Source organism: Paenibacillus thalictri, from assembly GCF_004307995.1.
GTDB lineage: Bacteria > Bacillota > Bacilli > Paenibacillales > NBRC-103111 > Paenibacillus_AF > Paenibacillus_AF thalictri.
Map to the genome: position 1 here is coordinate 230,686 of NZ_SIRE01000007.1, position 57,671 is coordinate 288,356.

The window sequence follows — 57,671 nt, forward strand, 5'->3', positions numbered from 1 at the left end:
GTTTGGCTTCAACAAAACTGCCGCCGCCAAGTCGCTGGAGGACGCCGGTTACAAGAAAAATGCCAAAGGCATTTACGAGAAAAACGGCAAACCGCTTTCGTTTACGTACCACATGGCCGCCAACGCCCCGGCGCAAAACAAAGAGGGAGCGATGATTACACAGTGGTTAAAAGAGGTGGGCATTGAAACGACGGTGAAGCTGGTTACTTGGCCTGAGTTGACCAAACTGCTGATGTCGGGCGATTACGACCTGCTGCAGAACGGTCTGAACACGCCGCCCGATCCGCAGGCGTCGCTGGAAGTATTCCACAGCAAAATGACAGCGCCGACCGGAACGAATACGCCGGGCTTGAACTATATGCGCTTTAAAGACGCTGACGTGGACAAATGGCTTGATGAAGCCGCCTCCGCCGATCCGGCCAAGCGCAAGGAGTTGTATTTCCTTATTCAGCAGCGTATTGCCGAGAAAGCGCCAATCGCCGTTATGTACAATGTAGGGGGACATGTGCCTTACCGGGTGGAATCTTTTACCGGATATAACGAAAGCCTTCCGGTGTACTCCGCGCTGTCCTTGAAAGACGTTAAGAAAAAATAATTGCTGTCTATGCGGGCGGGCGGCCCGGACAAGGCCGTCCGCGTAAGGAGGACGCTTCCGATTGAGATACAATGCGGCTTATTTTGTGAAAAGAGTCGGTTTCGCCTTGATTACGTTTTATGTTGCAATTACGCTTAATTTTTTGCTGCCCCGGCTGATGGGGGGCAATCCCGCCGATACGCTTGCTTCCGATAAAGCGTTGGGCTCACAGGAAATTGCGAGTGCCCTGAAGGCGCAGTTCGGGCTGGAAAATCCGAGCTTGTTATACCAATACGGGCAATATCTCAAGCAGCTGCTGCAGGGCAACATGGGCATCTCTTATGTCAATTATCCGTCCCCGGTAATGGAAGTGATGCTGAAGGCGCTGCCGTGGACGATCGGCACGGTGCTGACGGCAACGCTCATCAGTTATCTGATCGGCTGGCTGATCGGTATCCGCGGTGCGTGGAAATCCGGCTCGGTATTCGATAACGCCTCGCTGTTTACGGCATTTTTTCTGAATGCCGTGCCTTATTTCTGGATCGCCATTTTATTTGTGATGATTTTTGCCTTTTATTTGGGCTGGTTTCCGCTTGGGCAGGCGATCGATCCGAGCTACGACAGCTTTACCGCTTGGGGAAAGCTGATGTCGATCGCAAGCCATGCCTTTTTACCTGTTTTCACACTGGTGATCGCTTCGCTTGCCGGACACATCTTAGTGCTGCGCAACAATCTGATGCGGGTGCTTTCCGAAGATTACATGCTGCTGGCCAAAGCGAAGGGGTTGTCGGAGAGACGGCGGAAATATATGTACGGGGCGCGCAACGCGCTGCTGCCTTCTTTTACCGGATTGATGATGACGCTTGGGCATGTCATCGGAGGAGCGATTACGACGGAAATCGTGTTTTCTTATCCGGGTGTCGGGCTGGTCACATTTAATGCGATATTAAGCCACGATTATCCGCTGATCCAAGGCGCATTCCTGTTTATTGCCGTGTCGGTCATCTTGTTTAATCTAATCGCGGATTTGCTGTATCCGCTGATCGATCCCCGGGTTGCTATGCAGTAGCGGCAGGATGCGGGTCCGTCATTTGCCGCAGGCGGAAGGAATCGCCGAAGAACGGTTTGCGGCCAGCTCATCCATGATGGGGGAGTCAGTGTCGCGGCGAGCTGCCCGGCAACATACATTCGCCAGTTTGGCCTATTTTACAGCAAGGAGGCACATATGGAGCGTACGCGGCTTTTTTTTCAACGCTGGTTTCCCGGGTTTAAGGGGAAGGCGGGTCTCATCATTATCGTTTGTTTTGCGGTTGTCGCTGTTTTCGGACCTCAGCTTGCTCCGCATCCGATGAATTTTATCGGCTTTGACTCGTGGCTTGCGCCTTCCGGCGAGCATTGGCTTGGCACGGACAGCTACGGCCAAGATGTGCTGAGCCAGATGATTTACGGCACGCGCACTTCGTTTCTTGTCGGTATCGTCGCCGGGCTGATCACAACCGTCATCGGTGTCGCTGTCGGGCTTATTTCCGGCTATAAGGGCGGGTGGATCGGCGAATCGCTGATGCGCGTTGTTGATTTGTTCCTGATTATACCTACGCTCGCGTTAATGATTATTTTGGCTTCGTTTCTGCCGTCGATCGGCCTTGTCAGCACAATCCTGATTATCGGGCTGCTCAGCTGGCTGTATATGGCCCGCAGCATCCGCAGCCAGACGTTGTCCGAGCGGGTGAGCGGTTACGTTGAAGCGGGGCGTATGGTCGGCATGTCCGATTGGGAAATCATGTTCCGGGAAATTATGCCCAACATGATTCCGGTTATTTTGGCCAATCAGGTGCTTGTAACAACGCAGGCGGTGCTGGCGGAAGCGGGCTTAAGTTTCCTGGGGCTCGGCGATCCGACCAGCGTCAGCTGGGGCACGATTCTGTCGCTGGCCAACGCCAACAACGCCGTCTTGTTTAAAGCGTGGTGGTGGATTATTCCGCCCGGGCTGTCGATCGCGCTGCTCTGTTTTGGCTTTATCCTGATCGGCAACGGCATTTTGGACAAATATCAGGCCAACCGCGGCAATGCGGCGTTATAACATAACGGAAGGGGAGAGCGGCTTGACCGACTTGTTGCAAGTAGACCGGCTTCGCGTGGAATACGCGTCCGGCCGCGGCTCTGTCCGGGCCGTTGACGACATCAGCTTTACGATCGGCAAAGGCGAAATCTTCGGGCTGGCCGGCGAATCCGGCTGCGGCAAATCGACGACGGCGTTTGCCGTTGCCCGGCTGCTGCGCCCGCCGGCGCGGATTGCCGGAGGCAGCGTCAAGCTGGACGGAACGGAGCTTACCGGGCTGAGCGATGCGCAGTTCGACCGCATCCGCTGGTCGCGGATGTCGATTGTCCTGCAGAGCGCGATGAACAATCTGAATCCGGTGATGAAAATCGGCGACCAGCTGGCCGACTCGATACTGGCGCATCAGCCGATGACGATGAAGGAAGCGTACGGCGAAGCCAAAAGGCTGCTCGAACTGGTCGATCTGCCGTACGACCGGCTGGGCAGCTTTCCGCACGAGCTGTCGGGCGGCATGAGGCAGCGGGTCGTGATCGCGATGGCGCTTGCGCTGAATCCGAGCCTGGTCATCATGGATGAACCGACGACGGCGCTTGACGTGGTTGTGCAGCGGGGCATTATCCGCAAAATCGTCCAGCTTCAGCAGAAATTCGGCTTCTCGATTTTGTTCATTACGCACGACCTGCCGCTGATGCTGGAAATGTGCGGAAGAATCGGCATCATGTATGCCGGCAAGCTGGTGGAGACGGCGGACCGGGACAGCCTGCTGAGGCATCCGAAGCACCCGTACACGCAGGGGCTGCTGAATTCGTTTCCGTCGCTGACGGGACCGAAAAGCAAGCTGATCGGCATTCCCGGTCACCCGCCGGATCTGATTACGCCGCCTCCGGGCTGCAAGTTCCATCCGCGCTGCAGCCATGTTTTGCCGGTATGCAGCCGCATTGTGCCGGAGCTGCGCTTGCACGGGCGGCAGGATGTCTCCTGCCATTTGTATACGGAGGAGGGAATCGGGCATGAGCAAGCCTCTGCTGCAAGTGAACAATCTCAGCAAAGTATTTGAATCGGGAGTGTGGCCCCGCAAAAAGACGTTTTCCGCCGTGCACGATGTCCGTTTTCGTTTAAGCGAAGGCGAGGTGCTGGCTATCGTCGGCGAATCCGGCAGCGGCAAAAGCACGATTGCCCGGATGATTACCCGGCTGATTCCGCGCAGCGGCGGAGATATCGTGTACAACGGCGTATCCGTGGACGACGCCAAGTTGTCCAGGGAGCTGCCCCGGCATGTGCAGATGATTTTTCAGGACCCGTTTGCGGCGCTGAATCCGCATCACAAGATCGGTTATATCATCGGCAGGGCGCTTGAGGTGCAGCACGCCGGCGGAGGCGATACGCGGAGCAAGGTGATTTCCCTGCTCAATCAGGTCGGGCTTACGCCTGCCGAAGATTTTATCGACAAGTACCCGTATCAGCTGTCCGGCGGCCAGAAGCAGCGGGTCATTATCGCCAAGGTGCTTGGCCTCGATCCGAAAATTATTGTCGCCGACGAGCCAACCTCGATGCTTGATGTATCGATCGGCATAGGAATTATGAATCTGATGCTCGAATTAAAAGAGAAGCACCGGCTGTCGTACATTCTCATTACGCACAATCTGGGCAGCGCGAGATACATGGCCGACCGGATTCTGGTGATGTTCGGCGGGCAAATCGTGGAAAGCGGACCTTGTGAAGAGGTCATCGCCGATCCGAAGCATCCGTATACGAAGCTGCTGCTGCAATCGTCGCCGGACCCATGGCGCGCGCAGCAAGGCGATGCGGAGGAGCCGGTTGAGCCGCAGGGCGGCCCGCTTCCGCAGGAAGGCTGCCGCTTCCGCCACAGGTGCCCGCATGCGGCCCAGGCATGTGCCGCCGGGCCGATTGCATCGTTCCGGCTGGACGAGGAACGCGAGGTACGCTGCGTGATGTACGGTTAGAAGGCAGGGCAGGGCCAAGAAAGGAGCGATCTATATGCGCGCGGTAGTTGTTTTATTTGATTCGTTAAACAGGCATATGCTTCCGCCTTACGGGGGTAGTGGCGTTCATGCGCCGAACTTTGAGAGGCTGGCGCGGCACTGCGTCACCTTCGACAACGCTTGGGTCGGGAGCATGCCTTGCATGCCGGCAAGGCGCGATCTGCATACCGGCAGATACAATTTCCTGCACCGCAGTTGGGGGCCGCTGGAGCCGTTTGACGATTCGTTTGTGACTATGCTCAAGAACAGCGGCGTATACACACATCTGGTCAGCGATCATTACCATTATTGGGAGGCGGGCGGCGCTACGTATCATACGCAGTACAATTCGTGGGAATTTTGCCGCGGCCAGGAAGGCGATCCGTGGAAAGGCGAAGTCGGCGATCCGGATATTCCGGAGCATGTCGGCAGCTTTGAAGGGCATCGCGGCGCCTTGTTCCGCCAGGATTGGATCAACCGCACCTACATGCAAGGCGAAGCCGGGCATCCGCAGACACAGACGTTTGCGCAAGGTCTCGAATTTATCCATACCAACGCCGTTGAGGACAACTGGCTGCTGCAAATCGAAGCGTTTGACCCGCACGAGCCTTTTTTCTCTCCGCAAACGTACAAGGATTTATATCCTCACGAGTATGCCGGCAAGCACTTCGATTGGCCCGCCTACAAGCGTGTGACCGAAACGCCGGAGGAAGCGGAGCATTGCCGATACGAATACAAGGCGCTGCTGAGCATGTGCGACGCAAGCCTGGGCAGGCTGCTGGATACGTTCGACAAGCTCGATTTGTGGAAGGATACGATGCTGATCGTTTCCGCGGATCACGGATTTTTGCTGGGAGAGCATGATTGGTGGGCAAAAAACACCATGCCGTTGTACAATGAGATTGCGCGTATCCCGTTTTTTATCTGGGATCCGCGCACCGGCCGCAGCGGCGTCAGGAACAACAGTCTCGTGCAATGGATCGATGTCGCGCCGACGCTGCTTCAGGCGTACGGGCTCGCAGCGGCCCCCGATATGCGCGGCGTAAGTTTGGCGGAAACGCTGGAGGACGGCAGGGCTGCAAGATCCGCGGTGCTGTTTGGTTATCACGGCGCACATGTCAACTGTACCGACGGCCGTCATGTGTATATGAAAGCGCCAGAACGGGCCGACAACAAGCCGTTGTACAACTACACGCTGATGCCGGCCAATATGGGCAGCATGTTTGGCGTGAAGGAGCTGCAGCATATCGAACTTCAGGAGCCGTTTGGTTTTACCAAAGGGGTGCGCACGCTTAAGATACCGGCAGCCACCTATATCGGAGCGCATGGTATGGGCACCTTGCTGTACGATATCGAGGCCGATCCGGGGCAAAATGCGCCGATTGCGGATGAGGCAACGGAGCGGTTGATGCGCCGCCGCCTGACCGAGCTGATGCGCGAGCACGAAGCGCCCGTCGAGCAATACGAGCGTCTGGGGTTAACCGCGCAAGCCAGCCAGGCTGCCGTGTTTGCCGAGACAAACGCTTCTGCGCAAACGGCCGCCGCCACACATACCGAAGCGGCGGGAGGTGCTTCTGCCGCTCCCGATGGGACAGGTTCATCCGCCGACGTTACAACTGCTGACGCCGTTTCGAAGCTTGGCGGTACGGCCGAGCCGGCCCCAGATATCACGAAAGGATCTGATGGATTTTGAACCGGAAAAATATTATCATCATTTATTGCGACGATTTGGGTTACGGCGATTTAAGCTGCTATGGCTCGGATACGGTCAGAACGCCGCATCTGGACGACTTGGCGGCGGGAGGCGTGAGATTCACGAATCTCTATTCCAATTCCCCGGTTTGCTCGCCGTCCCGGGCTTCTTTGCTAACCGGGCTGTACCCGGCCAAAGCGGGAGTGACGGGAATATTGGGAGGCAAGCGCGGCACTCACGGCTTGCCTGCGGCCAAAACGACGATTGCCGCGGCCTTGAAGGCGCACGGATACAGCACGGCGCTGGTCGGCAAGTGGCATCTGGGCACGGCAGCCGACAACAGCCCCAATGCGCACGGCTTTGACGAGTTTTTTGGCTTTAAGGCCGGTTGTATCGATTATTATTCGCACATTTTTTATTGGGAGCAAGCCGGGGGCGTTAATCCGGTTCACGATTTGTGGCACAACGGCGAGGAAGTATGGGAAAACGGGCGTTACATGACGGAGATGATTACGGAGAAGGCAGTCCACTTCATCGAACGGGAGACAGCCGGACAGCGGCCGTTTTTCCTGTACGTGCCTTATAATGCGCCGCATTATCCGATGCATGCGCCGGCCAAGTACATGGAGCGTTTCGCCCATCTGCCGTGGGACCGTCAAGTGATGGCCGCGATGATCTCCGCCGTGGACGACGGCGTAGGCGAGCTTGTCGCCGCTTTGAAGCGGCAAGGCGTCTACGAGAATACCGCCATTTTCTTCTCCAGCGACAACGGGCCGTCCGTTGAAGCGCGCAACTGGCTGGACGGAACCGAAGATCTGTATTACGGCGGCAGCGCCGGCATATTTAAGGGCCATAAAGGCAGCTTGTTTGAAGGCGGCGTCCGCGAACCGGCGATTTTGAGCTGTCCGGGCGTCATTCCAACCAATCAGGTGAACGACGGCACGGCGATGATGATGGATATGTTCCCGACCTTGCTGGAGCTTGCCGGTTTACCCGCGCCGGAAGGCATAGACGGGAGAAGCCTGCATGCAGCTGTGACAGGTACGTCCGAAGCGGCTTCAAGCCCGCATGAAGAAGTATATTGGGAATACAACGGCCAGCTTGCCGTCCGTAAGGGGGACTGGAAGCTGGTGCTGAACGGCAGGCTGGATTTTGGCAGGCCGGTGCCTGATGCCGTTCATTTATCCAATGTGCAGGACGATCCGGGGGAACGGGTCAACGTCAAAGATCAGCATCCCGATATGGCCGAGCAATTAACCGCTCTCGCTAAAGCATGGTATGAGCAAGTGGCCGGAATCGAATATACGTCGTCATAAGCAGCAAACATTCCTTAGCCATCGTAAGATCGCTGAAAAGGCCGCGTGGCGGGGTTCAATTCCGCCATGCGGCGCCAGGACGCGCAATCGGGATTTGCGCGTGTGGGAAAATGTAACTTGATTGTGCACATCATACTGTAAGCTCGGCGATTGTCCCCGAATTTCTCGCTTGATCCCGCATGCAGCGGGTGAAACTCGGGGACAATCGCCGAAAGCAGGCTCTTCGCAACACCTTATGTCAAACGCAGCACCTTGTTGATCGAGGCAATGACCCGGTCGTTTTGGAATGGCTTGACGATAAAATCTTTTGCCCCCGCTTTGAGCGCATTCAGAACCATCAACTGCTGGCCCATGGCGCTGCACATAATAATTTTGGCTTGCGGATCAAAGGAAATGATTTGTGTCGCGGCTTCGATTCCGTCTTTGTCGGGCATGGTGATGTCCATTGTCACCAAATCGGGCTTATGCTGCTTGTACACGTTGACCGCTTCTTCGCCGTTCGTGGCTTCGGCAACAATTTCGTGTCCTTGTTCCGTAAGTATGTTTTTTAACATCGTGCGCATAAAAGCCGCATCGTCCACTACCATGATTCTAGCCATCTGCATCCTCCGTTCTGTCCCATTGGAGCCTAATGATGCATCTCCATGACCCATTTTAGCGATTGGATATATAACTTCATAACGGTTTCCTTATGTAACGCCTTCATCAACGGCCGGTTGTCCAGGCGCTCCCAGTCCGCGGCTTCAAGATCAAGCGCAGCGTCCAGCACCTGCCTGAACACATTGTCCTGCCCAAGCAGAGCGTCCCTGACCTCGCCGGTAAAAGGCAGTTCCTGCACAATCTGGGCCATAGGCCGGCGCAGCAGCACGTCGATCGAAGCAAACATGCCTGTCAAAAAAAACTCAAAATGCTTCTGCTTCATCCCCAGCTCAATCGCCAGCAGCTCCATCAGCTTGCCGCGGATTAAGGAGGTTTTGACAAGCTCCTGATTGTCGGCGTTTTGCTTCTCCTGAAGCAGCAGCAAATACATCCATTTTTTGATTTCCTCGATGCCAAAACGAACCAGCGCCTGCTTAATGGAATAAATCTGTTTCCTGGAGCCGTAAGCTACCGAATTGGCGATTTTCAGCAGCTTATACGACAACCCAAGGTCCCTTTCGATAATCTCGGCAATCGGCTGGTAATTCGGTTCGTCTTTGCTTAATTCGTTGACAATTTGCAGTATGCTTGCGTGCAAGCCGCCGATTTCTTTTCCTTTTACAATAACCGGCTTGCTGAAAAAGTAACCTTGAAACAGATCGTAACCGGCATCAAGCGCCGTCTGAAATTGCTCCCTTGTCTCGATTTTCTCCGCCAGAAAGCGGAGGGGGTATTTACTTTTGTAGGAGCTGATCATCTGGCGCTGCTTGTCCGGCTTTACGGCCGGATACTCCACTTTGATCAGGTCGGCGATGCCAAGCAATGGCTCGTAAGTTTCATCGAAGACAAAGTCGTCCAGAGCCAGCATATAACCGTTGTTTTTTAAGTTCCTGCAGGCCCGGATGACGTCCGCCGTCGGTTTCACCCGTTCCAATATTTCCACGACAATGCTGTCTTTGGGCAGCAGCAGCGGGATTTCGTTCACCAGCAGCTCCTCGGAAAAATTGATGAACGCTTTTGTTCCGCCCGTCAGATCGTTAAGCTGAATGACCAGAAAAGCATTGTTGATCAGCTCGGCGGTCGCCTGCTGGTCGTCGTTTCCCTCATAATAATTGTTGGAACTTCTTCGATAGAGCAGTTCGTATCCGTACGTGTTCATATTCCGGTCAAAGATCGGCTGTCTTGCCGCGTAGACTTCCATTCTGCATCCGCCCCCGATACAATGGTAACTTGCTGTTAGTCGCTGCGTGCTTCTCTTTTCATGGCTGATTTGTTCGAATACATCGCTTTGTCCGCCCGGCTGATCAGCAGATCAAGCTGATCGCCGTCCCGTGGAAACAAGGAAAAGCCTGCTGACAGCGAAATATCGAAAGTCATCTTTCCGGATAAGGAATCCGTTTCTTGATGCAAAATATCGTGCGTCCGCCGGAGTTCTTCGCTGCTGCGAAATGTATGGATCACGATAAATTCGTCTCCACCCCAGCGAATGACATGTTTGGGGGTGCGGAACACGGCGATGAGCAGGTCCGATACAAGCTGAAGCACTTTGTCGCCGGTGTCATGGTTGAACGTATCGTTTATCGCTTTGAAGTTGTTGATATCAACGACAAACACGGCTAACAGGGAATCTTTGCGGGATGCCTGCCTTCGCAATCGGTGGAAAACTTTGCTCGCAATCCGCCGGTTGTACACACCGGTCAGGACGTCTTTTTCCGACGTATATTTGACCTTATCGAAGTAAAAACCCAGCACCCACGCGAAGACCAAACCTCCCGTCAGCAGGGCAAGAAGACCCGCAGGGACGTCTTCGACAACCGTGAGAAAGACGAATGTATTGCCAATTGCAATCGTCAGCAGCACGCCGCGTCCCCAGTATCCCATGATCCATAATCCTCCTTTGCATTCGCGGCATTATGCAATCTGGAACTGATGAGCCATCGTTTTTAATTCGCTCGCCATCTGTTGAAGCGAATGGGAGGAGTGGGAGATTTCCTCCATTGTGGCGATTTGTTCTTCGGTGGCTGCGGAGATCATTTCCGAGCTTTCGGCCGACTTGCTGGCAATGCGGTCCAGTTCCTGCAAGGATGCGTAGATTTGCTCCGAACTCGCCGACATTTCTTCCGCCGCCGCCGATGCTTCTTGGATTTGCTCGACAACGTTGTGGGCGGCTTCCACGATTTTTTCAAATGCTGTGCCGGTTTGTTCAATTACATGAATGCCTTGTTGAAATTCGTTGATGCCGGTGACCGTGGAACGGGAAGCGGAGGCGATATCGGACTGTACTTTGGCAATAAGCCCGTTGATTTGCTCGGACGAGCTTTTGGACATTTCCGCCAGCTTTTTTACTTCCAATGCCACTACGGCAAAACCTTTGCCTTGATCTCCCGCTCTGGCCGCTTCGATGGAGGCGTTTAAGGACAACAGACTGGTCTGAGCGGCGATATCCGTGATGACGGTCACGATGCCGCTGATTTCCCGGGAGCGAAGGTTGAGCGTATCCATAACCTTGGCGATATTGTCTACCGCCAGCTGCACGGTCTGCATTTTGCCTATCGACTGCGCGATCAACTGATACCCTTGTTCCGCCTCATTTTTGGAGTGCACCGACGTTTCGTAGGCTTTGGATGATGTATCGGCAATTCGCTGAATCCCCTGAGCCATTTCTTCCATAGCTTTGGAGCTTTGCTCCGTGCTGAGCGCCTGTGTTTCAATCCCCGAGGCAATATGCTGGGTGGACTCGGCGATATGTCTGGAAGCTTGCGTTGTTTCTTCAATAGAAAACTGCAGCGTCTGCGCAGACACGGAGACTTGGTCCGAGCTATGTATGACTTGCTTCACAAGCGATCTTAAGTAGCTGCTCATCGTATTGAAATCGTCGGCAAGTTTTCCGATTTCGTCCCTATTTTTGATGCTCAATCCTTCCGAGGTCAAATCCCCGGCTGCAACTTTCCGCGCTTCGGCCGCGATGTGGATAATAGGTCTTGCCATATGGTTGGCAAACAGCCATACGCCGATCGCTCCCAGAATAATGCAGATGGCCACAGTGCTGACGGTCGAATATAAAATCCGGATTTGCCCTTGATTGTAATCCTGGTAATAAGAGCCGGCGACAACAATCCAGTTCCATTCGGGAACCTGCAAGGCGTACGTGATCTTCAGCGCTTCCTTGTTGCTGCCCGGCAGCGGCCAATTGTAAAAAGTAAATCCGCCGCCGTTTTGCCCTTGCTTGATGACATCTTGGATGTAATAGAAGCCGTCGGACGTTTTTTTGTCCCACATATTTTGCCCTTCCAGCTCGGGATGCGCGATCAGATCGCCTTTGTCGTTAATGATGTAATAATATCCGTTTGGTCCTAAGTCGATATTGCGGTTTACCGCTCTTGTGCCGTCCTGCTGTTTTGCGCCAAGCACGAGGAGCTTGATGTCCTCTTGCGCCTGAGGTAAGGTGAGCTGGCCGTTTTTGACCATTTCATTTAATTGTTTGACGTTCTGGACCATCAGCTTTACGCTGTTCTCCAAATTTTTCTCGATGAGCGCGTCTGTCTCTTCTTTGGCTCCGGAGTAACTCATGATTGCGATGATGCAACTGGGCGTCAACAGCAGCAGCATGCAGAAAAGCAGCATTTTCTTGCGGATGGTCCAGTTAAATTGCCAAACAGCCGTTTTGCCCGTGTGTTTCATGTGATTTCCCCCTTTGCGATATGTAAAAATAAGAATAAATCATTCCAAGTAAACCACTGTTGATTATTAGGAAAATATGCCTATATAAAATAGTTCTTTATACCCAAATTATAGTCGCGATGTTTGCAAAAAGAAACACATTGTTGTTACGAATTTGTTAAATTTCGACAAATAAAAATAAAGCCCTTTCGATTTCCCGACGGAAATGAAAGGGCAGGCAGGCCAGTATTTAATTTACAGCATGAATCGACTATACGTTTTCTCCCAGTAAACGGAGCATTGGAACGAAACGGCTTGCCCCGGCTCAACCGCACGCGCGCCGGTCAGCTCCGCCGCCCACGGCAAATTAAAGCAATCGGTGACGCACGAATACGGCTCCAGCGAGACAGCGGCACCCCACGACGGTTTAAAGACCACCATGTAAGGGAATACGGCGTCCGTCTCGTAGACGATGGCGGCATTTTTCCCTGGGAATTTGATCTCCGAGCGGTTGGTGCCGTTATTCATTTGCAGCAGTTGGTAACCTTCAGCAGGAATGTCCGGGAAAACGACGCCATCCGGGTACGACCGGCTGAAGGAGGTTTCCTCAGGCAGCGACGCAACAAACAAGTTCTGCACCGGCCATTCGTTTATTGAGGGAACGATGACGGTATGCTCCGCCAATTCCTCGCCGAGCTGGAAATAAGGATGGAAGCCAAGTGCGAACGGCGCGGCTTCCGCTCCTTCGTTTTTGACAAGCCCTTCCAGGATCAGGCGGCCGTTCCACAGCCGGTATGTCATCAAGAAGGACAGCGGATGCGGAAACGCCGCCATGATGTCCGGGTGATCGGCGAAATCGAACTGGCAGGCGATAAAAGCGCCTTCTTCTTCCGAAGCGCCGTAATCGACGACCTTCCACGGTCTGCGGGTCAGCTCGCCGTGAATATAATGACCGTCTGAGTTGGGCGGCAGCTCATAGCTGCGGCCTTGAAACGAGAAGCGGCCTTCTCTGATGCGGTTGGGCGGGAACAGAAACGGAATGCCGTACCTCGTCGGCGAAGCCGCCAGCGCGCCAAGATCGGGCGGAGGCAGCAGCAGCGATTGACCCGATACCGTAAACCGGAATGCGTTATTGCCGATCGCAGGCACGATTTGCGCCTCCGCTTCGTGTGCGGCATCCAGCAGCACGTACACCGCTTCTCCTTGTTCATTTACAAGCTGAATGCGATAGGAATCCATGATTGTCCTCCATGTGAGGGAATAATTGCTATTCCATTATACCATCATTTTTGGTAATAGACGCTTTTTGTGACGGTCGAGCTTTTACCAAGATTGTTTACGGCTTTAATGACCAAGGAGTTTTCGCCCAGCTTCAGGGGAACATACTTCGAGAAACTGCCCCAAGAGCTGTCGATTTGCTCGTCGTTCAAATAAACGACGGGCCTGCTGTCGTTTTTGTCGGAGACGGTGCCGCTGATGGTGATGGACGAACGGCTTGTCGTTTCCGGAATATCGTACACCTTCAGAACGGGTCCGCCAACGTTAAACGTGATTGTTTTGGTGACGACGGTTGTTTTGCCGCTGCTGTTCCTGGCTTTGAACACCAGGGTGTTCTCGCCTTCTTCGAGCTGGACGGTTTTGGAAAAGCTGCCCCAGAAGCTGTCGAGCTTCGCATCGTTTAAATAAACGATGGGCCTGCTGTCGTTTTTATCGGATACGGTGCCGGTGACGGAGATCGATTGTGACGAAGTGGAATCGGGAATGTCGTCCACCTTAAGAATCGGGCCGTCGGTGGTCAGGAAGATCGTTTTGGTGACGACGGTCGTTTTGCCGCTGCTGTTTCTGGCTTTGAACACCAGGGTATTCTCGCCTTCCTGGAGATCGATGTATTTGGAGAAGCTGCCCCAGAAGCTGTCGAGCTTCACGTCATTTAGATAGACGACGGGTTTGTAGTCGTTTTGATCAGACACGGTGCCGGTGACGGAAATCGAGTGCGACGAAGTGGAGTCGGGAATGTCGTCTACCTTCAGAATCGGGCCGTCGCTGATCAGCGTAATCGTTTTGGTGACGATCGCCGTTTTGCCGCTGCGGTTTTTGGCCTTGAACACCAGGGCGTTCTCGCCTTCCTGCAGTTGGACGTTCGTATGATAGCTGCCCGAATAACCGCCCCAATAGGTGTCGAACTTCTGGTTGTTTAAATAAACGGCGGGGCTGTTGTCGTTCGCATCGGAAACCGACCAAGAAACATAAAACGACTGCGATGATGTGGACTCGGGAATGTCGTCCACCGTAATTTGCGGGGGCTCGATCTCGTAGACAATCGTCTTGTACACCGTAACCGTCTTGCCGTTGGCCGCTTTGGCGACAATCTGGATCTCGTAGCTTCCTTCTTCATCGACCTTGAAGCCTTCCTTGAAAAAGCCGTCGGTGACGGTGACCGGCTGATCGTTAATATATACCTTGGCGCCCGCCGTCACGGTACCCTGTACGTAAAACGTGCCCGATCCGGTTTTCGCCGGGACGCTGACCTTTAATATGGGAACTTCGCTCTGATCCTGGGAGGACGCCTTGATGCTTCTGTACAGCAGTGTGGCGATTTCCGCGCGGGTGATCGGCTTATCCGGGCGGAATGTGCCGTCTTCGTACCCGCTGATCAGCGCTTTTTCCGTGGCGATGGCGACATAGTCGCGAATACCGTATGAGATGAGATCGGTGTCCTTGAATTTTCTTCGCAGTATATTTTTATCGTTTAAATCGCTGGCCGATAAACCGAGGATTTTGACCAGAGCGACGGCAACATCTTCTCTTGTCGCCTTGATGTCCGGGCTGAAGAACGCTTTGCCGCCGGGAGGATAATAGCCGGTCAGGAACGTTTTGGCCGCCTCCACGTAACCGTAAGACCATCTACCCGGATCGACGTCGTAATACGAAGGAGCCGAAGGCGAAGGGATGTCCAAATAAAACGTCGTAGAAATCAGCTTGGCGAATTCTTCCCGCGTAATCTGATTTTCCGGTTTAAACGTCTCGTCTTCGTACCCGTTGATATAGCCCTTTCTGCTCAAATCGGAAATCGCTTCATAGGCCCAATAATCGTTCTTTAAATCGACAAAGGTGACGTTTTGCTGAATGACTGCGCCGTTTGTCGCCTGGTTCTGCAAGACGTTTGGGCCGGCGGCAAATGCGGTGAAAGACGGGCTTTGAAGCAGCATCGCGCACAGCAGCAAGCTGGTGAGCCTTTTGCTTTTCATTGTGCTGATCATCCTCCCTTATATCATTCATATTTAGTTCAATAAACCTGTTTACCCAATAAATGGTACTATAGTCCTGTGGAAACCGTCAATCATTTTGCGGGTTATACGGAACAATCGATTAAGGGAACAGCGGAGGGAGGGACTTGGGGATCTGAACAAGCGCAGCGGTTGCCGCGGGCTGTCCGATACGCTTATTTTTCAGTTCGATGCAAGAGGGGAGAGCGGGCAAGGAAACGCGCGCCGTACATACCCGGCCGAAGACCAAAGGTTCGCGGTTTGCCGGGGAAAAGGTGTGCGGGCGTTGTAAATTATTTTGACAAAGGTAAATTTATTATTTTATGATAAAAGAGATGAAAACGCAATCACATTTCTTCATCCCATTTTTTTGTCGGAGGTAGGTCCAATGAGTCAGGAAACGGTTCAGGAAGGTTATTTCGGCGAGTTCGGCGGCAGCTTTGTTCCCCCGGAACTGCAGGAAGTGCTGGAGTATTTGAGCTCCCAGTTTTACAAGTTTAAGGATGATCCCGAATTTGTCGAAGAGTACAAATATTACCTGCGTGAATATGTGGGCCGCGAGAACCCGCTGACTTATGCCGAGCGCATCACGGAAAAGTGGGGCGGCGCGAAAATTTACTTGAAGCGCGAGGATTTGAATCATACCGGCGCTCATAAAATCAACAACGTGGTCGGGCAAATTTTGCTTGCTAAGCGAATGGGAGCCAAACGGGTCATCGCCGAGACGGGCGCGGGCCAGCATGGTGTGGCTACGGCTACGGCTTGCGCGATGTTCGGCATGGATTGCGTCATCTATATGGGCGCGGAAGATACCCGCCGCCAAGCGCTGAACGTATTCCGCATGGAGCTGCTGGGCGCGAAGGTTGTCGCTGTCACCAAAGGACAAGCCCGTCTGAAAGACGCCGTGGACGAAGCGCTCAACGATTTGGTGCAAAATTACAAAAACACGTTTTATTTGCTTGGTTCGGCGGTTGGCCCACATCCGTTCCCGACGATGGTCAAGCATTTCCAATCGATCGTCAGCGAGGAATCGAAGCGGCAAATTCTGGAGAAGGAAGGCAGACTGCCGGATGCGGTGCTGGCTTGCGTAGGCGGCGGCAGCAATGCGATCGGCGCGTTTGCCCATTACATCGACGAGTCTTCCGTACGTCTGATCGGCGTGGAACCGGATCAAGCGGCTACGCTGACCGAAGGCGTGCCAAGCATCATCCACGGCTTTAAGTGTCTCGTATTGCTGGACGAGCAGGGCAATCCGCGGCCAACGTATTCCATCGCGGCGGGACTCGATTATCCGGGCATTGGTCCGGAGCACAGCCATCTGAAGGTGACCGGCCGCGCGGAATACGTAACGGTGACCAACGATGAGGTGCTTGCGGCGTTCCAGGAGCTGTCGCGCGCCGAAGGCATCATCCCTGCGCTGGAAAGCTCGCATGCGGTGGCATATGCCAAGAAGCTCGCGCCGACGCTGGGTAAAGACGGCATCATCATCGTCAACTTGTCCGGCCGCGGCGACAAGGACGTCGAGCAAGTGTTTCACATGTTGAAATAATTGTACTTGCTTCTTTTAGGAAGCGTCCGGCCAAAACGGCCGGACGGAAAAAGGCTGCAGACCGTCGTTGGATCGACGGCTGCAGCCTTTTTGTTAAGTGAGCGGGCGGGTATATGCCAAAGTTGTCGAGATAAGAAGTCGATGGACTGAAGTTTGCCGATGGGCCAAAGCTGTCGATGGACCAAGGTCGTCGATGGACCAAGGTCATCGATGGACCAAAGTTTGTCACGGGAATGATCAAGCTTCTTTTATGTGTCACGACTCGTTCTGGACATGGTAATGAGTTCTTCGCGGCGAAAGCAGTGTATGCTTCTTTTATGCGGCGTGTCCTGTTCCGGACATAAAGCCCACTTGGGTGGATAACGGACTGAGTGAGACCGGACTGAGTGAAACTGTAGATTCATTGTGCGTCTCCTAGCTTGGAGAAACCTCCGCTCTAACGGACGTGAGCGCTGCCCTGTAAACCAAATCTGAGGTTTGCTGCATGTAACGGACACAGGCGCTCTTATTTGGCCTACTATCGCGGTTTCTACGACTTTTTTGGGCAAATAAAGTCTCCTGCGTCCGTTAGAAATGATAACCCCGATTTTTTTGCCAAATAAAGGCGCTCCTGTCCGTAAGAGTTGAGGCATGACGTTCGCATGCGTAAGGCTAGCCATAACGACGAGATGTCCGCTAAAGACAGCCAGCAACGATCAACTTTAATGGAGGTCGAACGAATCAAAATCGCTCCATTTGCTGCGTTCAAGCATTGTATGGTTCCAGTTTACTCCATGAACCCGTTACGATTGCGCTAATGCAGCCAATACGAGCGAGATCCGATTACCAGCCATTATCGCTTACCCGACAACAATGGAGTATATGCCGGTTCCATTGTTTAGAGTATATCTTCATGCAATAACAGTGCGTTGCTCGCTCAGCAGGATGAGGCGGACTGAAGCCCCACGCTGCCCTCGTCGAAGCCGGACTCCGTCTTCGCAGCGGTGACGGTTCGGACCGCCGGCACGCGCCGGGTCAGCCGGAGCTTTACGCGTGATGGATGCGCGGCATCGGTAGCGGTTCTTTGCCCAGCTCGGCCCATACGTATTTGAGCAGCAGCTCGGTTTTGAGCGCGGCATGCTGCGGGTCATCCCACAAGTTATGCAGCTCGCCGGGATCTTCCGCGAGATCGAATATTTCGCCGTAGGTTTGGTTGTAGTACACCGTGATTTTATACCGCTCGTTGACGTATGTCTTCTGATGGATGGTCGTCGCTTCATGCCGGAATTCGCAAATCGCATGATCCCGTGCGCTGGAGGCGCGTCCAAGCCATACGTCGCTTTGATCGACGCCGGTCATCGCATGCGGCACGGGAATGCCAGTCATGCTCAGGAAGGTCGGAGCCAAATCGACAAGCGATTGAATCGCTGACGATTGCTGCCCGGCCGGCACATGTCCCGGGTAACGTACGATAAACGGCAGCTTGATCAAATCCTCGTAATGGAAGCCGCCCTTGAACTGCAGGCCGTGCTGCCCGAAGAAGTGCCCGTGGTCGGTTGTGAATACGACAATCGTGTTGTCGGCGAGCCCCAACTCATCAAGTTTGTTAAGAATGTGCCCAATGTAATGATCCATACAGCTGATCATGCCGTAGTAGGTGGCGACAAGCTGCTTGCGTTCGCTGTCCGAAATTTGCGTGTGCGAATGGTAGCCATGAATGCCGTAGCCGCTTTCTTTTAAATATGAAAAGTCAGGGTTGTCCTCTTGGGTCAGCCGGAAATGCGGCGGATTCTGCTCATGTTCGCCCGGTGTAACGGCAGGGATCGTAAGTTTGTCCGGGTCATACATCGTATCCCATGGCTCGGGAACCAAATACGGCGGATGCGGGTCAAAAAAGCTCGACCATAAGAAAAAGCTCTCGTCGTTTTCTTTGTATTGTTCAAGCAAGGCGTTGGTTCGTTCCGCAATCCACGTATTGTAGTGATATTTCTCCGGAATCGCCCATTTGTGCAGCTGATTCGGGTCCATCGTGCCCGTCGGAGCGACATAATAATCGCGCCAGTTGGCGCAGCCCTTCTCCTCCATCCAAATCGCGTAGTGCTGCCCGGCATGCGCTTCGTTTGTATGGTTGCGGGCCAGTTCGACATGATCGAAGCCGTAGAACGGTCCGTTAAACTGCTTCCAGAACTCGAGGTCCTGCATAATCGGATACGACTCCAACGAAGGGTAATCTTCGGTGCTTTTCAGCGGTTGAAAATGCGCTTTACCTACAAGTCCCGTGCGGTATCCGGCATTGGAGAAATCTTCGCCGACCGTATGACGGTCTTCCAGAAGCTTCGTGCCCAGCGTCCATGCGCCGTGCTGGCTTGGGTACATGCCGGTAATAATGGACGATCTTGTCGGCGTACAGGTCGGATTCGGACAATATGCCCGTGTAAATACAGTGCCTTCACGCGCCAAACGGTCCAGATTCGGGGTCGAAATTTCCGGGTTGAAGGCGCCGATCGTATTCCAGTGCTGCTGGTCGCTGGTGATTAGCAAAATGTTGGGTTTCTTCACTGCTTGTTCACTCCTTGGGCTGGCGTTTATAATAAACATATTAATTGCGCTTGCTGCGGATTGAAATATCATTATGTTTTATTTGTCATTTTGTTGACTGAGACTTGGAGGAAAGGGGCGAAGGAGGAACATGCAGGAATATGCGCACGAATTTGCCGATATCCGCTACGCTTTGCCGACGCCGCTGCAAACCACAGGGGGCTGCTGGATCGTCAGGGCGGGCCAGAACATTGCCAAGCCGGAATACAATGTCGGACCGAAAGTCATCGGCCAATACGGTTTTCATATGGTTCTTGAAGGTACTGTGCAGGTAGCGGACGGCAACGAGCCGGTGAAGTTGTCCAAGGGTGATATATTTTGCTTGTTCCCGGGCAGGGCTTACACGTACAAAACGTTGTCCGGATCGCGGCCGCCGCTGGAGATGAGCTGGTTTGCGCTTTCCGGCGGGCAGACCGAGTTGCTGCTCGGCGAACTGGGGCTGACGCCGGAGGCGTATTTTATGCGGCAGGCGCTTAATCAACCGGCCATTCGCACGATCAAACGGCTGCTACTGCTGTTTCAGAAGGAAACGGCCGATCCGCTGCTGGAGCAAAGCCTACTGTATGAGCTGATTTGGAGATTGAAGCCCAAATCCGCCGCCGTCAAGCAATCCTCCGAGCCCAAAAGAAATTGGGTGGCCAAGGTGAAGGAATATTTGGAGCTCCATTACACGGAGCAAATCCGCATCGAGGAAGCGGCCGATTACGCCGGTGTTCACCGTTCGCATCTGTACGTTTCTTTCAGCAAACAATACGGCTGCTCGCCGATGCAATATTTGCAGCGGCTGCGGATGGACAAGGGCGCTCAGATGCTCAAGCAAACCCCACTGACCGTCACGGAAATTGCGCTGTCGCTTGGTTATCCCGACTTGTATTCGTTTACGCGCGCATTTTCGAAATATTTCGGGTTATCGCCGACGGCTTACCGGGACTAGACTGTGGACGAACCGGTCAGGAGCGTAGCCGTAGAGGCGACCGCCGCTATGAGGCACCATGACGCGCGTGGGGGACGACCACCGCTATGCGAGTCCGGGACGCGCACTCGGGAGCTACCGCCGCCACGCAGCACCGGGATGAGCGCCCGGAGCAACCGCCGCTATGAGGCACCATGACGCGTGTGGAAGCGACCGCCGCCAAGCGGCGCCGAGACGAGCGCTCGTAGGCAGCCGCTGCCATGCGAAGCCATGACGCGCGCTTGGAACAACCACCGCCATACGGCAGCGGGACGCGCTTGGGGACGACCGCCGCCACACGGCACCGGGATGCGCTCATGGATTCGCGCGGGAAAATACTGTCCAACAGGCCCCGGACGGGCTTCTGCAGCGCCTTTTCGCCGAAAAGTAAAGAAATTTCTGTATATTGCCGCTCCCGGCAACCTTATAATACTTATCAAAAACGGTAAAAGTGGGGGAGGGGCTCACGAGTTGACTGGTTGGTATACAAAACTGATGACACTGCTATTCGGCGGTTATCCCTTTAAGCGAGGCCGCTACTTTTACCGCTTGATCTGGCTGGGCTGCATTTCGGCATGCGTGCCCGTCATGCTGGCCGGGATCGTCTATTATCATTTTTCCCTTACCAATTTGTCCAATCAGATGATGTCCGAGAATGCATCGTCGCTGATCATTATTGAAAACCGCGTTGAACGGGTCATACAGGGGATTGAACGCGATGCCTTGCAGTTAGCCGACGAACCTTTGATCAAAGAAAGCTTGTCCATGGAAAACTTCGGTGCGGCCCGGCTGTATCATTCCCAACTGCTGGACTATTTAATCCGCCAAAAAAATTCCCGGGATTTCGTAGAATCGATCTACTACTACAACAACAGTGCAAACATCCTGTTAACGACAGAACTTGGATATGTGCTGCCCAGCGAACTGAAGATAAAGTCCGACCTCGATTCCATTCTGAAAATCAAACGCAGCCAATGGGTGTTTTTGCCCGAAGCGGAGAAGAAGGGGCTGGTCAGTTTTGTCCGCTTGATCCCTTCCACTGCCAATCAAACGCCGGCCGGCGTGCTGGTGTTCCAGATCAAAATCAATATGATCCGGGAATATTTAACCGAATATTCGATGCTTTTGGAGAAGTCCGTCTATGTGCTTGACCAGCAAAACCGGCTTTTATTTGCAGGCGGCAATGGGGAAATGGAAGAAGGAGGCGAACGGTTGGTCCGCGACATCCAAGCTTTAGGTCCGGGAAACGGCACGGTGACGGATGCGGAAGGCAGCAATTTTCTGTACAGCTATGTGAAATCCGATTTGGGCCGGTCATTCATTTCGGTCATTCCCGAAAGCTCGCTGGCGGCGCGTATTTGGTGGATCCGCTGGGTATCGATCTGCACGTTGCTGCTGCTGCTCGGACTGGGGCTTTTGCTTTCGCTGATTATTTCCCGAAGAGCGTACAACCCATTGCAAAACCTGATGAAATACGGTTCGGCGGTGAGTCAGACAGGGACTAACGGCCATGATCAGAACGAATTCGTGTTTATTATGGACTGTTTTAACCAATTAAGATCGCAAACCCAATCCCTTTCCGTGCTTGTCAAAAATCTGGAGCCTACCTCCAGAGAGAGATTCCTGCAGAAGCTGCTTACCCGGGATTATATGAATGAGAAGACGCTGCGCGAGGAATGCGAAACGTTCAAAATCCCCGTGTACGGCGACTATTGGGCTGTAGTTATCGATATCGATCATTATTATAAAAATACCCGCTACATTCCCGAAGACCGGCCTATCCTTTCTTTTGCGGTATCCAACATCTTGGAAGAGTTGATGAAATCGTTTCCGAAATTGAAAGGCTTTGGCGTCAACGACGCCCACGGAAGAAAAGTCGTGCTGGTGCAGGCGGAAACGATTGAAGAACTGCTCCTTTACGCCCAAAGCGTACATGAATCCGTCGGACAATATTTATCGCTGCAAGCGACCGTTGGCATCGGGCGGATGTACCATCATATCGGGGATATTTCCGTTGCCTACAAAGAAGCATTATTGGCGTTGCAGTACCGGATGTTCGACGAGCAGCCGATTTTGTACATCGACCGCTTGGAAACGGCCGACAAAAGGGAAAGGTTTGTTTATCCGGCGGAAATCGAATCGGCGATATTGCAGGCGCTTAAAGAGGGAGATGAGGCGTCCTCCGGACAAAACATGGAGCAATTTACGAAGCATATCAAATCGTTTCAATCGTACCCATTAACGTTCCAAGCGTATTCGATGCTGCTGTCGTCCATCCTGCACCGGCTTGAAACCTTCGGAGAGCTTCCGCTGGAAGTGCTCGAAGGGAATTCGTTCGAGAAACTCAAGGAGTTCCGCACGGTGGAGGAAATCAACGAGTGGTTTGTAATCGCCTGGTTTCCGCTTTATCTCAAAGCCAGCAGCCAATATCACGGGGCCTACAATCAATCGTACATTCAGCAAATTTGCCGGTTCGTGGAAGAAAACATTTACACTGATATTTCTTTGGTTATTTGCGCCGAGCAGGTGAATATGAATCCGTCTTACGTCAGCAGAGTGTTTAAGAAGGAAAAAGGCGTTTCGTTTGTGGAATACGTCATGGAAATCAAGCTGAACGAAGCGTGCAGGCTGCTGCTTGAAACCGACAAGAGCATCGGCGAAATCGCCGGCCTGCTCGGATATTCGGAAAGAAACTTAAACCGCCTGTTTCAAAAGTTCATGCAGATGCCTCCCGGCCAATATCGCAGCCAGCAGCGTTAGACGGAAACGGTCGCCGATCCGACGGCCCATGTGCAGCTTATGCCTTTTATAGCGAACCCGCTTTTCCTGGAGCGGTTTCGCTTTTTTTTATACACACCAAAGCTTCAGAAATAAATTGACCTTCCTTTCGTCCCGGTAAAAAAACGTCATGCCGGACACGCCGGACCGCTTATGAACAGGCAACGCAAGGCTCTATGTGGAGAAGGTAAAGAAGTTTCTGTATAACGCCTTGAACGGAGCGGTATATAATTCGAGTCAAGCAAGGTCCCGCAGCGGACCACTTCCCATTGAAGCCGCCGGCTAACGCCTGATAAGGGGGCGCCGTACCGGCAGAAAGGATGATAGGACCCTTATGAACCAATCGCAATCGGCTGCGCATGCCTCCAAGCTTGTTTCGAGCAAAACCGCAAAGTCGGGACCGCTGTCCGCAAGGCTCGCCAAACATAAGTACATTTATTTGCTGCTTGCGCCGGGCGTGCTTTATTTTCTTATTTTCAAATATGGACCGATGTGGGGGCTCGTCCTCGCCTTTCAAAATTACAACCCGTTTGGGGGCGTATGGAAAAGCGAGTTTGTCGGGCTGGCGCATTTTAGCGAGCTGCTGAAATCCGACTATTTTTTGATCATGCTGCGCAATACGTTTTTTATCAATTTGTTCGGCCTTGTGTTTTATTTCCCGCTGCCGGTTGTGCTGGCCGTGCTGTTAAACGAGGTGCGCGTGGAGCTGTTCAAACGGATCAGCCAGTCGGTCATTTATTTGCCGCATTTTTTATCATGGGTGGTCGTCGCCAGCGTCACGTATTTTGTGCTTTCTTATGAAGTCGGGTTTATCAATAAGCTGTACCAAACTCTGGGATGGGCAAGAATTCCTTTTTTGTCCAAAACCGATTACTTCTGGGGCATCCTCACGGCGCAGACAATATGGAAAGAAGCGGGCTGGGGCACGATTATCTTTTTGGCGGCGGTGTCCGGGGTCGATCCGCAGCGGTATGAGGCGGCGGTAATTGATGGAGCCTCCCGTTTCAGGCAAGTGTGGCATATCACCTTGCCGGCGATCCGGCCGACCATTCTGATTCTGCTCATTCTCAGGCTCGGCAGCATGGCCGACGTCGGCTTCGAGCAAGTCGTGCTGATGATGAATCCGCAGGTCATCTCGGTGGCCGAAGTGTTTGATACGTACAGTTTTAACCAAGGCATCTTGCTTGGGCAGTACAGCGTTGGCGTCACCGTGGGCATATTTAAAGGGATCATCGGTCTGATCTTTGTATTGGTGTCCAACTATATTGTGAAAAAGCTGGGCCATGAAGGCATTTATTGAGACGGGGGTGAGTGGGATATGAGCTTTGCGCATAAAAAAAAGCTGACACTGGCGGATTATTGCATTATGGGCGCATTGGCGGCGTATTCGCTGGCCTGTCTGATTCCTTTTTTGTACATGCTTGTCGTATCGTTTACCGATCCGTCCGTATATGTGCCGCTGAAGTTGTATGTGCTGCCGGAAAAGTGGTCGCTGGCTTCCTACACGTACATTTTGGGCAATGACCGGTTTCTGGAAGCGTTCAACAACACGGTATTTATTACGGTTATCGGCAGTGTGCTGAGCTTGGCGGTCACCTTCACGATGGCTTATGCCTTGACCCGCAAGCAGCTGCCCGGCAGAGGCATTGTGATTGGCGCTGTCGTGTTTACACTGCTGTTCCATGTCGGGATCATACCCAACTATTTGCTGGTCAAAAATATTGGCTTGCTCAATTCGACCTGGTCGCTCATTTGGCCGACGTTAACAAATGCCTGGAGTATCATCGTGGTCAGAAGTTTCCTTGAATCGCTGCCGTCGGAGCTGGAGGATGCGGCAAGTATCGACGGCTGCAATGACTTGGGCATTTTTACGAAAATCGTGCTCCCGTTGTCCATGCCGGCCGTTGCCGCTTTTGCCTTAATATTTGCGGTGTCGCAGTGGAACATCTATTTTAACGCGCTGATTTATTTATCCGACGCCAGCAAATGGACGCTGCAGTTGCTGGTCAAAACGCTTGTGTTAGATGCCGGGACCAACAGCGTCGACGCTTCGTCGGATGCGATGCAGCTGCCGCAGGAAACAATCCGGATGTCCGCGATTTTGGTTTCGATGGCTCCGATTCTGATCGTGTACCCGTTCCTGCAAAAATATTTCGTCAAAGGCATCATGATCGGCTCCATTAAAGGGTGACAAGGCGGTTGAACCTGAAGAGGGGGTGGTTGCATGTGAAGCTAATGCAAGACCGGCAAGTGCAGGGTAAAATGATGTCCATAAACAAGGAGGTCAATGCGATGAAACGTGCAAAAAGCAAATGGGTGGCGATGACGGCAGCGGTCGCCATACTCGCGGGATGTTCCCAGACGGCGGAGCCAGCGCCGGCACCGAGCACGGCGGCCAAGCCGGGGGAACAGCCGAAGCCGGCAGCGGCGGCGGAGCCTTTAAAGCTGCAGATGATGGTACCTTCGTACGCCGATGTGCCAAAGATGGACGACGAATATTGGAGCGAATATCAGAAGCGAACCGGCACTAAGCTGGAGCTGCAGTGGGTGCCGAGCGGCGACTACGATACGAAATTCGATCTAGTGATGGCTTCCGGCAACATTCCGGAAATTATCGTCGGCAACTCGCTGGGGCGGCCTACGCTGATGAACGCGGTCAAAAACGGGGCGTTTTGGGATTTGACGCCGTTTCTGGGCGATTTCAGCAAATATCCGAATTTGAAAAAATACGCGGCTCCCAAAGCATGGGATTTTCTGAAAGTGGACGGCAAAATTTACGGCGTGCCGAGAAACCGCACGCAAATCGACCCCAGCTTAAAAATCCGCAAAGATTGGCTGGATAAGTTGAACATCCCCGTTCCGACAACTGTGGATGAATATACGGCGGCGTTAAAAAAGATCGTCGACAGCGATCCGGGGGGCAACGGCAAAGGCGCCACGATTGGCCTGATCAACGAAGGTTTCTTGCTGGCGAGCGCAGACCAGCCGATTCTCGCGGCATTTGGCGGATTTGACCCGGCATATAACAGCGAAGGCGGCATGATTCATAAAAACTTGACTCCGGCTTATACCGATCTGGTCGCTTGGACCCGCAAGCTTTATCAAGACGGCATCATTTCCAAGGAATTTCTCAGCATCAAAAATACGCAAGCCGAGCAGCTGTTTACGACAGGCCGCGTCGCCTCGTATTTGCGCAACATTTGGCGGGACTATTCGTTTGAGCAGGAGATCAAGAAGGTGCAGCCGGAAGCGCAGGTCATCTCGCTGCCGCCGCTGAAAGGGCCGAAGGGATACGCGATCTGGCTGCAGCCGGGAACGCTGGGCGCATTTTACATCTCCAAGCAGGTACCGGAAGCCAAGGTGAAGCAAATTCTCGATTATTTCGAGAGAACGATGACGGAAGAATTCCAAAACCTCGCCTATTACGGTATCGAAGGCGTTCATTACAAAGTGGTGGACGGTTCGCCGCAGTTGACCGATTTGGGCAAAAAGCAAATTACCGCCAACGTGCAGCAGCCGCTGCCCTTGCTGTTTAACGATTGGGCCAAGGTGGTGAACCCGGCGGCAAGCAAAGCATACAACGATGCCAAACTGAAGGAAGTCCAGGTGTACGCGGAAAAAGGCAAGTTTGATCCGTTTGCCGTCATTTTCTCCGATTCGTGGACGGCGGTTTGGCCGAAATATGAAAACGAATGGAAATCGATGGTGTCGAAGGCGGCCATGGGAGAAATTTCGATGGACGAATACAAGGCGTATGTCGACAAGCTGAACAATATGCCCGATTTCAAAAAGGCGTATCAGGAATTCGCCAAGAAATACAAGGAATATTACGGCTGACCGAAGGTTGGGTTGAGATGAGGCGGCATGGTTCCCGGCGCGCTGCACCTTGCGCTGGGAATCGCTTCTTTTTGGCGGCGAGAGGGGCGCGTCTTCACGGCCGACAGCTGCAGCCGCCGTACGTTGCACTCTTGGGAACGAGCAAAACATGAGATTAGGAATGCAGAGGGGAGCGAATACAGTGGCAGTGACGGAAGATTTGCCTTGGCACGCCAAGCCGCTTCGGCTGGCGCAAATCAATCTGAACGAATTGGACCCGCAGCGGCTTGACGTCGAGGCGTGGATCGACTATTTAGCGCAAGCCAAAGTGGATGTATTAAGCTTCAACGTCGGCGGCGCCGTCGCCTTTTACCCCAGCGAGCTGCACGGCCATAACATCACCCCGTTTTTGGGCGGACGCGATCCGGTAGACGAACTGACGACGGCTGCGCGAAGCAAGGGCATGAAGGTACTGGCCCGGCTTGATTTCAACCGGACTAAGGACGTGCTGTACCACGAGCATCCGGATTGGTTTACGATCGATTACACCGGCAAGCCGATCATGCATTACGGATTTTACGACGCATGTCCGAGCGGTCCTTATTACAGCGAATTTATGCCTTCAGTGATCCGCGAGATTATGGCGAGGTACCGGTTTGACGGGATTTTTGCCGTCAACTGCCATTATACGTCGTTTACGATTGCCGTTTGCCATTGCGCACACTGCCGCCGCTTGTTCCGCGAAGCGGAGGGGCAGCCGCTTCCCGCTCATCCGGATTGGGACAATCCGGTATGGCACCGGTATATGCGCTGGCGGTACCGGATGACTACAGAGGTTTGGAATTTGCTTAAAAATGTGACACGTGAAGCCGATCCGCAGGCGGTGTTTCTCGGCAATCTGGGCGGCGGCATCAGCCGCAACACACCGCACGGCTGGGAGCTCAGCGAAATCGCCCATTTGGAGGACGCCGTGCAGCAGGAAACGCAAAACCGCGGAGCCGGCGAACCGGTGTTTTTGCCTGCCGAGCAGGGCAAGCTGATGCGTTCGGTCGCACACGGCAAGCAGGTGTGGCTGATGATGAGCTATAACTTCGGCTTCGGGGCGCGTTTCCAGGCGAGTCCGCCGGCGGAGCTGCAGGTGTGGTTTGCCGAAGCGTTTGCCGCCGGCGGACTGCCTTACGTGCATTTTATCGGCGGCCGGCTGCAGGATACGCGCAGTCTGGACACGATCCGCGATCTGCTGGTGTGGCATGCCGCCAACGAGCGGCATCTGGGCGGCGATTCGCTAGCCGAAACCGCCGTTGTTTATTCGCTGCGGACGGTGGACCATTACGGCAAAGACCGCTCGCCGCAGCGTTACGACAGCCATTTCCGCGGCTATTATCAAGCTTTGCTGCGCAGCCATATCCCGTTTGACGTGCTGCATGAAGCAGCATTAGCGCAAACGGACTTAAGCCGCTACAAGGTGCTTGTGCTGCCCAACGCGGCCTGTTTGCCGGAAGAAGCGATCGAGTCGATCCGCGGTTTTGTCCGCAGCGGCGGCGGACTGGTGGCGACCCACGAGACAACGCTGTTTGACGAATGGGGCAAACCGCGGGACGATTTCGCGTTATCCGATTTGTTCGGGGCGCATTATAACGGCCGCACCGTTACCGATCTGTTCCACTCGCATATGCGGATTAAGGGCAGCCATCCCGTTACGGCGGGGCTTGAAGGGACGGAGATGCTGCCTAATGCGGGAGCCGCCTGCTCGGTACATCTTGACGGTGACGCAGCAGCGCCGCTTGTCCTCGTGCCGCCATGCCCGACGTATCCGCCGGAGCTGGCCTGGACGCGGATTGAAGAAACAAGCCAAGCGATGGCCGTCGCGCACGAAGCCGGAGGCCGGGTCGTCTATTTCCCGGGAACGCCGGACCGGCTGTATTGGGAAAACAACCTTCCGGACCATGCCGCCATATTGGCGAACGCCGTGCGCTGGGCGGGAAGTCCGGTTGAAATCGGGCTTCCCGAATGGGAGTCGGTCGACGTCCACTTATACCGGATCGATGGCGCGGTTGTGCTGCATCTTGTCAATTTGACGGGTGCGGAACGGGGCCCGCTGTATAAGCTGAACCCGCTTTACGACGTTCCGGTCTGTTTAAAGCTTCCGGCCGATATTCATGCTGTGGAAGTCCGGGCTTTGGTCGATGCCGGTACTTTGCCGCTGGAGCGGGACGGCGATACGGTCAAGCTGGTCATTCCCGCGCTCCGGCATTACGAGGTGCTCGTATTTGAGCATAAAGCCTAGTGGCGAAAACGAAGAGGCAGGTATGGCTTCATGGGCCTGCCAGCGGGTGCGGGCGAAACGCGCCGTAGATTGGGCGGAGCGAATATTTGAAGCGAGCGGAGCGAGGTGAAACGCACATGCGTATCGACATTTTGTTCGGCGGCCTATCGGGCCGCTCCAGCCGCGGATTTTTAGGCTGGAGCAGCTGCGCGCTGATCATGAGGGAACATATGGTGCCGGTGTTGTTTGACACGGCGGGATTTAATGAGCGGGCCGTTCTGCTGCGCGAATTGGCCCAACGCGGAATTCGGCCCGAAGACATCGGCGCCGTGCTGCTAAGCCATTTTCATTTTGATCATGCGGCCAATTACGGGTTGTTTAAAAATGCTTTTTATTATTTGCATGAACGGGAGATTGGGCACATCAACGATGCGAAATCGCAAGATGCGGCCGTGCTTCGGGAAATGTATCCCCACTTGCAGGGCAGCGGGAGGCTGCGCGTATTGTCCGGCGAATCCGGCGAGGTTGAAGGATTGCGGTGGGTACATACGCCGGGCCACACGCCGGGGTTATTTTCGCTGTTTCTGGAATACGCCGGCGAACGGTGGGTGCTTGCCTCCGATGCGGTGAAACATCAAAGCGAGCTGATCGACGGTATTGCCACGATGACTTTGGACCCGGCCGCCAGCGCGGCCAGCATCGCCAAAATCAAAGCTTACGCCGATATCATCGTGCCGGGGCACGACGGTTTGCTGCGGCTTGAGCGCTCAGACGGGGACGGCGGTTTGCTGCAGCCTGAGCGTGCGAACGATCACGACAGTTTGCTTCGTCCTGAACGAGTGGGCGAGAGCGGCGTTACCCGGATTTATGCCGTAGGGCGGACTACAGTAGAGGTTACCGTGTACACGTCGGATCCGCATGCCGCACATACGGTTGTTCTGGAGAGTTAGCGGGAACGGCTGAAGGCGTGTTTTGCTGCGATTGTTACGGAATGCTGCGAAATGCCGTTAAATTCCACGAAACACAGCGAAATTAAGCGAAATTCTGCGAATTGCTGCAAAGGGCACCATTGGGAACGGTGTGCGGAAGGATGTGACTGAGGAGATACACGTTACGTGAACATGACTACGTGAAATATGCATTACGTGAATGTAAGGATGGCAAGAAGTTGTCAGCCATCGTACCACTGCACCTTGCACGGAGAGCTGCGCGAGCGCCGATAGAAGTTGATGCCGGCCGATGTCCGTTTTCGGCCGGTTTTTACGAAACAAAAATGCTTGTCAGAGAGGAGAACGTTATGGACAGCCGTACAGCACCGCTTATACCGTTTGGAGCCGTTTATTTCAGAAAGTCGAATCCGCCTTCGGAGGATTGGGAAAGAGATTATGCGCAGGCGGCCAAAGACGGCATGAGCTTGTTCCGCCATTGGTTTTTGTGGGGGAATATCGAAGTGGCTCCGGGGCAATTCGATTGGTCGGATTACGATACGCATATGGATTTGGGGGCCAAATACGGGATCAGGACGGTCATAGCCGAACATATCACGTTTACCCCTGAATGGCTTCACAGATCGCACGGCCATCTTCTGCAGATCAGGGCGGACGGCAGCCGCTCGGCTAATGTGATGAACGGCAGCAGCGCAACTGGAGGCAGCAGCAACGGCGCTGCCGGCAGCCTTGATTTTAATTTTGCGGAGGCGCGGGAATATGCCGGCCGTTTTCTGAAGGAGCTGGTCAACCGCTATAAGGATCATCCGGCTATGTACGGTTACGATGTATGGAACGAATGCAACTATCCGGGCAACGTCGGATACAGCACCGCGACCCAGCACAAATTCAGGGGATGGCTGCAGCACAAATACAAGGATCTGAAGACGCTGGGGCGCGTCTGGAGAAGATACAGCTTTGCCGAATGGGAAGACGTGATGGCACCGACCGTCATGGGACCGTACCCGGAATGCCTCGACTGGCTCCAGTTCAAAAAGGACAATTTCTACGAGCTGATGCAATGGCGGATTGATCTCATCCGCAGCTTGGATACCAAAAACAAAATAACCGCACACGGCACGGCGGCCAGCCTGAACAATATGGCGCGCGGGTCGGACGACTGGCTGGCATCCTCCAAGGTGGAGAGCTACGGATTTACATGGGTTACCGCGCGGAAAGGCAGCGATCCGTGGAAGCAGGCAAGTGCCGTTGATTTGGTGCGGGCGGCCTCGCGGGGCAAAACCTTCTGGCATTCGGAGATGCAGGGCGGGCCGCTGTGGCTGCAGCCTGAGGTGATCGGCGGGGCCAAAGACGACTGCCGGATCGCAAAACCGGAGGATGTGCGCATCTGGAACTTGATCTCGCTCGCCCGCGGAGCGCGGGGCGTCATGTATTTGCGCTGGCGGTCGCTGCTGGACGGGCCGCTGTTCGGCGCTTTCGGACTGTACGGTATGGACGGATTGCCGAATCCGCGGTCGGCCGCCGCCGCCCAAATCGCCGCATGGGCCAACGCGCCGGAGCAAGCCGGCTTGTTCCGGTCCGCTCCGGTGCAAGGAGATGTCGGCATCATCGTAGTACCGGAGTCGCAATTGTTTAACGAATTGATGGAGCAGGCCGGCCAAGGGCAATTTTATACGAAATGCGCTTGGGGCGCTTACCGCGGTTTTTTTGACAATCACATCCGCGCCGATTGGGTGCTGCTCGATCATATCGATGAATATAAGGTATTGTATTTGCCTTATCCGATTATGTTGAATCCGGAGTCGGCCGGTAAGCTTCGGCAGTGGGTTTATGACGGGGGAACGTTAATTTCCGAAGGCTGCCCCGCTTATTTCGGGGAACACGGTCGCGCCGGAGTCGTGCAGCCTAATCTGGGGTTGGCCGAGATGATTGGCGTTCTGGAGGAAGACGTCGAGTTTATGCCTGATTTGGGAGAGCATATTTCGTTTCATACGGCGTTGCAAAACCGGGTCCGGGGCGGGTTGTTTCTGCAATCGTACAGGCTCACGCAAGGCAAAGCCTGGGCAAGGTACACCGACGGCCGTATTGCCGGCGCCGAGCATACGTACGGGGCGGGCCGGACCTTGCTGGTCGGAACGTTTCCTTCCGAGGCGTATTACCGGGAGCAGGATGCGAATACGTTGGCATTTTTTAAAGAAGTTGTGGCCTGGAGCGGCGCCAAACCGCTGGTGCAGGCATCGGATCCGAAGCTGCAGCTTGTCGTAAGCGGCGGAGACGGAAACGGAAGCCGGTATTTGTGGGCGCTGAATCCAAGCGTCAACAACATCGCGGCAACTGTGGCCTTCAATGATAGCTGCGGCCCGCTGCCGGTGCCGGAAGCACATTGGGGAGAATGGAGCGGGGATGTCAACGGCAGTTCGCTGACGATCGCTGTGCCGGCGAAAGATGCGGTTGTGCTGCGCATATAATCTGATTTTATAGATTCTGAGCTTTGCCGTGATCAAAATGCGGCAAAGCTTTTTGGCGCTGTTAGCCGGTGCGTGAAGAGACGCTCGCCGGGCTGCTAGCGACAAGCGCGGTGCAGATGTGTATAATAGGTGTATAATTTTGCAACGGTGGTATATGATGCCTATTCAAGCGCTTGTTGTCGCCCCTTATCCGGGGCTTGCTAAAATGATATCCGACATGTCCGGCGAGCTGCCCGACTTCGAAATTACGGTCGGCCAGGCCGATTTATCCGAAGCGCTGGTTCTGATGGACGAGTGGAAAAATAAACATTTTGACGTCATCGTCAGCCGGGGAGGCACTGCGGAGCTGCTCCGCGAGCAAGCGGACATTCCGGTAATCGATATCCCGGTAACCGGCTACGACGCGATGCGGATGCTGCTGCTGTGGAAAGATGCCGCTGCGCGAATCGAGATGGTCGGTTATCCGAATGTGATCCGTCCGTTCCAAGCGGTATCGGAGCTGATCGGCATTCCGGTGTCTTGTTCGCTGCTCGGCCGGGAGGAGGACGCGGAACATGTGCTGGGGAACCTGAAGGCGCGTGGCGTGCAGGTCGTCGCAGGGGACACGATTACCGTCAAAAAGGCGGCCGAGCACGGCCTGCAAGGCGTGCTTATCACTTCGGGACGCGAAGCGGTGTTGGAGGCGTTCGAGCAGGCGCGTCAAACGTATTCCGCGTTAAGACGCTGGAAGGAAGCGGCGCGCTTCCAAATACAGCTGCTGGACCGGACCGGCGAAGGGTTTCTTGTGCTGGACGAGCTGGGAAATATCCGCTGGACGAACCGGGCTTTTCGGGAGCGGTTTGCCGGGGTAGAGGAGGCAACGTCCGTTTCGGAGCTCCATAGGTTTCCGCTGCTGGAGCAGGCCCTGCGTCTGCAAATGAAGCAAGGCGCTGACGGTGCGCTGCCTTTTCCATTGACGGACGCTGGCGAGCAGATCCGCGTTGAGTTCGGCAAACTGCAGTCGCAGGCGGAGCCGCAGCGGGAATGGCGCTGCATCATCGTGCGGCCGCTGGCCGGATTGGCGAAGGAAAACCCGCGTATGATTTTGCATGAATCCGCAGATGGCGTCCCGCCGGTCTACTCGCCCGTTACGGTGGATGAAATCGCTCAAGCGGCGGCGTGGACGGAACACGGACCGGTTGCCGTATGCGGCGAACGTGGTGTAGGCAAAAGAGAGCTTGCTCAAGCGGTTCAATATTTAATTGCCGCCGGTTCCGCCGCTGCGGCTCAAGCGGGCTGCCTTATGGAGCTTGTCGTAAATGGAGCCGATCAAGAATCGGCCTCCTTGCTTGCGGCATGGGTCCAGGACTTGGAGCCGGAGCAAGTGCTGCTGCTGCGCGGCATGGAAGATATGCAGCCGGCCGCCTGCAAGAAGCTGGCCGCTGCGCTCGCGGCATGCAAGGGGCGGGTGTTGTGCTCCTTCGAGCAGCCGGCGAAGTGGCGGGAGGAATCCCCGCTGCACAAGCTGTTTGGCCGGCGTATGATGCGTATCGCTCCGCTGCGCGAAAAACCCGAGCTGCTTGATTTGTTGCTTCGCGGCTACTTAACCGCTTATAACGAGCGGTACGGCAAACAAATCGCCGGCATTCGCCCGCCTGTGATGCAGCAGCTGCGGCAGTACGGCTGGCCCGGCAATGCGGAAGAGCTGCGGCTCACCCTGGATTTATTCGTGCGGGAGACAAACGGATATTATATCGAAGACCAAGTGCTGCCGCTGCTCGGTACAGCGCTGCTGCCTGCATCGGGAACGGCGGGCTGGCTGGATTTGTCGAAGCCGCTTGCCGAGATCGAGCGGGATATTATCGAATATGTGCTGGTTGAAGAACAGATGAATCAGTCCAAGGCGGCCCAGCGTCTTGGCATCAACCGGACAACATTATGGCGCAAGCTGAAATTGCCGGAAAATGAATCTTAATCGCAGCTAAGCCCCTTACATTCGTGTAAGGGGTATTTTTATGTTGCTAAAAGCAATGTATACAACTAATATTAGAGTATATTTATGTTTCATTTTTATAAAAGAAGGTGATGTGTTGAAAATTGCAATAGTATCCGATGATTTAACCGGGGCTAACGATACGGGAGTTCAGCTCGCGAAACGCGGATTCAGTACGGTTGTTCATTTTGGAATGGAGCTTGCGCTTGAGGAAATCGAGGCATGTGATGTTCACGTGTTTGATACGGACAGCCGTGCCCTGGAGCCGGCAGCCGCTTACGGCAAGGTTTATGAATTGGCTAACGCGCTGCAATCCGGACCGCCTTTTGATATCGTGTATAAAAAAATCGATTCAACGCTCAGAGGCAATTTGGGCGCGGAGCTTGACGCTATGTACGATGCTTTTCGGCCTGATTTTGCGGTTATCGCCCCGTCTTTTCCTAAGAATGGGCGCTGTATCATCGGCGGTATATTGTTCATCGACGGAGTTCCCGTCAGCCAAACGGAAGTGGCCAAAGATCCGAAAACGCCGGTGACGGAATCGTTTCTTCCCCGTCTGTTAGGCGCACAGACCGCAAAGCGAGTAGGCCATGTAACGCTTGAGCAGCTGCGGCATAAGGAAACGCTGGCAGATCGGCTGGAACAGTTCATTCAAGATGAGACTCCTTATGTTGTCTTCGATTCGGAATCGGAAGGTGATCTGGAGCTGATTGCGCAAGCAATGTCTGCGTCCGCTTACAGCGCCATCTGGGTCGGGTCGGCGGGACTTGCGTTTCATTTGGCCGGTGGGACAGAAATCGGCGGGTTTGCAGATGAGTCTCAAGGAGATGAGTCCGATTACAACGAGCAAGTGTTGTTGGTTGTCGGGAGCGTCAGCGGCAAATCCCGCGGCCAGCTGGAGCAAGCTTTGGCCAGAACCGATACGGCCGGCGTGGAGCTGGAGGCAAGCCGCGTCGCAGGCGACGATTCCGAACGCGCCGAGGAGATAACCCGGGTGCTTGCATTGGTCGAGGCTGCGGCCGCAAGCAAATGCCATGTCGCTTTATATTCTTCCGGCCGCCGGGAGCAGATCGCAGAAGCGGTTGCGGCGGGCCGGCGTTTCAACCGCGACGAAAGGGCGGTCAGCCAGCTTGTCGCCGATACGCTTGGCGAAATCGCGGCCCGCGCAGCCCGCTCGGGCGGCATCAAGCGGCTTGTGCTGACCGGCGGCGATACCGCCAAGCAGGTGCTGCTGCGCCTCGGGTGCGAGCGGCTGGAGCTGCTGGCCGAAGTGGAGCCGGGCATCCCGCTGGGCCGCTCGGCAGCGGCGGACGGGCAAGCGTTGTACGCCGTAACGAAGGCGGGCAGCTTCGGATCCGCAACCGCGTTAAGCGACGCTATGGATTTGCTTTTAAAAATCAAATAACAACTCATAGACAAGGGGAGATGTAATGATGTTGCCGGTAGTTGGAATTACGATGGGGGACGCAGCAGGAGTAGGGCCGGAGATTATCGTCAAAGCGCTGGGGGACCCGCAGCTTCACGAAACATGCAGGCCGCTGGTGATCGGAGATGCGAAGATGCTGGAACGGGCGAAAGCGCAGCTTGGCTCGGACTTGCACATTGCTGCAATAAGCGAAGCAGAAGAAGCGCGTTACGAGCCAAATACGATCAATTGCCTCGATTTGGATTTGCTGCCCGCCGATTTGCCGCTTGGCCAAATTTCGCCCGCAGCCGGAGACGCGGCCTTCAGATATATTAAGAAAGCGGTGGAGCTGGCCGAGCAAGGGCTGATTCAGGCGATTTGCACAGCCCCGCTGAATAAAGAGGCGCTGCAAAAAGGCGGGCATAAGTATCCCGGACATACGGAAATTTTAGCGGATTTGACAAATAGCGCCGATGTCTTTATGATGCTCACAGCACCCGGTTTACGCGTGATCCATGTCACGACACATGTCGGACTGATCGATGCCGTACGCAAAATCACGCCGGACCGCGTCTATAAGGTAATTCGCGCCGCCTACGATACGCTGCGGCGGGCCGGTATCTCCGCTCCGAAAATCGCCGTTTGCGGCATTAACCCGCATGCCGGAGAGAACGGATTGTTCGGCAACGGCGAAGAAGAAGAGAAAATTGTACCCGCCGTCGGTAAAGCGAGAGCGGAAGGAATCGACGCCGTCGGGCCGCTGCCTGCGGATACGCTGTTTTTTCGGGCGAGACGGGGAGATTTTGACATTGTCGTAGCGATGTATCATGACCAGGGGCATGGGCCGATCAAAGTGCTGGGCCTAGAGGCGGGCGTCAATATTTCGATAGGCTTGCCGATTATCCGTACCAGCGTCGATCATGGAACGGCGTTTGATATTGCCGGCAAAGGCATTGCCGATGAGTTGAGCTTGAAGGAAGCGGTGCGTCAGGCTGTCGAGCTTGCGCCAAGAAACTGACGTCCGGGGCCTGAAAGTCTGTGCGGGCATTAGACCGTCGCCATGCGGCGCCGGGACGCCCGCTAGGGATGCTCGCGCGCCTGAAAATCCGCGCGATCAGGTGCAAATGGGAAGGAAGGGGTATAACGATGGGGAACAATCGCAAAATCGGAGTTGGAATTATCGGTTACGGCTTTTCCGCAAAAACCTTTCATGTGCCGCTGCTAAAAGTTTTGGACGAATATGAAATCAGGGGAATCGTATCTTCGGATAAGACGAAGGTACACCGCGACCTGCCGGAGGTGGAAGTGTACGCCGACCTGACGGCTATGCTGGAGGACATGGACATTCAGCTTGTCATCAACACGGCGCCAAACGAACTGCATTTTCCGCTCACGCAAGCCGCGATTGCCGCGGGCAGGCATGTCGTGGTGGAGAAACCTTTTGTCAATACATATGCCGAAGGCAAGCTGCTGGCCGAGCAGGCGGAAGCGCACGGCGTTGTGTTAAGCGTGTATCATAACCGCCGCTGGGACAATAACTTCCGGACGGTGCAAGCGCTGCATCGGGAAGGAACTTTCGGAGAAATCATGTATTTCGAGTCGCGGTACGACCGGTATGCTCCGGTGGCGCGCCCCGGCTGGAGGTCGCAGAACTTGCCGGGGTCCGGCATTTTGTACGATCTGGGCTCACATCTGCTCGACCAGGCGATCACGCTGCTGGGGCTTCCGCTGTCCATTACCGCGGATGCGGCGATTCAGCGCGAGGGAGGCGAGTCCTGCGATTATTTCCATCTCCTGCTCGATTACGGAAAAACGAAGGCCGTGCTCCACTCCGGCGTATTCAGCCGCGAGGCGGGCCCCCGTTTTCAGGTGCACGGCACCAAAGCCAGCTTTGTCAAACACGGGACGGATCCGCAAGAAAATGCGCTGAAGCAAGGATTGCTTCCTGTTGACGACTCCTGGGGGAGAGAACCGGAAGAGCTGGCCGGCTGGATCAGCGACGGGGAGAATGGCGAGCGCCGCACGCAATACCCATCCGTTCCGGGCGACTACCGTCAATATTACCGGGAGCTTAAGGCCGCCATTGCCGGTGAAGGACCCAACCCGGTTACCGCCGAGCATGCCCTGACCGTCATCCGGCTGATCGAATTGGCCAATCTCAGCGCGTCTGCGAAAAGAACCGTCTTCCTGAACGAAACCTGATCCTATAATGAACATTATATAACGAACAAGCCCAATAAGAGCTTCTATTGCCGATTTACCTGGCAGAAGGGCTCTTTTTTGCACAAATGGAGCGGGATTGCTGCTTGTTTCTCCGTTTTGTTCGTTCAGCGAGCCGGATTCGAAAACATCTGTTGACGCCGTTTGTACCATTAACTATAGTGAAAATTGTAAACAAATGTCACGAGGAGTGGATGGCATTGGCAGAGGCCGCATCGTTAGCGTCTATGAAAGCATTGGTGTACGAAGGTCCGAAACTGTTAAACGTCCGGGAACAGCAGGTTCCTGAGCCGGGGGAAGATGATGTGCTGATCAAGGTGGAGCGGGTCGGCATCTGCGGCTCTGAAATCAGCGGTTATTTAGGCCATAACTCGCTGCGTAAGCCGCCTTTGATTATGGGGCATGAGTTTGCAGGCACCGTCGTTTCCGCAGGTTCGCGGACGCAGCGGTTTCAGCCGGGCGACCGTGTGACGGTCAATCCGCTTGTCACTTGCGGCGAATGCCGCGAATGCACTACCGGCATGTCGCAGCTGTGCGCCCGCCGCAAGCTGCTGGGAGCTCATCTGCCGGGCGCGTTTGCGCAGTATGTGAATGCGCCGGAAAAAAATGTATACGCTTTAAGTGATCATGTCGACTTTGACGATGGGGCGATGATCGAACCTTACGCTTGCGCGGTTCACATCTGCCGGCTGCTGAAGCTGACGCCTACCGACAAGCTGCTCATTGTCGGAGCCGGTCCGATCGGTTTGTTTACGCTGCAGGCGGCGCAGGTGTATGGCGTCAAACATATCGTTGTTGCCGATATTAACGCCGGACGTTTGGCGATTGCCGCGGAGCTCGGAGCGATCACCGTCGCATCGCTGCAGGACGAGGCGCCGCTGACTTACGATGCCGCGGTGGACGCCGTTGGACTGGAGATTACGCGCAGGCAGTGCACCGAGTATGTCAAGCCGGGAGGAAGAGTCGTATTTTCCGGTCTTCACGAAGACGGAAGCAAACTTCAATTTAATGCGCTGATCCGCAATGAAGTGACGATTACCGGTTCGTTTGCTTACAGCCGGGCGGATTTTGAAACCGCTTTAAGCTGGGTTGATGAAGGCCGTATGACGTTGCGCCCATGGCTTGCCCATGCGCCGCTGGAGGAAGGACAAAGCTGTTTCGAACGGCTGCTTGGCGATCCCGGCGGAATTGCTAAATTTATGCTGATCCCTTAACATAATATCTATAGTTGAATTGCAATCGCGAGAAGGGGGAAGTGCTGTGAATTTTTCCGGAAAAACCGCGCTAATTACCGGTGGAGCCCAAGGCATCGGCGCCAGCATTGCGGGGAAACTGCTTGCACTGGACGCTAATGTGGTTGTCGCCGATATGAACAAGGAAATCGGGGAGACGTTTGTTCAAGGATGGGCAGATCAAGGGAAGCAGGCTGTCTTCACTTTATGCGACGTTACCAAATCCGAGGATATCCAGGCTGCGGCGGCATTGGCGGAAGAGCGCTTTGGAGGCGTGGACATTCTTGTGAACAATGCCGGTATTTTTCCGCGGGCGACCTTGCTGGAAACGGACGAGGTGCTGTGGGACCGTATTATGAACATTAATCTCAAAGGCGCGTTTATGGCTTGCAAAGCGGTTGTGCCGTTGATGATCCGCCGCGGAGGCGGAAGCATCGTAAATATCGGCTCGCTGCATGCCGGCAAAGGCGGCGAGGATCTGTTCGCTTATGCGATTTCCAAGGGCGGCATTGTCACGTTGACCCGCAATTTGGCCCATGCGCTGGCGAAACACCGCATTCGCGCGAACTGCGTGCATCCCGGCTGGGTGGCTTCGGAAGGCGAACGCGAGTTATGGCGTCAAAAAGGCAAAGAAGAGGATTGGCTGAACGCGCAAGGAGAGAATATTCCGCTTGGCCGTCTGCAGACGGTCGGGGATATCGCGGAGACGATTTTATTCCTGAGTTCGGACAATGCCAGCCAAGTTACCGGACAAAGTGTTGCGGTGGACGGCGGGCTTGGATTTTTGATGTAAGCCGTACAGCAGCTTGAGGAGCCGGAGCGTGATTTGGACGTGGAAAGCCTGGTCCGCATAACCATGGCTGCTGCTGCCGGATACAATGTAAAAAGGTGGATAACCGGCGGTTTTGCCGCCGATTTACGCCTCAACCTTTAAGCCCGTCAATTCCGGTTCAACCGGAGTGGACGGGCTTATTTGTATGTTTACTTTTGCTTATTGCCGCCGGTAAGGGGCGAGTTTTTCATAAATAAATAATGATTCACATATTTCGCTCCAAGCCAGAAGCAGACGAAAGCGAACGGCAGAGCGATTCCGTATACCTGCAGCAGATGAACGCCAAAATCGGGCGCAGGCCCATCCAGCATTTTGCGACCCGCCATTTGGCCCGGCATAATCAGCCGGTTGCCGAGCTGAATGCCGAATATAAATCCTGCGTATACCGGCGCGACCAGCAAATACAGCAAGGGGTGCTTGGAGGCGGCGGGAATCACTTGTGCGGAAATGACATACAGGATGGCCAGCGGAATCATCAACACAACATAATGGGAAAAATAGTGCAGCGCAACCAGCAGCTGCTCTCCCGGCAGCGGGTTCGCCCATTGTCTCAAAGCGATTCCGGCGCCAACGCATAATACAAGCACGATAAAATAGACAAGCATGGATGTCGCATAAGCGAATACACGGCTGCCGACAAGGACAACTCGGGAGACCGGGATCGCTAGCCACCAGGATACAAAACCTTTTTGATAGTCGGCTTGTTTATTCAGCCAATAGATGACGATGCCCATGTAGCCGCTTGTCGCCATCAGCGTCAGCAGCGAGATCAGGTCAAGGAAGTCGCCGCCCTTCATGTACCCGGCAGCGGCCAGGATGACCATAATCAGGCATGCGATCAGCTTCGCTTTTTTCGGCGCATGGGCATGGAACGTTTGAAACCGCCGGCGCTCCATGGCGACCAGCGCCCAAAAAGGGCTCGGCTTTTTGGCCGGATCAACGGCGGCAAGACGATGTGTCCGGGTTGCATAACGCCGATGATCTGTGTCATCGGCCGTGACCGAGCCGCCGTGAAACCGGATGCGGCCCAGCCGCTTCATGCCAACCGCGGCTGTCAGCCATAAGAAGCCGCAGGCTAGCGGCCAGCCGAAGGCCAATATAAGCAGCGCGTAATACACAATACGCGAAGGCGCCAATTGTCCGTTTTCCCAAGTGAAATCGCCGGCTGTAAATGAGAAAATAAGCAGCGGCGTCATTAAATACATAAAGCCAAGAAACGCAACGATTCTCGTCCACCAAACCTCGAAAACGGCTAAAAGCAGCCCTAAGGCGGCCAATATAGGCAGCACGGCAAGCGCAAGCAGCAAATTGGCGCCTACCGCTTGCAGCATGGCGATGGCATCAGCTTGCCGGGCGAGCCCCGTCATCGCTTTGATCTCATACAACACAATCAACATCGCCAGCGTATAACCAAACAGGATCATACCGGCACGCACATACGCTAGAAGTTTGCCGAGCAGCAGGGCGGGGCGCGGATACGGAAGCAGCAGCCACCAATGTTTGTCTTGGCCGAGCCCCCGCAGATGCGGCGCTTCGGCGAGCATCAATATGTGCAGCATATTGGCGGTTAGCAGCACTCCCGCGGTCAATATTCCATTTAAGGAAGTATAACCGCGCATGAAGAGCAGACTTACAGTAAAAAGTGCAAGAAGAATGAGAGTGATGGCTTTATAATTGCTTCTCGGCATGCCCGGCATGTAAGGTTCATACCGGCTCAGAGCGACTTTGGCCAGCAGGGATACGGTTTTCATGAGAACACATCCCTGTACCGCGATTCGACCGACTTCCCATACTCGCGCAAGCTGTCCACGTCGTCAACGGCTTGAACACGGCCGCCTCCAAGAAATATCAACGTGTCAAAAAGCTGCTCCATCTCCCGGATATCGTGTGTCGCGATGAGAAAGGTGCGCTCCCCGTCGGCCAATTCGGCGACCACGGAAGAGGCGATCTGTTCGCGTGAGATCATATCCACGCCGGTGAACGGCTCGTCGAGCACGATCAGCGGGGATGTGCGCGCTAAGCAGCTGGCAAGCTGAAGCCGCATTTCCTCGCCGCGGGATAACGTGCCGATCGGCGATCCGAGCTGGATGCGCAAATCGTCCACCAGCCGCTCGGCCCGGGCTTCGTCCCAATCCGGGTACAGTTGGGAGGCAAAGCCAAGCCACTCTCCTGCGGTCAGCCAACCGGGCAGTTTTCCGCGGTCGGGCAAAAACGCCATCTTGCCAAGCGTCGGCACACCTGCAGGTTCGCCGAAAATCCGCACCGATCCCGAAGTCGGCTCCGCCAGCCCGGAGCATATTTTCAAGAGCGTCGACTTGCCTGCTCCGTTAGGGCCGAGCAGTCCGGCAATGCTGCCTTGTTTCACCGAAAAAGTAACGTTTTGCAAAATTTCTTTTTTCCTCAGCTTCATCGTGACTTGCCTGCATTCAATTGCAGCCGGTGTTTCGTCTCTGTGTGCCATCATTCGTCCTCCTCCGTGTTCGCCAGCTTAAGCAGCTGCTCCAGCGACAAATCAAGCGACTCCGCGACTTCGCGCAGCTTGCTTACCGCCGCCCGGGCGATCGTCCGCTTGCTGTCCAGAATGGCTTTTTCATCGTTGGTGACAAAGGTGCCTTGTCCCCGGTGGGTGACAATCAATTTGATCCTCTCCAACTCCTGATACGTTTTCATTACGGTGGTTGGATTGACGCGCGCCGCGGCAGCCAGCTCGCGCACCGACGGCAGCCGGGTTCCCGGCGGCAGCTCGCCGCGGGCGATGTCGGCCCGGAGCTGTTCAACGAACTGCTCGTAAAGCGGCCGCGACGGATCAATCCGGTCTTGATTTGGTTTCCACAGGGGGCTCATGGCCGGTTCACCTCTAATGCCTTAAGTGTATGGTTATGAGCCATACAGTGTAGTGTGAATTGTATCACGACACGCCATACACTTTCAATGAAAAAAACAATTGAATTATTTCTTTATTTCCGATAAAATAACTATGAAAAGAATGAATTGTACTTCACCTTCGGGGGTGTAATCATGACTGCGCAATTTCCTCATAACACGCCGTATGTACAGGTATCCGAGCAATCCGATACGAATCGTGAAGCGGGACAGAAGTTTGCCCCACAACAGGAGCTGCTGGAAGCTGCCGCTTATTGGAACCGCGACGCCCAGCCTTCTCATCTGCTGCGTTCGTTTGCCGCGCTGGCGCTTGTCTTGGTGTTTGGCGTTGTTTCCTACTGGCTGAATATGCCGGTTGTGTTCTGGTCGGGCTTGGCGCTCGCTGCAGCGTACCGCTTTATTTCCTCCAAAAATCGCTCCTCAAAAACGCATTAACCGCATCGGCTTTTAACATATAACGATTCCTTATGTTTTGCATAAATGTTTGCAATTTGCTATTCCCCCTTGCTCCGCTTACTATAAATCTTGTCAGCAGGAACGGACAGGAACGAGGGGTTAACGATGAATACATGGAAACCATACATGCCCGGCGTTGCATTAACGGGTGTGATCGCTTGCGCCGCGTATTTTCTGGGAACGCTTTTTCCTTTGATCGGGGGGGCGGTTTTCGGTATTATTGCTGGCATTCTTTTTAACAATGTGCGGCGGAAGCCCAAAAGCACGGTCGCCGGAGTGCGCTTCTGCTCGAAAAAAGTGCTGCAGTGGGCGATTATCGCGCTTGGCTGCCATCTCAGCTTGACGGAAGTATGGAAAACCGGCTCGGAGACGTTTGCGGTGATGCTGGTTACGCTGCTGCTGTCGTTTGCCGCGGCTTATTTGTTTGGCCGTGTGCTGCGTGTGCCGGCGCGGCTGGCCATATTGATCGGTGCGGGTACGGGTATTTGCGGCGGGTCGGCGATTGCCGCCATTTCGCCGCTGATTCAAGCGGAAGACGATGAAATCGCCTACTCGATTGCCGCGATTTTTATGTTTAACGTTGCTGCTGTGCTATTGTTTCCGATGCTTGGCCATCTGATGGGCATGTCTGACGGGGCATTTGGCTTATGGGCGGGAACGGCGGTAAACGACACCTCGTCGGTTGTGGCGGTAGGGTATGCGTACAGCGCGGATGCGGGCAATTATGCGACGATTGTCAAGCTGACGCGAACAACGATGATTATCCCGATGGCTTTTGCCATTGCGCTGTTTGCCGGAGTTAGCCAAAAACGCCGGGAGGCCACAGTGAGCGCGGCTGCGACAAGGGCGGCAGCGGCATCCGGTGCGGATACAGCGGTGGCAGGCGCTGCAACGAATACGGTCTCGGCTGATGCCGGGCGGAAATTTTCGTGGCTGAACATCTTCCCTTGGTTTATCGTGTGGTTTGTGGCGGCTTCGCTGTTCAACACACTTGGCTTATTCGGCGATACGGCACAACATATCATCCAGACCGCCGCGCAATTTATGATCGTGATGGCGCTTACGGCGGTTGGCTTGTCGACCGATCTGCGCAGCATGCTGAAAAGCGGCGTGAAGCCGCTGCTGCTTGGCTTGATTGTGTGGGTTGTCGTCGCCGTATCCAGTCTTGTCGTACAACATATGACCGGCCAGCTATGATGCGGCCGGTCTATTTTGTTAGCGTGCCGGCGCGCTGCAGGCGGCCGAGCAGGAAATCGGCCAGCAAAGCCAGCAGCGCAGCCGGAATCGCTCCGGCATACAGCCGGGCCGGGTTATCCATGTTGATGCCGGAGTAAATTTCCCGGCCGAGCCCGTTGCCTCCGACCATCGGCGCAATCGTTGCGACGCCGATCGCGATGACCGCCGCAACGCGGATTCCCGTCAGAATGAAGGGGAGTGCGAGCGGAAGCCGGACCTTCACCATCATCTGCAGCGGACTCATGCCTACGCCGCGGCCTGCTTCCAGCACGTTTGGATTTACTTGCGTCAAGCCAACGTACGTATTGCGGATAATCGGCAACAGTGAGTACAGAAATAAACCGATGACGACGGTTTGCGAGCCGAGCCCAAACACGATCATCAGCAGCACAAGCAAGGCCAAGGTGGGGAACACCTGGATGATGTTGGCAACCGTGAGAATGACCGCCGACATGCGGCGGGATCTGGCCGAGATCATGCCTAGCGGTACGCCGACGATCAAAGCCGCTGCCAAACCGATGGCCACCATCGCGATATGCTGCCCCAAAAAAACGAAAAGATCGGCCCAATTTTCGCGAATGTAACTTAAAAACAAGGACATATTTCAAGCCCTCCCTCGAATGGATCCGTCTTGGATCCGTGTTATTTCAGCAAACCGATGCTCCGCAAATAATCCTCGGCCACTTTTTTCTCATTCCGCTTTTTGACATCGACCTCGTAGTTTAAATCAACCATCGTTTGGGCATTGATTTTACCGATCAGAATGCCGATCACTTCGTTTAATTCAGGATGTTTTTCCAGCGTCTCTTTGCGAATAACCGGCGACGCATCGTAAGGCGGGAAAAAATGCTTGTCGTCCGCCAGCGTCTTCAGATTGTATTCCTTGAGTCTGGCGTCGGTGGAATAAGCAAGCACGATGTCCACCTTGCGGTTTGCGACCGCATTATACACTAGCGCGATTTCCATCGGGAACGTCTGGGCGAAGGTGATGCCGTAATGCTTCTGGAATGCCGGGTAGCCGTCGTTGGCTCTCTCCAGCCAGGTGGTATCGACGCCAAGGCGCATGGATCCGGCCAGTTCTTTGACATCGGAGATGTTTGCCAGCCGATGCTGATCGGCCAAATCTTGACGTACCGTAAAGGCGTACGTATTTTCAAAACCAAACGGGTCAAACCATTTTAATCCGAAATAACGGTCGAACCCTTGCTGCGCTTGCTGCAGCACCTTTTGACGGTCGTTTGTCGGTTCGATAGGGAAATAGTTGTCAAAAATCGATCCGGTATACAAAGTGCCCATCTGGATATCGTTATTTTTCATCGCATCCAAAACAACGGTGCTGGAGGCGAGGTCGGGCAGCACGTCAACCGTCAGATCGGTGCGGTCTTCGATCAGTAACTTGTACATATGGGCGATAATTTTCGGCTCCGAGAACGTCTGGGTGCCGATCCGAATCGTATTTTGTTTGCCGCAGCCGGCAGTAACCGTAAGCAGCGCGGCAGCTATTGCCAGCGTCACAGCTAAGCGCCCGGAAAACTTCATGCCCGTCTCCCTCCTCATGCAGCTTCTCGCGTTTGCGCGGCCGGTTCCGACTTGGTTTTGGTTGCCGCCCAACGTTCCGCCACGGCCAGGCAAAAGTCGGCCGCCAGCGCAAGCAGTACGGCCAATATGGCGCCGGTGACGATCAGCTCTTTTTTGTTGACGCCCAGCCCGGTAAAAATCAATTGCCCCAGACCGCCGGCTCCGATCAGTGTGGCCAAGGTGGCCCAACTGATGACATATACCGTCGTTACGCGAATGCCGGCCATGATGTAAGGGAAGGCGAGCGGCAGCTGGATGCGCAGCAGACGCTGCGCGGAGCTGTAGCCCATGCCGCGTGCGGCCTCCAGCACATGGGGATCGACGGCTTTGCAGCCGGAGAATGTGTTTCTCATCATCGGCATTAACGAATACAAGAACAACGCAAAAATGGCCGGTGTTTTCCCAATGCCAAGCAGCGGGATCAGGATGGCCAGCAGGGCAAGGCTGGGTATCGTCTGCAGGATGTTGGCAATGCCGAAAACAACTTCGTTCAGCCAGCCTTTGCGGTTGCCGGCCAGCAGCACGCCAACGGGAATCGCGATCAGCGCTCCGAGCACGATGGAGACAAAAGAAATGAGCAGATGTTCCTTAAGCGCCGTGAAAATATCTTCGTGACGGCTTACGAGGAAAGTCCAATAATCGCCGAGCCATCCGGTCATCAATGCGTCACCCCATCTTTGGTATCAGAAGAAATCTCGCCGTGAAGCTCGTGCGGCGAATGTCCGGCTGTCTCATCTTGGGTGGGGTCGGCCACGGCGTTGTCCGTATTGTAGACCTCGGACAAGTGACGGACCATGCTGCCCTTAGTCAATAACCCGATAAATTTGCCGTTCTGAACGACAGGCAAAGGCAGATGATCCATAAGCGACAGCACCTCGGCAATCGGCGTGCCGGATTCCACGATATGTTCAAAGGGCTTCATGACATGGCCAAGTTTGGTATGTTCTTCGCTATACCGCTGCAGCACTTGAAATATCGAAGCGGAGCCGAGCAGTTCTTTTTTCTTGCCAATGATAATCAGCGAGTCGACCCGGTATTTCTCCATAATTTTGACCGCTTCAGCCATTCCACGCTCAGGAGACGCCGTGACCGGGTGTTCGGCCATCACTTCGTCCACCGTCAGGCCGGGGCCAAACGGTTCGGCTTGAAGACGTTTTTTTCCGATAAAGCTTTTGACGAATTCGTTTGCCGGGTGGCGCAAAATATGTTCGGGACTGCCGACCTGCACGATTTCCCCGGCCTTCATCAGAACGATCGTATCGGCGATTTTGATCGCTTCGTCCATATCGTGGGTCACAAACACAATCGTTTTCTTTAAGTCCTGCTGAAGCCGGACAAGCTCGTCCTGCAGCTGCTCGCGGCTGATCGGATCCAGCGCGCTGAACGGCTCGTCGAGCAAAATAATGTCCGGCTCGGCGGCTAACGCGCGGATCACGCCGATTCGCTGCTGCTGTCCGCCGCTTAATTCGGAAGGATACCGGCCGGCGTATACCTGCGGATCCAAATCGACCATACGCAGCAGCTCGTCGACGCGGCTGTCGATTTTTTGCTTGTCCCATTTCAGCAGATGGGGGACGACGGCGACGTTTTTGGCGATATTCATATGCGGAAACAGCCCGATATTTTGGATCACATAACCGATTTTTCTTCTCAGCTCGACCGGATCCGCCAGTGCGATGTCTTTATCGCGAATATATATTTTTCCTTTGGTTGGATTGTTCAGCCGGTTGATATGCTTCATGAGGGTCGACTTGCCGCATCCGCTCGGCCCAATTAGGACGGTGAGCTCGCCTTGCTTTATTTCCAGGTTGATGGATTTTAAGGCGACAAAACCGTCTTCGTAGGTTTTACCGACGTTTTCAAATCGGATCATGCTTCCGCCACCTTTATGTATTGGAAATTCTATAGTTATATAAATTGAACAAATGATTTAGAAACCCGTTCTTCCTGGATGGAAGTTTGTTATATAGCTTGTCCGGTTGGCCTTATATTCATGAGAACATCATGAAGGACTCTTAAGATTTTCCGCCGCGCAGCCGCTTCGTCCAAAATCCGCCGTGAAACGTGCGGGGTTCGTAGGAGATGATAAACGCTTTGGGGGCGATCGCTCGGATGAGCTGCAGCAGATGTTTTTCCTGGCTTCGTTTAGCCAGAACCTCCATGACCAGACGGGGGCCGTCCTTGCCCTCCGCCGTCCAGTGGGTCACTCCAAAGCCGTTCTCGCGGATTAATCCGGGCAGATGGCTTGCCTCATAGTCAACAACGATTTGCAGGGTGGAGTAGCCAAGCGCCAGCCATTCTTCGATCTTAATGCCGAGCCATACGCCGCAGCCCCAGCCGATGCAATAAGCGGCAAGATTCAGCGGTTCGTTGATGTTGCTCAGCACGATATTCAGCGCTTTTAAATAGACAAAAACTTCGAACATGCTGATGAACGAAGCGAGCAGTCTGCGGGATTTCATCACCAGAATGATGCGGATCGTAAACAAGGATACGTATACGATATTCATGACGGCAATGACAACAATGGTATTGACAACGTTCAATTGAACGCCTCCTTCAGCAGGATTCGTAACGATACTAATTATTGGATAAAAGCGCATCCGGCATTCGCGCCGGGACAAATTCATGCCGCAAGATTTGCCTGAACGGCGGCCGAAGCTGGAGTAGCGCTTCCGGGAAGGCCGGGCTTGCCGCAAGGACATGACATCCTATGCCGCAGCCGATAAAATCCGCGGAGCGCAAGATTTGTCTGTATTTTGCCATTTTCAGGCACGTTATACTAAGCCTTGTTCAGACCAAAAACAGACATTTGCTTACTACTTTAGAAGAGAGGTGCTCAAAATGCAGCCGTCCGTATTAACCCGATCCCAAAGCGGGACTCGCATGAAATTTCGTCTTTGGAAAACCATGATGCAGTACAAAATGATGTATTTGCTGGCGCTGCCAGGACTCGCTTTTTTTATTTTGTTTAAGTTTGTGCCGATGTGGGGCCTGCTGCTGGCGTTCCAGCAGTACAATCCGTATGTCGGCATCAGCGGCAGCGAATGGGTCGGATTGAAACATTTTATCGAATTGTTCACCGACCACAATTTCTATATCATGCTGAGAAACACTTTTGCCATTAATTTGTTTGGCCTTATCTTTATGTTTCCGCTGCCGATCTTGCTTGCGCTGATGCTCAATGAAGTCAGGCATGAGGTATTCAAGAGAGTCAACCAATCGATCGTTTATTTACCCCATTTCTTGTCTTGGGTCGTTGTAGCGAGCTTGACGTTTATCATCTTGTCTTCGGATATCGGCATCATCAATAAAATCATGTCCGAGATGGGTTATGAACGGGTGGCGTTTCTGTCCAATCCGAATTATTTCTGGGGGCTCATTACGGCGCAAAATATGTGGAAGGAAGCGGGCTGGGGCACGATCATCTTCCTTGCGGCGATGGCCGGCGTCGATCCGCAGCGTTATGAAGCGGCCGTCGTCGACGGAGCCAGCCGGTTCCGGCAAATATGGCATATCACGCTGCCGGCGATTCGGCCGACGATTATCATTTTGTTGATTTTGCGGCTGGGGCATATGGCCGATGTCGGGTTCGAGCAGGTGCTGCTGATGATGAATCCGCTTGTGACCTCCGTCGCCGAGGTGTTTGATACGTATGCGTATTCAATCGGTATTTTGAAAGGACAGGTCAGCGTTGGCGTCACCGTCGGTATGTTCAAAGGCGTCGTTGGGCTTGTGCTGGTGCTGGTGTCCAATTATGTTGTGAAAAAAATGGGCCATGAAGGCATTTATTGATCTTCCTTGGTACAACGCGTGGGGTTCGACTACCGCCATGCATGCCGGGACGCGGACTTGTGATTTGCGCGAGTCTGAACATTGTTGAAGGAGGGAAATTTATGAGTTTTGTCGCTTCCAAAAAACCGACGACTTTTGATTATGTAAACTATACCGTGTTGTCATTGATTTCGCTTGCCTGCGTTTTTCCGTTTATTTATGTGTTCAGCGTTTCTTTTACCGATCCGAAGGTATACGTGCCGCTAAAATTTTACTTGTTTCCCGACCAGTGGTCGCTTTCAGCCTATAAATACATCTTGTCGACGAACAGTTTCTTGAATGCGCTGAAAAGCACGGTTTTTATCACATTAGTCGGTACAGCGCTCAGCGTTGTCGTTTCGTTTATGTTCTCGTATGCTTTAACCAAGAAAGCGATGCCGGGGCGTGGCATTATGCTGGGGGCCGTCGTTTTTACACTGGTGTTTAACGCCGGCATACTGCCGAGCTACCTGTTGATCAAACAGCTGGGGCTGCTTAATTCGCATTGGTCCTTAATTTGGTCGGGCTTGTCGAGTGCATGGAGCGTTATCGTGATCAAAAGTTTTCTGGAGTCGCTGCCCTCAGAACTCGAGGATTCCGCGCGAATCGACGGCTGCTCGGATATCGGGGTGTTTTTGCGGATCGTCATCCCCTTGTCGATGCCCGCGATCGCCGCGTTTACGTTGTTTTTTGCCGTGACTTACTGGAACACTTATTTTAACGCCTTGATTTATTTATCCGATTCGAAAAAGTGGACGCTGCAGGTGCTCGTCAAAACGCTGGTCATCGATTCCGACTCGACCGGCGTCGGACAGGCCGGCTCGGGCGGCGACGACCGGATTGTGCCGCAAGAGACGATCCGTATGGCTTCCATCATGCTGGCGATGGCTCCGATCCTGATTGTGTACCCGTTCTTGCAGAAGCATTTTGCCAAAGGGGTTATGCTTGGCTCGATCAAAGGTTAAGGCAAGCCGCTGAGAGTCTCCGGCCGCCGTTATGCGACGCGGTCGCAGTAACACGCGCTGGGGATTCGCGCACCTTGGAAATGCAAGATGCCTTCCGCACCGCTTTGCCGTCCGCTATCGGTGCAGTTGCGGTTTAAAGCGGAGGCAAGCGGACTAACGCGCAGGCGGACAATAATTGCGATGGCCCTTCACAACGGAGAAACCGCACGGATTGTCTGTTTGCCGCCCGGCGATATTGGCATAAGATCAGCGTAGGCAAAACAGAGGCCGCTGAAAAAGTAGCTTAAGTGAACGAAATCATGCTGGAGAAGCGCCAGCGTTCGCTTTTTCAGTGGCCTCGGCAAAACATGGCAAACGCTTACGCCGCCGGCTGCCGAGTGCCGATGTTGAGCGTTTCACTACATTTTTAAGGGAGGACAAAAAGATGGGGAAAAGTATGAAAGGCTGGATGTCGACAGGGGTGTCCGTTATGCTCGCGGCATCGCTCGCCGCAGGCTGCTCGTCCGGTCAGGAAGCAAGCAAAGGGGCCGCGCAGCCGGGCGCGGGGGAGCCGAAGAAAGAAGCGCAGGCCGGGGCCAAGACGGAATCAAAACCGCTTGCGATTAAGATGTTCGCCGGCTTGTACAACGATGTGCCTGACATGAACAACGCTTATTGGACCGAGTGGCAAAAAAGAACGAATTCAAAGCTGGACATCGAATGGGTGCCTGACGGCGATTTAAACACCAAGCTGGATCTCTTGCTTGCCTCCGGCGATTTGCCCGAAGTGCTCGCTTCGCCGACATCAACGCGCCCGACGCTGCTTAATGCGATCCGCAACGGCGCGTTCTGGGATCTTACGCCATTCCTCGGCGATTTGAGCCAGTACCCGAATTTAAAAAATAATTTGGCCAAAGACGCGCTGAAATATTTGACCGTCGACGGTAAAATCTACGCGGTGCCGCGTTCGCGCTCACGGATCGACCCGGGGATCAAAATCCGCAAGGATTGGCTGGATAAGCTGAATATTCCGGTTCCGACAACACTTGACGAATATGCCGCCGCCTTGAAAAAAATCGTCACCAGCGATCCCGACGGCAACGGGAAAAACGATACGCTTGGCCTGATCGGCCACGGTGTCATCGTTAATGACGGCGATGCCAGCTTTGCCGCCGGCTTCGGGGCATCGGACCCGACTTATAACGCGGAGGGCGGCCTGATTGAATCGCGGCTTACCCCGCAATACGCCGATTTGGTCGCATGGTTCCGCGGTCTGTATCAGGACGGGGTGCTTCCGAAGGAATTTGCCGTGATGAAAAAAACGCAAGCCGAAGAGCTGTACAAGACGGGCATGGCCGCATCGTATGTGCGCAGTATTTGGTGGGATGACGAATGGGAGAAATCGATCGCCAAAACCCAGCCGAACCCGAAAATTCTCGATCTTCAGCTGAAGGGGCCGAAAGGCGACGCCGTCGACCTGCAAACCGGCGTGTCCGGAGGATATTACATTTCCAAGAAGGTGCCTGAAGAAAAGGTGAAGCAGCTGCTGAAATATTTTGATTACACCGCTTCCCAGGAAATTACCGATCTTGGTTATTACGGCATCGAAGGGGTGCACTACAAGTCGGTTGACGGCCAGAAGGTGCTGACCGAACAAGGCGTAAAAGAGGTCAATACGACAAGCAAAGGCGCGGGTGTGCTCGCTTATGCCAAGTGGGGCAAGGTGGAAAGCGCTTCGGGCACCAAAGCTTTTAACGATGCGAAGAAAAAAGAAGTGGAGAAGTTTGACGAGATCGGCAAAGTAAATCCGTTTGCGTTCTCCCAATCGACAACATGGAACAATACGTGGACGAAATATGAAAACGAGTGGAAAGCTATGGTCACTAAAGCGATTGTCGGACAAATTACGATGGACGAGTATAAAGCTTATATCGATAAGCTGAACAATCTGCCGGAGATGAAAACGGCTTTTAAAGAGTTTGCGGCCTCCTACAAGCAGTTTATGGGCAAATAGGCAAAGGTCTTCTGAGGCCGCCAGCAGCGCAGCAGAACGAGCGAAGGACATGATCCTTAAGTGCGGGTTAACTGTTTTGCAGAGGACCAGGTTCTTGATGACGATAAAAACGGCTATTCGCAGGTAAGCCGGCTGCTTCTTAAGCACCGGCTCTACTGCGGAACGCTTCACGAGGAGAGGATAAGATGAACGCGCAATCCAAAGCATGGTGGCAGAAGCCGCTGCGGGTCATTCAGCCCAACTTGCAGGTACGAGATACGGAGCGGATAGACCCCCAGCGGCTTGCCGCACAGATGAAGGACATGGGCGCCAATACGATCGTTTTTAACGTGGGCGGCATTTACGCATGGTATGCGACACAAGTGAAGTATCATACGGTCAATGAGTTTTTGCCTGCGTCGTTTGATTTGCTCAAGGAAGTGATAACCGCCTGCCACCGCGAGAATATCCGCTTCATCGCCAGGTTCGATTTCAGCAAAGCCGAAGATACGGTATATTTGCAGCGGCCTCAATGGTTTGTGCGCAATACTGAAGGCGAGCCGCAAATTATTGGAGCGAAGCGGCCCGGCAATTGGTCGATGCTGATGTCCACCTGCATTAACAGCGCCTACCGCAGCGAGGCGGTTGCGATTCCCGTGCTGAACGAGGTGCTGGACCGTTATGAAATCGACGGGATCTTTTTTAATGCGCCGAATTTTGTGGCGTGCTCATGCGAAATATGCAAACGCAAATATAAGCAGCGTTACGGAATCGAACTGCCTTCCGAACCCAACAATTATGAGCCGGATTGGGCTTCCACGTGTCTGAGAGACAATATGGACGCTGTCTACGGCGCCATCAAGCAAAAAAATCCCGAAGTTCCGATGATTCTTTATTACAATTTGTACCGCGATAATTTATTCGACCGTGCGCAAACGACCGACATGTTGTGTACCGAACCGCAGGATATACTGTCGCTTGGACACCATCATATTCCGGAATTTTGGAAGCCTGCGCTCAGCATCAAGTTAGGCCGATCGCTGCCCGACCGGCCTGTGCCGTTTGGCATCGTGCATTCCTCGCCGGGCATGGACTGGCGTCATACGGGGCTGCCGCCTGCGGAATACCGCTTCTGGCTGTCGCAAATCCCCGCGCATGGGGGCAGCATTTGGCATTCGTTAACGGGTATCCCCGATACGATCGGAGACAAGCGGATATTGGAAGTTGTTAGTTCATTCAACAAAAATGTAGAAAAAATTGAATCATATATGGAAGATGCCGCTCCGCTTTCTCAGGTTGCGCTGATGTGGACGGCCGATTCGGCGGCCGAGGGCTGGGCCGACGGCTTGATTAACAATCAGACGCCGTTTGATGTGCTGCTGACCGAGCAGGCGACCGTGGAAAGATTGTCCCGGTATAAGACGCTGATCCTCCCTGAAGGCATGAGTTACTCCGAGTCATTTACGGAAAACGTCATTTCGTTTGTCGAGCAAGGGGGGCATGTTGTTGCCGAAGGAGCATTGCCGGACAATGAAAAGCTGCTCGAATTGCTCGGTATTTCCGGGGAAATGTTGTCCGGAGAATCGCTTGTGGCTTCGTATCTCCGCTTTGAAGGCAGCGGTAATCCGCTGCAAAAAGGGCTGGAGCAAACGGAGCTGATCGCCCACCGGGGCCGGGTCGTCTACTGCCGGACGGCAAGTGATAACACAGAGGTGCTGGCGACGCTGGTGCCGCCATTTTCCCCGCTGGAAAGCGTCGGCGCTCCGCCGGAACGGGCTTCGCTACCGGTAAGCCATACCGATTTGCCGCTGGCCGTATTGAACCGGAGAGGACTGGGGACTGCGCTGTACCTGCCGTTTTCGCTCAGCCATCTGATTAACGAATATAAGCTCGTTGAACATTACCTGTTTTTATCAAATTGCGTAGAAATAGGATATGGCGAGAACAAGCTGGTGGAGGTAACTCCATATCATGGCATGCAGCTTACTATGTTTGAAAAAGACGGCGCCAGACTTGTGCATCTGGTCAACGGAGCGGGCCGTAGACCGCTCGCTACGACGGTTCCATTGTATAACATCGAGCTCCGGCTGCTGCTTGATGAAGGCGCGGAGGTAAGCGGGGTGCGCAGGCTTATTTCCGAGGAGCCGCTGGATTATACAATAGCCGGCAACCGCCTAACGGTGACTGTCGACCGCTTGGACGTGTGGGAATGTTTGCTTGTCGAGTTTAAATAAGGGAATACGAATGCCGTAAACAGACATTTATTGCCGCGCATCGCGTACTGCGGTCATGACAAGAAATGTCTGTTTTTTGCCGCGGGCCTGTTTTGTACAATGGCAGTAAGGCCGCGCAGCATGCAACCATTGATGCGAACCGACTTCATCCACCCTTGCCGGCCGCAAAGGAGCGTTAGACATGAGGAATTGGCTGCTAGGGATCGTGAACCGGCTGCGGACTTTATTGCCGCGCACTACTTATTTCAATCGGCTGATCTGGTTTGGCTGCTTGTCCGTTTCCATTCCCATCGTTCTTGCGGGAAGCACTTATTATCATGTTTCTATGGTGAAGCTGACAGACCAATACAAAGAAGACAACAAGGCATCGCTGCTGCTGCTGAAAGACCGGATGGAGAACGCATTTTTTAATATCGAATCGGATTCTTTGAAAATCGCGAACAATCCGACAATCAAAGACAACCTGGGCAAAGCCGGGTTCAGCAGCGATATTTTTTTGCAGATCTTGATTTTGGACACGCTTCAGCTTCATAAAAACTCCAACAGCTTCATTAATGAGATCGTTTTTTACGATAAGCAATCGGGATTTGTGTTGTCCAATAATTACGGGTATATGGCCTATGAGCAGTTTTTTGAACGTGAAGACGTCGAAGCCGCGATGCGCCAGAAGGAGCAGGCGAGATGGACGTATCTTCCGCAGAGCGGAAAAAACGGTCTGGTGGCGTTTGTGCGGCTGATTAACGGAAACGACCCGCAGGGCGCCGTCATCATCTATGTCAAGGAAAGCCAGCTGCGCAGCATGCTGATGAATCATGCCGCTTATTCCAAACATCAATCGTTTATCGTTGTTGATTCGTACGGCAGCATCATCCTTCATTCCACCGACAATCATTGGCTTGGCCGTCCTGCTGAGCAAATGCCCGGCTTAACCCAAATCATGGCCGATGAAATGAACTCAGGGATGCATGTCATGCACGGGGAAGAGGACGATACGCCGCTGTTGGCCGGATTCAGCAAAACGACGGTCGGCAGAACGTACATCTCTTTGATCCCGGAGGATGAGATGCTTCAGCAGCTCAGTTGGATTCGCGCGATGATCGTGTTTTCCGTCATCCTATTTTTGGGCATGGGCATTGTGCTGAATTGGCTGGCTTCGAGAAGAGCCTACAATCCGATCGAAAAGCTGCTTCAATACGGAGAGCAGCTGCAGCACGGGCAGCAAGCGGCGTCGAAGGAAAACGAGATTGAGTACATCAAATCATGCCTGCAATATTTAAGCGAGCAGTCGGTATCACTCGAAAATTACTTGAAGCAAATCCAGCCCAATCTGCGCGACCGCCTGCTGCAAAAGCTGCTCAAGGGCGGTGCGGGAAGCCGCTCGTCGCTGCTGGAGGAGTGCGGGCAATTCGATATTCCGCAGCAGGGCAATTATTTCGTGCTTGTGACGATTGTGGAAAATATGTTTAAGGAAAAGCGGTTCCTGCCAAGCGAAGGGGCTATCGTCACATTTGCCGTAACCAACGTCATCAACGAGCTGCTGGTCAAATCGGGGCTTACCGGTTATGTGGTGGAGCAGGGCGAAAAAGAAGGGGTGGCCGTTCTTCATTTTCAAGAGGAAACGGACAAGGACCAGATGCTGAGGATGGTCAAAACGTTCGCGGAGGAAATTCGGCGGGCTCTGGCGGTATATTTATCGTTTTCGGTATCTGTTGGCATCGGCGGCATTGCCAAGGATGCGGTGCGTTTGTGCGAATCGTACCGGCAAGCCCAGCGGGCTTTGCAGCACCGGATGTTCGACGAAACGCAATCGGTGCTGTTCTACGACGAACTTGGGCAGTATGGACAGCAGAATCTGTTCTCGTACCCTAGAGAGCTGGAAAAACAGATCGTCGAAGCATTGTCCGGCGGCGAATTGGCGCTAGCGGAGCAGGCGTTGGACACTTTCGCCAAACACGTTAAAGTATCGGGTTCCTATAATGCGATTTTTCAATGTTATTATGTGCTGTTATCGTCGATCATCCAATCGCTGGAGGAGAAGGGACCGGGCATGATCGATTCGCTTGGAGACAATTGGTTCGATCAGTTGAAGGCTCGCCAGACGTCGCGTGAAATTTACGAATGGTTTATCGAAATCATATTTCCCTTGTACCAGCAAATTACGGAGGAAAGCAGAAAAATGGGCGCCAAGTTTGCGGTGCAAAAGGTATGCAAGCATATTAAGGAATATCCTGGAGCCGACCATTCGTTAATCGACTGCTCGGAGCTTGCAGGCATGAGTCCGTCTTATTTCAGCCGGTTGTTCAAAAGGGAGGTCGGCATCTCTTTTGTCGA

The 57,671-nt window shown here is 54.0% G+C and carries 44 protein-coding genes (2 of these 44 only partly in view); 29 read left to right on the forward strand and 15 right to left on the reverse strand.

Annotated elements, in window-relative coordinates; genetic code table 11:
- The 7 genes from EYB31_RS11400 to EYB31_RS11430 form a co-directional block, all read left to right on the forward strand.
- Positions 1 to 595, forward strand: the 3' portion of a protein-coding gene (locus tag EYB31_RS11400) for an ABC transporter substrate-binding protein (protein ID WP_165452351.1). It extends 1,109 nt beyond the left edge of the window; only the last 595 of its 1,704 coding nucleotides appear in the window; the start codon falls outside the window, past its left edge; it ends in the stop codon at positions 593 to 595.
- A 61-nt stretch (positions 596 to 656) separates the two neighbouring features.
- Positions 657 to 1,643 carry an ABC transporter permease gene (locus EYB31_RS11405; RefSeq protein ID WP_131013449.1) on the forward strand — a complete coding sequence of 329 codons (987 nt, stop codon included), beginning with the start codon at positions 657 to 659 and terminating at the stop codon, positions 1,641 to 1,643.
- 156 nt (positions 1,644 to 1,799) lie between these two features.
- Positions 1,800 to 2,654 carry an ABC transporter permease gene (locus EYB31_RS11410; RefSeq protein WP_131013450.1) on the forward strand — a complete coding sequence of 285 codons (855 nt, stop codon included), beginning with the start codon at positions 1,800 to 1,802 and terminating at the stop codon, positions 2,652 to 2,654.
- 22 nt (positions 2,655 to 2,676) lie between these two features.
- Positions 2,677 to 3,690, forward strand: a complete 1,014-nt coding sequence (locus tag EYB31_RS11415; RefSeq protein WP_131013451.1) for an ABC transporter ATP-binding protein — start codon at positions 2,677 to 2,679, stop codon at positions 3,688 to 3,690.
- Entirely contained in the window at positions 3,644 to 4,597 is a 954-nt protein-coding gene (locus tag EYB31_RS11420; protein WP_131013452.1) for an ABC transporter ATP-binding protein, read from the forward strand. Before EYB31_RS11415 ends, EYB31_RS11420 begins: the two co-directional genes overlap by 47 nt.
- Before the next feature lie 34 nt (positions 4,598 to 4,631).
- Positions 4,632 to 6,308 carry a sulfatase gene (locus EYB31_RS11425; RefSeq protein ID WP_131013453.1) on the forward strand — a complete coding sequence of 559 codons (1,677 nt, stop codon included), beginning with the start codon at positions 4,632 to 4,634 and terminating at the stop codon, positions 6,306 to 6,308.
- Complete coding sequence (locus EYB31_RS11430) at positions 6,305 to 7,624, forward strand: sulfatase-like hydrolase/transferase (RefSeq protein WP_131013454.1); 1,320 nt, start codon at positions 6,305 to 6,307, stop codon at positions 7,622 to 7,624. Before EYB31_RS11425 ends, EYB31_RS11430 begins: the two co-directional genes overlap by 4 nt.
- A 233-nt stretch (positions 7,625 to 7,857) precedes the next feature.
- On the opposite strand, the gene EYB31_RS11435 is transcribed toward EYB31_RS11430, so the two are convergent.
- The 6 genes from EYB31_RS11435 to EYB31_RS11460 all read right to left on the reverse strand — a co-directional run bounded on the left by EYB31_RS11435 (position 7,858) and on the right by EYB31_RS11460 (position 15,171).
- Positions 7,858 to 8,223, reverse strand: a complete 366-nt coding sequence (locus tag EYB31_RS11435; RefSeq protein ID WP_131013455.1) for a response regulator — start codon at positions 8,221 to 8,223, stop codon at positions 7,858 to 7,860.
- Positions 8,224 to 8,252: 29 nt separating this feature from the next.
- Positions 8,253 to 9,464, reverse strand: a complete 1,212-nt coding sequence (locus EYB31_RS11440; protein WP_131013456.1) for an EAL and HDOD domain-containing protein — start codon at positions 9,462 to 9,464, stop codon at positions 8,253 to 8,255.
- A 35-nt stretch (positions 9,465 to 9,499) separates the two neighbouring features.
- The gene (locus EYB31_RS11445; protein WP_131013457.1) at positions 9,500 to 10,144 is read right to left on the reverse strand and encodes a GGDEF domain-containing protein; all 645 of its coding nucleotides are present in this window, start codon (positions 10,142 to 10,144) and stop codon (positions 9,500 to 9,502) included.
- Positions 10,145 to 10,174: 30 nt separating this feature from the next.
- Complete coding sequence (locus EYB31_RS11450; RefSeq protein WP_131013458.1) at positions 10,175 to 11,944, reverse strand: methyl-accepting chemotaxis protein; 1,770 nt, start codon at positions 11,942 to 11,944, stop codon at positions 10,175 to 10,177.
- 234 nt (positions 11,945 to 12,178) lie between these two features.
- Positions 12,179 to 13,162, reverse strand: a complete 984-nt coding sequence (locus EYB31_RS11455; protein ID WP_131013459.1) for an aldose 1-epimerase — start codon at positions 13,160 to 13,162, stop codon at positions 12,179 to 12,181.
- A 44-nt stretch (positions 13,163 to 13,206) separates the two neighbouring features.
- Positions 13,207 to 15,171 carry an S-layer homology domain-containing protein gene (locus EYB31_RS11460; protein ID WP_131013460.1) on the reverse strand — a complete coding sequence of 655 codons (1,965 nt, stop codon included), beginning with the start codon at positions 15,169 to 15,171 and terminating at the stop codon, positions 13,207 to 13,209.
- Between the two features lie 406 nt (positions 15,172 to 15,577).
- Here EYB31_RS11460 and trpB point away from each other — a divergent pair, with 406 nt between their 5' ends.
- Positions 15,578 to 16,738, forward strand: a complete 1,161-nt coding sequence (trpB, locus tag EYB31_RS11465) for a tryptophan synthase subunit beta (protein WP_131013461.1) — start codon at positions 15,578 to 15,580, stop codon at positions 16,736 to 16,738.
- A gap of 1,026 nt (positions 16,739 to 17,764) precedes the next feature.
- Here trpB and EYB31_RS11470 read toward each other — a convergent pair.
- Positions 17,765 to 19,276: a sulfatase family protein gene (locus tag EYB31_RS11470; RefSeq protein WP_240762318.1), complete on the reverse strand. Its 1,512-nt coding sequence runs from the start codon at positions 19,274 to 19,276 to the stop codon at positions 17,765 to 17,767.
- 130 nt (positions 19,277 to 19,406) lie between these two features.
- On the opposite strand from EYB31_RS11470, the gene EYB31_RS11475 reads away from it, so the two are divergent.
- The 14 genes from EYB31_RS11475 (at position 19,407) to EYB31_RS11540 (ending at position 40,164) form a co-directional block, all read left to right on the forward strand.
- Positions 19,407 to 20,249, forward strand: a complete 843-nt coding sequence (locus tag EYB31_RS11475; protein ID WP_131013463.1) for an AraC family transcriptional regulator — start codon at positions 19,407 to 19,409, stop codon at positions 20,247 to 20,249.
- 489 nt (positions 20,250 to 20,738) lie between these two features.
- Positions 20,739 to 23,027: a helix-turn-helix domain-containing protein gene (locus tag EYB31_RS11480; protein ID WP_165452352.1), complete on the forward strand. Its 2,289-nt coding sequence runs from the start codon at positions 20,739 to 20,741 to the stop codon at positions 23,025 to 23,027.
- Positions 23,028 to 23,379: 352 nt separating this feature from the next.
- Positions 23,380 to 24,345 (forward strand): ABC transporter permease, encoded by a 966-nt coding sequence (locus tag EYB31_RS11485; protein ID WP_131013465.1) that lies wholly within the window; start codon positions 23,380 to 23,382, stop codon positions 24,343 to 24,345.
- Positions 24,346 to 24,363: 18 nt separating this feature from the next.
- A complete protein-coding gene (locus EYB31_RS11490; protein WP_131013466.1) occupies positions 24,364 to 25,236 on the forward strand; it encodes a carbohydrate ABC transporter permease in 873 nt (290 codons plus the stop codon).
- A 101-nt stretch (positions 25,237 to 25,337) separates the two neighbouring features.
- Positions 25,338 to 26,882, forward strand: coding sequence for an extracellular solute-binding protein (locus EYB31_RS11495; protein ID WP_131013467.1), 1,545 nt, complete (start codon positions 25,338 to 25,340; stop codon positions 26,880 to 26,882).
- Positions 26,883 to 27,063: 181 nt separating this feature from the next.
- Positions 27,064 to 29,148: a beta-galactosidase trimerization domain-containing protein gene (locus tag EYB31_RS11500; RefSeq protein ID WP_165452353.1), complete on the forward strand. Its 2,085-nt coding sequence runs from the start codon at positions 27,064 to 27,066 to the stop codon at positions 29,146 to 29,148.
- A 116-nt stretch (positions 29,149 to 29,264) separates the two neighbouring features.
- The gene (locus EYB31_RS11505) at positions 29,265 to 30,077 is read left to right on the forward strand and encodes an MBL fold metallo-hydrolase (protein WP_131013469.1); all 813 of its coding nucleotides are present in this window, start codon (positions 29,265 to 29,267) and stop codon (positions 30,075 to 30,077) included.
- Positions 30,078 to 30,424: 347 nt separating this feature from the next.
- Positions 30,425 to 32,542 carry a beta-galactosidase gene (locus EYB31_RS11510; protein WP_131013470.1) on the forward strand — a complete coding sequence of 706 codons (2,118 nt, stop codon included), beginning with the start codon at positions 30,425 to 30,427 and terminating at the stop codon, positions 32,540 to 32,542.
- Positions 32,543 to 32,696: 154 nt separating this feature from the next.
- Positions 32,697 to 34,496 carry a PrpR N-terminal domain-containing protein gene (locus EYB31_RS11515; RefSeq protein ID WP_131013471.1) on the forward strand — a complete coding sequence of 600 codons (1,800 nt, stop codon included), beginning with the start codon at positions 32,697 to 32,699 and terminating at the stop codon, positions 34,494 to 34,496.
- A gap of 115 nt (positions 34,497 to 34,611) precedes the next feature.
- Positions 34,612 to 35,919, forward strand: a complete 1,308-nt coding sequence (locus EYB31_RS11520) for a four-carbon acid sugar kinase family protein (protein WP_165452354.1) — start codon at positions 34,612 to 34,614, stop codon at positions 35,917 to 35,919.
- A gap of 28 nt (positions 35,920 to 35,947) precedes the next feature.
- Entirely contained in the window at positions 35,948 to 36,937 is a 990-nt protein-coding gene (gene pdxA / locus EYB31_RS11525) for a 4-hydroxythreonine-4-phosphate dehydrogenase PdxA (RefSeq protein ID WP_131013540.1), read from the forward strand.
- Between the two features lie 128 nt (positions 36,938 to 37,065).
- Positions 37,066 to 38,121, forward strand: coding sequence for an oxidoreductase (locus EYB31_RS11530; RefSeq protein ID WP_165452355.1), 1,056 nt, complete (start codon positions 37,066 to 37,068; stop codon positions 38,119 to 38,121).
- A gap of 218 nt (positions 38,122 to 38,339) precedes the next feature.
- Positions 38,340 to 39,353 carry a galactitol-1-phosphate 5-dehydrogenase gene (locus tag EYB31_RS11535; RefSeq protein ID WP_240762320.1) on the forward strand — a complete coding sequence of 338 codons (1,014 nt, stop codon included), beginning with the start codon at positions 38,340 to 38,342 and terminating at the stop codon, positions 39,351 to 39,353.
- 46 nt (positions 39,354 to 39,399) lie between these two features.
- Positions 39,400 to 40,164 (forward strand): SDR family NAD(P)-dependent oxidoreductase, encoded by a 765-nt coding sequence (locus EYB31_RS11540; RefSeq protein WP_165452356.1) that lies wholly within the window; start codon positions 39,400 to 39,402, stop codon positions 40,162 to 40,164.
- Between the two features lie 188 nt (positions 40,165 to 40,352).
- Here EYB31_RS11540 and EYB31_RS11545 read toward each other — a convergent pair whose 3' ends face one another.
- From EYB31_RS11545 to EYB31_RS11555, 3 genes are read right to left on the reverse strand one after another with little or no spacing between them, the layout of a single operon-like run.
- Positions 40,353 to 41,954 carry a hypothetical protein gene (locus tag EYB31_RS11545; protein WP_131013476.1) on the reverse strand — a complete coding sequence of 534 codons (1,602 nt, stop codon included), beginning with the start codon at positions 41,952 to 41,954 and terminating at the stop codon, positions 40,353 to 40,355.
- Positions 41,951 to 42,667, reverse strand: a complete 717-nt coding sequence (locus EYB31_RS11550; protein ID WP_240762322.1) for an ABC transporter ATP-binding protein — start codon at positions 42,665 to 42,667, stop codon at positions 41,951 to 41,953. The genes EYB31_RS11545 and EYB31_RS11550 overlap by 4 nt, the downstream gene beginning before the upstream one ends.
- Positions 42,664 to 43,047 carry a GntR family transcriptional regulator gene (locus tag EYB31_RS11555; protein WP_131013477.1) on the reverse strand — a complete coding sequence of 128 codons (384 nt, stop codon included), beginning with the start codon at positions 43,045 to 43,047 and terminating at the stop codon, positions 42,664 to 42,666. Before EYB31_RS11555 ends, EYB31_RS11550 begins: the two co-directional genes overlap by 4 nt.
- Before the next feature lie 174 nt (positions 43,048 to 43,221).
- Between EYB31_RS11555 and EYB31_RS11560 the strand changes: the two genes are divergently transcribed.
- Positions 43,222 to 43,521: a hypothetical protein gene (locus EYB31_RS11560; RefSeq protein WP_131013478.1), complete on the forward strand. Its 300-nt coding sequence runs from the start codon at positions 43,222 to 43,224 to the stop codon at positions 43,519 to 43,521.
- A 126-nt stretch (positions 43,522 to 43,647) separates the two neighbouring features.
- Positions 43,648 to 44,739 carry a YeiH family protein gene (locus tag EYB31_RS11565; protein ID WP_131013479.1) on the forward strand — a complete coding sequence of 364 codons (1,092 nt, stop codon included), beginning with the start codon at positions 43,648 to 43,650 and terminating at the stop codon, positions 44,737 to 44,739.
- Positions 44,740 to 44,749: 10 nt separating this feature from the next.
- On the opposite strand, the gene EYB31_RS11570 is transcribed toward EYB31_RS11565, so the two are convergent.
- The 5 genes from EYB31_RS11570 to EYB31_RS11590 form a co-directional block, all read right to left on the reverse strand.
- Entirely contained in the window at positions 44,750 to 45,379 is a 630-nt protein-coding gene (locus EYB31_RS11570) for an ABC transporter permease (RefSeq protein WP_131013480.1), read from the reverse strand.
- A 41-nt stretch (positions 45,380 to 45,420) separates the two neighbouring features.
- Entirely contained in the window at positions 45,421 to 46,317 is an 897-nt protein-coding gene (locus EYB31_RS11575) for a glycine betaine ABC transporter substrate-binding protein (protein ID WP_131013481.1), read from the reverse strand.
- Between the two features lie 14 nt (positions 46,318 to 46,331).
- Positions 46,332 to 47,015 (reverse strand): ABC transporter permease, encoded by a 684-nt coding sequence (locus tag EYB31_RS11580; protein WP_131013482.1) that lies wholly within the window; start codon positions 47,013 to 47,015, stop codon positions 46,332 to 46,334.
- Entirely contained in the window at positions 47,015 to 48,229 is a 1,215-nt protein-coding gene (locus EYB31_RS11585; RefSeq protein ID WP_131013483.1) for a betaine/proline/choline family ABC transporter ATP-binding protein, read from the reverse strand. The genes EYB31_RS11580 and EYB31_RS11585 overlap by 1 nt, the downstream gene beginning before the upstream one ends.
- A gap of 142 nt (positions 48,230 to 48,371) precedes the next feature.
- Complete coding sequence (locus tag EYB31_RS11590) at positions 48,372 to 48,902, reverse strand: DUF2179 domain-containing protein (RefSeq protein ID WP_276322040.1); 531 nt, start codon at positions 48,900 to 48,902, stop codon at positions 48,372 to 48,374.
- Positions 48,903 to 49,266: 364 nt separating this feature from the next.
- Here EYB31_RS11590 and EYB31_RS11595 point away from each other — a divergent pair, with 364 nt between their 5' ends.
- The 5 genes from EYB31_RS11595 to EYB31_RS11615 form a co-directional block, all read left to right on the forward strand.
- Complete coding sequence (locus tag EYB31_RS11595) at positions 49,267 to 50,151, forward strand: ABC transporter permease (RefSeq protein ID WP_338119928.1); 885 nt, start codon at positions 49,267 to 49,269, stop codon at positions 50,149 to 50,151.
- A 101-nt stretch (positions 50,152 to 50,252) separates the two neighbouring features.
- Positions 50,253 to 51,134 carry a carbohydrate ABC transporter permease gene (locus tag EYB31_RS11600; RefSeq protein WP_131013484.1) on the forward strand — a complete coding sequence of 294 codons (882 nt, stop codon included), beginning with the start codon at positions 50,253 to 50,255 and terminating at the stop codon, positions 51,132 to 51,134.
- A gap of 424 nt (positions 51,135 to 51,558) precedes the next feature.
- Positions 51,559 to 53,127 (forward strand): type 2 periplasmic-binding domain-containing protein, encoded by a 1,569-nt coding sequence (locus tag EYB31_RS11605; protein ID WP_240762326.1) that lies wholly within the window; start codon positions 51,559 to 51,561, stop codon positions 53,125 to 53,127.
- A 185-nt stretch (positions 53,128 to 53,312) separates the two neighbouring features.
- A complete protein-coding gene (locus EYB31_RS11610; RefSeq protein WP_131013485.1) occupies positions 53,313 to 55,340 on the forward strand; it encodes an alpha-amylase family protein in 2,028 nt (675 codons plus the stop codon).
- A 181-nt stretch (positions 55,341 to 55,521) separates the two neighbouring features.
- On the forward strand, positions 55,522 to 57,671 hold the 5' portion of the coding sequence (locus EYB31_RS11615) for a helix-turn-helix domain-containing protein (protein WP_131013486.1). The gene runs 169 nt beyond the window's last position; 2,150 of the gene's 2,319 nt are visible here — the first part of the coding sequence; its start codon is at positions 55,522 to 55,524; its stop codon lies off the right edge, out of view.

Coding starts and splice junctions, on each gene's coding strand:
- EYB31_RS11545 (WP_131013476.1), bottom strand. CDS start 41,954: ATGAAAACCGTATCCCTGCTGGCCAAAGTCGCTCTGAGCCGGTATGAA.
- EYB31_RS11510 (WP_131013470.1), top strand. CDS start 30,425: ATGGACAGCCGTACAGCACCGCTTATACCGTTTGGAGCCGTTTATTTC.
- trpB (WP_131013461.1), top strand. CDS start 15,578: ATGAGTCAGGAAACGGTTCAGGAAGGTTATTTCGGCGAGTTCGGCGGC.
- EYB31_RS11495 (WP_131013467.1), top strand. CDS start 25,338: ATGAAACGTGCAAAAAGCAAATGGGTGGCGATGACGGCAGCGGTCGCC.
- EYB31_RS11485 (WP_131013465.1), top strand. CDS start 23,380: ATGAACCAATCGCAATCGGCTGCGCATGCCTCCAAGCTTGTTTCGAGC.
- EYB31_RS11455 (WP_131013459.1), bottom strand. CDS start 13,162: ATGGATTCCTATCGCATTCAGCTTGTAAATGAACAAGGAGAAGCGGTG.
- EYB31_RS11420 (WP_131013452.1), top strand. CDS start 3,644: ATGAGCAAGCCTCTGCTGCAAGTGAACAATCTCAGCAAAGTATTTGAA.
- EYB31_RS11490 (WP_131013466.1), top strand. CDS start 24,364: ATGAGCTTTGCGCATAAAAAAAAGCTGACACTGGCGGATTATTGCATT.
- EYB31_RS11580 (WP_131013482.1), bottom strand. CDS start 47,015: ATGACCGGATGGCTCGGCGATTATTGGACTTTCCTCGTAAGCCGTCAC.
- EYB31_RS11605 (WP_240762326.1), top strand. CDS start 51,559: ATGGGGAAAAGTATGAAAGGCTGGATGTCGACAGGGGTGTCCGTTATG.
- EYB31_RS11610 (WP_131013485.1), top strand. CDS start 53,313: ATGAACGCGCAATCCAAAGCATGGTGGCAGAAGCCGCTGCGGGTCATT.
- EYB31_RS11475 (WP_131013463.1), top strand. CDS start 19,407: ATGCAGGAATATGCGCACGAATTTGCCGATATCCGCTACGCTTTGCCG.
- EYB31_RS11515 (WP_131013471.1), top strand. CDS start 32,697: ATGATGCCTATTCAAGCGCTTGTTGTCGCCCCTTATCCGGGGCTTGCT.
- pdxA (WP_131013540.1), top strand. CDS start 35,948: ATGTTGCCGGTAGTTGGAATTACGATGGGGGACGCAGCAGGAGTAGGG.
- EYB31_RS11530 (WP_165452355.1), top strand. CDS start 37,066: ATGGGGAACAATCGCAAAATCGGAGTTGGAATTATCGGTTACGGCTTT.
- EYB31_RS11445 (WP_131013457.1), bottom strand. CDS start 10,144: ATGGGATACTGGGGACGCGGCGTGCTGCTGACGATTGCAATTGGCAAT.
- EYB31_RS11575 (WP_131013481.1), bottom strand. CDS start 46,317: ATGAAGTTTTCCGGGCGCTTAGCTGTGACGCTGGCAATAGCTGCCGCG.
- EYB31_RS11550 (WP_240762322.1), bottom strand. CDS start 42,667: ATGATGGCACACAGAGACGAAACACCGGCTGCAATTGAATGCAGGCAA.
- EYB31_RS11565 (WP_131013479.1), top strand. CDS start 43,648: ATGAATACATGGAAACCATACATGCCCGGCGTTGCATTAACGGGTGTG.
- EYB31_RS11595 (WP_338119928.1), top strand. CDS start 49,267: ATGATGCAGTACAAAATGATGTATTTGCTGGCGCTGCCAGGACTCGCT.
- EYB31_RS11600 (WP_131013484.1), top strand. CDS start 50,253: ATGAGTTTTGTCGCTTCCAAAAAACCGACGACTTTTGATTATGTAAAC.
- EYB31_RS11555 (WP_131013477.1), bottom strand. CDS start 43,047: ATGAGCCCCCTGTGGAAACCAAATCAAGACCGGATTGATCCGTCGCGG.
- EYB31_RS11435 (WP_131013455.1), bottom strand. CDS start 8,223: ATGGCTAGAATCATGGTAGTGGACGATGCGGCTTTTATGCGCACGATG.
- EYB31_RS11570 (WP_131013480.1), bottom strand. CDS start 45,379: ATGTCCTTGTTTTTAAGTTACATTCGCGAAAATTGGGCCGATCTTTTC.
- EYB31_RS11410 (WP_131013450.1), top strand. CDS start 1,800: ATGGAGCGTACGCGGCTTTTTTTTCAACGCTGGTTTCCCGGGTTTAAG.
- EYB31_RS11560 (WP_131013478.1), top strand. CDS start 43,222: ATGACTGCGCAATTTCCTCATAACACGCCGTATGTACAGGTATCCGAG.
- EYB31_RS11505 (WP_131013469.1), top strand. CDS start 29,265: ATGCGTATCGACATTTTGTTCGGCGGCCTATCGGGCCGCTCCAGCCGC.
- EYB31_RS11585 (WP_131013483.1), bottom strand. CDS start 48,229: ATGATCCGATTTGAAAACGTCGGTAAAACCTACGAAGACGGTTTTGTC.
- EYB31_RS11450 (WP_131013458.1), bottom strand. CDS start 11,944: ATGAAACACACGGGCAAAACGGCTGTTTGGCAATTTAACTGGACCATC.
- EYB31_RS11425 (WP_131013453.1), top strand. CDS start 4,632: ATGCGCGCGGTAGTTGTTTTATTTGATTCGTTAAACAGGCATATGCTT.
- EYB31_RS11460 (WP_131013460.1), bottom strand. CDS start 15,171: ATGAAAAGCAAAAGGCTCACCAGCTTGCTGCTGTGCGCGATGCTGCTT.
- EYB31_RS11440 (WP_131013456.1), bottom strand. CDS start 9,464: ATGGAAGTCTACGCGGCAAGACAGCCGATCTTTGACCGGAATATGAAC.